The organism is Micromonospora sp. KC723 (assembly GCF_004348595.1).
Classification (GTDB): domain Bacteria; phylum Actinomycetota; class Actinomycetes; order Mycobacteriales; family Micromonosporaceae; genus Micromonospora.
Genome location: NZ_SMKD01000033.1, coordinates 1 through 45,502, shown reverse-complemented (window position 1 = coordinate 45,502; position 45,502 = coordinate 1). Strand labels below are relative to the sequence as shown.

Genomic DNA, 45,502 nt, shown 5'->3' with positions numbered 1-45,502 from the left:
CCGCCACGTCATCCACGCCGCCGCCACCCGGGTCGTCCTGACCGTGTCCACCGCCGCCGACCGGATACCTGTACCGGCCGGCCACCACCTCGTCGCCGTCGACACCGTGATGTCCCAGCCCCTCGTCCGCTCCCACGACCGGTTCGTCCCCGCCCAGCGGCCGACCAGCACCGGCGGGAACTGCTACGTCCTCTTCACCTCCGGCACCACGGGACGACCAAACGGGGTCGTCGTCACCCACCGCAACGTCTGCAACATCCTGCTCACCGCACCGGGAAACCTCGGCATCCGGCCGGGCTGGCGGGTCGGGCAGTTGCTCAACGTGGCGTTCGACATGGCGGCCTGGGAGATCCTCGGCTGTCTCAGCCACGGCGCCACCCTCGTCATCCGGGGCCAGGACCTCGCCGCCACCGCCCAGCGCGTCGACGCGCTCATCGCCACCCCGACCATTCTCAGCGGCCTGGACCCCGATCGGTGCGCACAGGTGAAGGTGGTGGCGGTGGCCGGCGAACCGTGCCCCCGGCCGCTGGCTGACCGGTGGGCCCGCCGCTGCGCCTTCTACAACGCCTGCGGTCCCACCGAGACCACCATCGTGAACACGATGCACCGCCACGACGTGAACGCCGCCCGGCTGACCATCGGCCGCCCGACCCCCAACAACACCGTGTACGTCCTCGACCCGGCCGGTCGCCCCTGCGCCATCGGCGCCGTCGGCGAGATGTGGGCCGGGGGCGACTGCGTCTCCGCCGGCTACCTCGACAATCCGGCGCTCAACGCCGAACGCTACGCCCCCGACCCGTTCCTCGGCGACGGACGGCCGATGTTCCGCACCCGGGACCTCGGCCGTTGGACGCCCGACGGCCAACTGGAACACCTCGGCCGTACCGACGACCAGGTGAAGATCCGGGGATTCCGGGTCGAACTCGACTCCGTCTCCGCCGTCCTCGAGTCCGTGCCCGGCTGCCGGCGGGCGGCCACCGTCAAACTCGACGACCGCAGCCTCGTGTCGTTCGTCGCCCCCGGCCACGTCGACCCGGAGGCGGCGAAGCGGGCCGTCGCGTCCGCCCTGCCCTACTACTGCGTCCCGACGGCCATCCATCCGATGGCCGCACTGCCCGAAACCAGCCGCGGAAAGATCGACAAGGCGGCGCTGCTGCGCCTCGCCGCCTCCGGAGAGCGGGAGCAGGCGGCATGAGCGTCACCAGCCCGGTCGAGACGCCGGCCACTCCCGCCGAGGTCGCCGTCCCCGCCGCGGTCACCCTGCCTGCGCCGACGTCGCTGCCCCGACGCGTCCTCAAGCATCCCCGCCTGATGCACCACCACCGCCTCGTCGCCCTCGTCCTCGCGGCGAACCTGGCGCTGCTCGGACACGCCCTCTCCCAGGGCCGTTGGTGGTCGACCGACCACACCAGCCTGACGGCCATCTCCGACGCCGTCCTGGCCAACTTCGCCCTGGCAATCCTCATCCGCCAGCAGTACGTCATCAACCTGCTGTTCTGGCTCGCCACCCGGGCACCCACCCGGTGGCCGCTGAGAATCCGCTGGACCCTGGCGAAGGTGTACCACTTCGGAGGGCTGCACGTCGGCGGCGCGCTCGCCGGGACGCTGTGGTTCCTGGTCCTCGTCGGGTCCGCCACCGTCGCCGCGCACCGGGGCGAACCCGTACCCGTCGACCTCCTCGTGGTCTCCTACCTCCTGCTCGCGCTCCTGGGCGTCATCGTCACCACGGCACGACCGACGTACCGGGCCCGACACCACGACCGGTTCGAACGGGTGCACCGCTTCGGCGGGTGGGCCGCGCTGGTCCTGTTCTGGACCCAGACGGTGCTCTTCGTCCGGGCCGACCACGACCGGAACCTGCTGGCCGCGCCGCAGATCTGGGTCCTCGCCCTGCTCACCGTCAGTGTCGCCCTGCCCTGGCTGCGCCTACGCAGGGTGCCCGTGGAGGTCATCCGGCCCTCCCGCCACGTGGCGCTGGCCCGGTTCGACCACGGTGCGACACCGTTCGCCGGGTCGTCCACCGCGATCAGCCGGCGTCCACTCTGGGAATGGCACTCCTTCGCCAATGTGCCCACCCCCGGCCAGACCGGCTTCCGGCTCACCATCTCCCGCGCCGGCGACTGGACCGGATCGTTCATCGACGACGCCCCCTCCCACGTCTGGGTCAAGGGCATCACCACCGCGGGGGTGGCCAACATCGAAACCCTGTTCACGAAGGTCGTCTACGTCGCCACGGGCAGCGGCATCGGCCCCGTGCTCCCACACCTGCTGGCCCGGAAGGTACCCGCCCGGTTGGTCTGGGCGACCCGCAGCCCACGGACCACCTACGGCAACGCGCTCGTCGACGAGATCCTCGCCGACCAGCCGGACGCGATCGTCTGGGACACCGCCGAACACGGCAAGCCCGACATGGTCCAACTCGCGTACGCCGCCTACGAGGCGTTCCGGGCCGAGGCCGTCATCTGCATCTCGAACAAGAAGCTGACCTGGCAGGTCGTCCACGGCCTGGAACGCCGGGGCATCCCGGCCTACGGCGCCATCTGGGACTCCTGAGGGAAAGGAAACAGTCACATGAACCACATCAAGATCGAACAACGCGACCGGGTCGTGACCGTGCGGCTGCACCGGCCGGAGGTACTGAACGCCCTCAGCACCGACCTGATGACGGAACTGGTCGACACGCTGCGCCCCCTCGACCGCGACCCCGACGTGGGCTGCTTCGTCATCACCGGCTCCGAGCGGGCCTTCGCCGCCGGCGCCGACATCCGCGAGATGGCGGCCAGGACGTCGCTGGAGATGTTCACCGAGGACTTCTTCGCCGGCTGGGACGCCTTCGCCGCACTGCGTACCCCGAAGATCGCCGCGGTGGCCGGTTACGCGCTCGGCGGCGGCTGCGAACTGGCGATGATGTGCGACCTCGTCTTCGCCGCCGACAACGCCCGGTTCGGCCAGCCGGAGATCACGCTCGGCGTCATCCCGGGTATCGGCGGCACCCAGCGACTGACGAGACTGGTCGGCAAGGCCAAGGCGATGGACATGATCCTCACCGGCCGACTGATGGACGCCGAAGAGGCGGAACGCGCCGGCCTGGTCGCCCGGGTGTTCCCCACCGACCGGCTGCTGCCCGAGACGACGGCCGTGGCCGAGACCATCGCCGCGTACGGCAAGCCGGCGGTAATGACGGCCCGCGAGGCGGTCGACCGGGCCCTGGAGGTCGGCCTGAGGGAGGGGCTGCTCTTCGAACGACGCGCGTTCCACGCCCTGTTCGGCACCGAGGACCAGGCCGAGGGCATGCGCGCGTTCCTGGAGAAGCGGCCCGCCCGCTTCCGTGGCCGGTAGAGCCGCACCGCAGGCACGCCGCAGCTCGTCGCTGAACCGGCCGATTCCGGTCACCACCCGGGTCACGCCGGAGTCGCCCGGCCCACCCGGGCCGAAGACCAGGGCGCCGACGCGGGCCTCGGGGTCGGTGGTCGGACGGCGGGCGACGGCCAGGTCGAAGGTCGGGCCGCGGGATCCGCCCAGTCGACCGGCACCGCGAGTGTGCCGCACTGCGCGGTGACGTCCTGCGCGCACGGCACCCAGGCGACGCTGGGGCGGGCGACGGCGATCGCGTCGGGCTGGACCACTCCCATGACGCCCGCGCCGGTGAACGCCGCGCCGGCCGCGAGGAAGGCGGCCAGGCGCAGGCGGCCGGTGTGGAAGCGTTTCATCCGCTCGATGACAGGGTCACACATCCGCGTCGGTTGAGGTCGCACGAGGGCTCGACGAGGCGGTGTCCGCCTGGGCCATCGTTCGACCATTTCTGCGGGTTCGAGGTCGTGCTCCCGATAGACGTACCGGTGGGAGCCGCAGCGAGGCACCCATCCAACGGGCCTTACGCGACCCAACCAGGGGGTGGATCACCGCACCGTCACCGTCTGGCTCAGAGATCGCCCGTCGCAGGGAGCGGAGCGCCGGCCACCACTCAGGATGGCACTCCACCACCTCAGCCAGAACCGGACTCTGCTTCAGCATGTGCGCTGGCCACTCGTACCAGGAGTGGGCGAAGTGGAAGTCCGGCAGTAACGCGGCCACCTGCAGTTCACACTCAAGAACGTCGGCGAGCAGTTCCGCGAGGGTCAACACCGACTGCCGATCGTCATGGTGCGGCGCGCAGGGTCGACCATCGAAGAAATACGGGCGGAGTGATGGATTCTCAAGCAGGCGGTCGTGCCAAGCACGAGATACGTTGTTCATCTCCATCAGGGCGGCGGCTGAGCCGATACCGTTGTTGATGCGGCTCTGTCTCGCCACCTCCCGCGTCTGTACAGCAGAGAAGCACAGCGACACCACGACAAGCGCTACGCCAACGAGGCTGAGGACCGTATCCAGCACAGCTGCACGCCTTCCGAAAACGGATCTGTCCTCACACTACGGTGGCGCCGCAACCAGCCCACGGCAGTCGCGCTCCGAGGATCGCGGTCGTGCCGTCCCAGCGATTCCTCCAGAGGACAGGCTGATGTCGCGGATCAGGAGTTGCCGCCGGCAACCCATGGAGCACTCCCCTGGCCTCTGCGTAGGCGTGCTCGACCGACGTGTCGGGCGGCTGCTCCTCTTGCGGTCGGTTGGGTCGCGCTGGGTCAGCCCTGACCAAGGGGTCACTTCGCCCGAACGCACGGCGCGCCATCGCCTGTCACGGCAGAAACGGCTGCGGAGGCGATCGGCGCGTGGCCGACGCCCAGCTCGCCGAGCCCGCTGCTCCGCGCTCCACACCAGGACAGATATGAGTCGCCTCCCCGGCCCGTCCGCCCTACCTTGTAACTGGATCTTCTTCTCCGACCCACACGGAAGGACCTCACCCCGCGTGACGCCGCCTGCTCTTTAGACCTGACATCTTGCCCGTGCATCGGTCGCCGACGTTGTCGTCGGCTCTTTCCCATGCCTTCCCGTCAGGTCTTCAGAGGAATCAATGTCCACGCGTCTTCACATCGGGCGGCGCGCGCGCCTTCCCCTGCTCCCGTTCCGCTGCGTCCACTGCCACTTCGACCTCGCCGGGAAGTTCCCCGTCGATGCCCACGGCAAGCTCCTCGACGCCCGGCTCCTCATCGCCTGCGTTTCCCGCGACCGAGCCAGCAGAGTCACCGTCCACGGTCGCATCCCCGTCCGGTACCTGGATCCGACCCTTCCCAAGGAGAGCTACTCCGGCAGCTCCTCCCGCCGGGGGCCTGAGCCGGAGCGAGACGCAAGGTGGCCTTGCCCCGGGCTGGATCGTGCGGCGGTCCGCACGCGGTCGCTCATGACGGGCCGCGAACGAAGGTCAGGGCCGGCTCGACACCCGCGACGAAGGTGAACGCCCGTGTGCGTGCATCCGGACGCGCCGAGGACATGTCAGCTCGTTGTCGCTCGCAGCGTTCGGCAGTTCACCCGCGCGATGACGCTGGGTCCGTTGCCGATGCGGCGGCGCAACGGGGGCGGCGGCGGCCAAGGCGTCGTCGGCTAGGACGGCGATCGGCACGTCGCCCCTGCTTACGTGGGCGGCCGTCGAAGCGCGGCACCGCCACGCCGGTCGGAGGGAACCCGCGCGAGGTGCGCGTACCTTCGGCGACGCCCTCGGCCGCTGATGGTGCTGCTGTACGGGCAGCAGAAAGGCCACTCCCATCAATGGGAAGTGGCCTTTGAGCTGCGTGGGCGATACTGGGATCGAACCAGTGACCTCTTCGGTGTGAACTCTCGGCGAGCCGGTCGGATCGGGCTTCATACGAGGTCATGCGGCCTGCTGAGGCTCGTCTCGGACCCGTTCGACTGGCACGGTTGCTGTACTTCGCTGCTGTACTGCTGGCATCAGGCGAGGCGCTGGATGCGGACCTTCGGGCGCTCGTTTCTCAGGTGGCCTTGCTTGTGCTGGCGCACCTGCTCATCCCAGACCTCCTGGTCGTAGTCGGGGTCTGGCGGGATCCACGTGGGAGCCGTCGCTGTAGTGGAACTTCTCGTCCCCGGGCCGCAGGATGCTCACCGCAGCCAGCCGAGGAAGCGTCGGTGCAGCACCCCCGCCGGCACCCAGGCCAGGTCTTCGGAGGCACGCACCAGTTGGGCACCCAGGTAGAGAGCAAGGGACATCGGAGTGCCGTCGAACTCCGCGCGCAACTCCCGCTGCCGGGTGCGGCAGGGCCAGGGCGCGTCGCAGCCGCCGCAGCTCCAGATCGGCAGTACCGGGCCGTGCGTGGTCATGTGCGACCTCCGAGCAGCGCCGCCGTCAGGGACCGCGCCTGCCGACTGGTCGCCCAGTCCACCTGCCAGCACGGGTACGGCGTCAGCCGCGACCACCACGCCCGACAACCGGTACACAGGCCATCCACCCCCGGCAGATGTACGACCAGGATCCGCTGCTCCGCCTCGTTCGTCACTGCTCCTCCTTGGCGGGCCAGTGCCCCCGGTTGATCGGGATGCGGTGTCGGTTGCGACAGGGCAGGTTCGCCCCACAGCGACAGACCCACGCCCACTTCCGCCAAGACCATGCCGGGCGGTGTCGCCGTGCCAGGGTCATCGCGACAGCGATCACGTACTGGTCGTAGGGCACTCGTCGCCCCGGTGGTGTCCTGTCCCGCATCACTGACTCCTCCGCCGGGCAGCGCTCCATGGCCGACCCCGAACCACGGGGCCGGATCTGGAACGTTCGGTAACTGCGACGCTACGATCACGACGACGGCGGTTGGACTCACCGGCAGTACGAGTGAGCAGGCCACAGGTCCTGCCGAAGCGTGGGTTTGACGGCGGGAACGTCGACCACCGGTCAACGTAGGGATGACGGATGGCAGGTCGCGGACGATCAGCACAACAGCGGGGCGAGGTGACCGGCTACCTACTCAAGCTGATCCGGGAGTCCATCCCGCTGACGCAGGAGCAGCTCGCCGTCGACCTGGGCGTCGATCGCGTGACCGTGCAGAGCTGGGAATCCGGGCGCCGGCCATTCACGGCAGTGCCGCTCGGGCAAGCGATCGCCGTGCGGCACAGGCTCGGCCGGCTCGGGGCGAACGCGGCCCTGCTCGCCGCACTCGACGACGCCGCCGAGGCAGACGTCATCCTCGCCGCAGTCCTCGACGAACAGGTGGAACGCATCGACATCGCCGAGCAGCCGCTCGGCTGGTCCGTACTCACCCACCGCCTGACCGACCTGATCCTCTGGGCCGTCCTCGGGCAGACACCGACCTTCGCCAGAGGGCTACCCATCGCCCACTCGCGGCGGGGTCCGGTCGCGAGTGGTCCGACCCTGCCCGTCGATGAGCAACGTACGTTCTTCGCTCGCCTTCCCGTGCTCGCCGAACGCGCCGCAGTCGGACGCAACGCAAGCGTGCTGCTGCACCGACAAGCCTGCTTCCTCGCCGGCATGGACCCCAGCAGGACGGTGGCAGGATGGCTCACCCAGACCACCGCCCGCGCCCGCCGGGCGACCAGTTTCCACACCTGGTCACCGCTGTGGCCGGATGCCCGCTCCGTCGTCACGTCCCTGGCCAACCAGGGCGACCCGGAACCTTTGCGGGACTTCATCGCCCGCGCGCACCCGGACGACGCCTGCGAGCGAGCAGCCCTCAACTACTCGGCCTACTGGGTGGGCGAGATCCCGTACCGCCACCGCGACGACTCCTTCATGCCCGGGACGCTCGCGGATTGGCATGGCTCGATCCTTCTTCGGCACCTGGTCCAGCGCCTGGACCCAGGGCACCCCTTCGTCGACCTCAACATCCACAACGTCTGGGCTCTGCTGGCCGCACGACGCGGTCTCGCTCTCGACAACCCCGCCGCGACTCGGTCACTCCTCGACCGCAGCATCCCGCTCCTGGACAGCGACCGGATCTCCGCACAATCCCGGCAGGAACTAACCTCTATCGTCTACAGCCTGCGGGCGGACGGACTCACCGGCACAGGGACGGGCAGATGACCGATGACCACGACGCCGCCGGAGCGATGAGCTTCATCTTCGAAGCCGGCGTCCTCAAACGCGCCGCCCGCACGGGCTGGTGGTTCGCCGGCGTCAAGCACCCCGAGTCCATCGCCGAGCACTCCTTCCGGACCGCGCTCATCGGAATGATGCTCGCTGCCATGGAAGGCGCTGACCCGGCCCGGGTGTCGATGCTCTGCGTGCTGCACGACACCCAGGAAACCCGGATCACCGACATCCCACACATCGCCAAGCGTTACCTCACTGCCGCACCCAACACCACCGTCACCGCCGACCAGGTCGCCACCTGCCCACCGGCCGTCGCCGACGTCATCACCGCCGCCGTTGCCGAGTACGAAGCGGGCGAGACACTGGATGCCGTCGTCGCTCGCGACGCCGACAAGCTGGAATGTCTCGTCCAGGCCGTCGAGTACCGCCATCAGGGCATCGACAACGTGCAGCGCTGGATCGACAGCTCACGCACGGCGCTCAAGACAGCGAGCGCCCACCGCCTCGCCGACGCCGCCCTCAGCGGACAACCTCTCGCCTGGCTCACTCCCCCGCCGCCGGAGTGAGCCCGAGCTATTGCTCGGCGCTCGACGCTTGCCCCACCGGTCGAACGGGCGGGATCAACGCATCCGCGACGCGTTCGCTGACGATCCGCTGACACCCAACGACACCTGACGATGGAATCAGCAAGAGCCACCCTCTTCCGAGGGTGGCTCTTCTGCGCTACTTCAATGGTGGGCGATACTGGGATCGAACCAGTGACCTCTTCGGTGTGAACGAAGCGCTCTCCCGCTGAGCTAATCGCCCTCAGCACCGTTGACTCTACCCGATCGAGAGACCGGACCAAAAACCCGGGGTACCGCTCGTCGCCCGCGAGTCGATCAAGAGCTGGTCAGTGCGTCGCCAGGTGGTGCAGCAGCTTCGCCACCAGGTCGATGCCGAGGCTGTACTTGACCGACAGCCACACCATGGTGGCCACGAAGACGAGGCCGACGGAACCGAGGGCGAACCGTACCGGCAGCGATCGTGACGTGGCCCATCGCGTCCAGTTGTGCACGTGCCGGCGGGTGAAGGCGAGCAGTCGCCGCGCCCAGTGGAACTCGACGGCCCAGATGGCCAGGCCGGCGATCACGATCAGCCAACCGGGGCCGGGCAGCGGTATGAGGGCGATGCCGACGGTGACCACGAGCGCGCCCGCGACGGCGATGAAGATCTTGAGGGCGACCCGGCCGGTGGGGTTGGCGCGGATCAGGTCGAGGGTGATGCGTATCCGTTGCCGCCAGCCGGGGCGTGGACGCTCGGCCAGGGCCGTACCGGTGGGGCCGGTCGGGCCGCCGGGACGGGCCGGGCCGGCACGCCCGGGGCCGGAGCCGCTCGCTCCACGGGCTCGACCGGAGCCGGCGGGGCCGGTCCGGCGGGCGGCGACTCGACGGCCCGACGGCGCCGTCCGACCGTCGGATCCTGGTTGTTCCATCGGCACTTCGCTCCCCCGCCTTTCGGCTGCTCGGGCCCCTGCTTTCGACGAGCCGGTCGCGGCCTTGACACCCACCGAGGAACGGTTCGTGACCATTTCCTCCCCCAGTGTCGCCCGGGCCCGTCACTTGCGCAGACCACTGGACGTTACCGGAGTAAGTCGACGACTGAACCACCCGACTTCGGACGGGATGACGCACTGGGCAGAGCCGGAATCGTACAAGAGCCTTCACGTTCTCGTGGCGTTTCCCACCCCCTTCCCACCACTGGGTGAAGTCAGCGTATGGCGGAGCGTAGCCAGAGGTAGCACCTGAGTATGGGAAAAGCGGGACACGCGCGTTCCGCAGCGGTGCCGGGGGGAGAACGTCCATGAGTGTGATTCGACCAACGACCGTCGAGGTCGAGACGTCGCTAAGGCTCGTCGCGCCTGACGCCACCGCATTGCCGGTGCGCGCCAGTCTGCGTTACGACCCTGCTGACCCGTATGCGGTCCATGTCCTGTTCCACGCCGAATCCGCCGGAGGCGAGGCCGTCAGCTGGTCCTTCGCCCGCGAGTTGCTGGTCACCGGCCTCGACGAGCCGGCCGGCATCGGCGACGTCCGGGTGTGGCCCTGGGCCACCCCGCGCGGCGACTTCGTCGCGCTGGCGCTGTCGTCGCCGGACGGCAACGCCCTGTTCGAGGTGCCGCGCAGCGTCCTGGTGCGTTTCCTGCGCCGCACCTACGTCGTCGTCCCGCGTGGCCGCGAGGCCGAGCACCTTGACGTCGACACCGCGGTGAACCGGCTGCTCGCCGGCCGCTGAACCACCGGATCGGAGCCGCGCGGATCTGCCGAGTCCGCGCGGCTCCGGCTGCCCGGCACCGGGTACGGCCTCAGCCGTGGGTGGTTATGCCGCCGTCGACGGGGATCACCGCGCCGGTCAGGTACGCCCCGGCCCGCGACGAGAGGTAGATCGCGGTCCCGGCGATGTCCTCCGGGCGGCCGATCCGCCCCAGCGGCACCTGCTTCTCGACCGCCGCCCGGGCGGCCGGGTCGTCCAGGACGAAGGCCATCATCTTGCTCTCGAAGGGGCCGGGCGCGATGGCGTTGACCGTGATGTGCTCGCCGGCGAGCTGATGGGCGAGGCTGCGGGTGAGCATGTGCACGGCCGCCTTGGTGGCCGAGTAGGCGTACACCTCCATGAGCGGCACGCGGAGGCCGTCGACCGAGCCGATGGTGATCACGCGGGCCGGGTCGTCGGCGCTGGCGGCGGCGCGCAGCGCCGGCAGCAGCGCCGTGGTGAGCCGGAAGACGGCCTTGACGTTGACCGCCCAGAGCTTGTCGAACGCGGCCTCCGGGTACGCCTCCAGCGGCGCGCCCCAGGTGGCGCCGGCGTTGTTGACCAGCACGTCGAGTCGGTCGGTGCGCTCCCGCACGGCGGCGGCGAGCCCCTCGGCGCCCGCGTCGTGGCCGAGGTCGGCGGGGATGGCCTCGCAACGCCCCTCGGCGGAGAGTTCCCTCGCCACCGCCTGGCAGGCGTCGGCCTTCCGGGACGAGATGATCACGTGGGCGCCGGCCCGCACGAAGCCCCGGGCGATCATCAGGCCGATGCCCCGTGAACCTCCCGTGACCAGGACCGTCTTGCCGGCGACCGTGAACAGATCCGTCATGCCCATCCCATCACCGATCGGGGGACCTACCGTTCGGTAACGTAGCTCGGCCCCGACACCCGGACAACCCCGCGCGCGCGACAGTCGTCCCGTCGCGGGGATGCAGGGCCGGCCCACTGGGGTTACCGTCGCAGTGATGGTCCCTTCCGGTCAGCTCTCCCCGGCAACCCGTCCCGACCTGTCCGAGATCGACCTGATCGACCTCGCCGACCTCGCACCCGAGCCCGCCTGGCGCCGCCCGATCCTGCTCGACGCCGACCTGCTGCTGCTGGTCACCGGCGGGCACGGCACCGCCGAGCTGGACTTCCGTCTCCTGCCCTGCCGGCCCGGCACGCTGCTGCGCGCCGCTCCGGGCCAGGTGCTGCGCTGCGCCCCCGACCTCGACGCGACGGTGGTGCGCTGGCGCCACGGAGCACTGCGCGGGATGGATGTCGACACCGCAGCGGTGCCCGCCCACCACCAGCTCACGGGCGAGGACGAGGACGCGATCATCAACGAGGTCAGCCAACTGTCGGTCGACGTCCGCCAGCACCGGGACGACCCGGCCGGCCGGGCCCTGCTCCGGCACCAGCTCGCCGTGCTGCTGCTGCGCCTGTCGCTGCTGCCCGTCCCGGCCGGCCCCGGCAGCGGCACGCACCGGGCCGAGGTGGTCACGTTCCGCCGGCTGTGCCGGGAGATCGAACGCGGCTACCGGCACACCCGCCGCGTGGAGGACTACGCGGCGCAGCTGGGCTGCTCGGTGCGTACCCTCACCCGGGCCTGCCTGGCGGTGACCGGGCGCAGCGCGAAGCAACTGGTCGACGAGCGGGTCGCGTTGCAGGCCAGCCGGCTGCTCGCCGCCACCGACGAACCGGTGGCCCGGATCGGTCGCCGGCTCGGCTTCCCCGAGCCGACCAACTTCGGCCGTTTCTTCACCCGCGAGGTCGGGATGAGCCCCGGAGCCTTCCGGGCGGCTCACACCCAGCCGCCACCCCGGATCGTCAGGCCGAGGTCCCCGGCCGAGCCGACCGTGGGCCCCGGGCGGGCATGATGACGAGCTGACCCCTCTGTACCCGACGACCGGGAGCCCACTGATGCCCACACCCGTCCTGCGTACCGACCGACTGTTGCTGGAGCCGTACCAGCCGGACGACGCGGCGGACTCGGTCGCCCTCCTGTCCGATCCGGAGGTGGGCCGGTTCATGGGCAACGGCCCGCTCACCCCGGCCGATGCCGCCGACCTGTTCGGGCGGCTGTTCAGCAAGGTGTACGCGGAGGATCTCTTCGACGTCTGGGCGGTCCGGCGCGACGGCCGGTACGTCGGGCACGCCGAAATCAAGCACACCGAGGACGTTGACGGCCACGAGATCGTGTACGCGCTGGTGAGGCCGGCCTGGGGCGGTGGTCTCGGCACCGAGTTGGCACGGGCCCTGGTCCGGTACGGTTTCGACACCCTCGACCTGTCCCGGGTGTGGGCGACCGTGGCAAAGGAGAACCACGCCTCGCTCGCGCTGCTGGGCAAGCTCGGCTTCGCCCATCAGCGCGATGTCACCGAGGACGACGGCGGCGTCACCCGCGTCCTCGCCGTCGACCGGTCCTGAGCAGCGACCCGGACCGGGGCTGGGCGGCACCGTCCACGGGGGACGGGAACGGGTTTCGGGATTCCTCGATTCGGGCATGTCCGATCCGGAGATGACAGACAGCGACGCCGAGACACGGTTGGCGACGCCGACGGCAGGGAAGACAGGGTAGGCGAAGGGAGCCCCACGATGGGCCTGATGTTCCGCAAGCGCAAGAAGTACGGGCCGATCATCCTGAACTTCACCGAGAACGGCTTCTCCTCGTGGAGCATCAGGATCGGTCGCTGGTCCTGGAACTCCCGGGCGAAGGCGCACCGGGTCGACCTGCCGGGGCCGCTGTCCTGGAAGCAGGACAAGTCCCGGGCGTGAGGTCGGCAGACGGTACGGCGATCGGCTCGGTCGCGGCACTGATGACCACGTCGCCGCCGAGCCGCCCGTCGACCGGGTCCCGGCGCACCACGCCCGTGACCAGCAGATCGGTCAGCGCCGCGACGGTGTCGGCGGCCCGGTAGGCGGTCGCGGTGGCGGTGTGCCGGCGCAGTTCGGTGAGCGTGCGCGGACCGGAGCGGAGCAGCTCGGCCTGCAGTTCCCGGCGGAGCGGACCCGGATCGGGCTGCGGCGTGATGTCGAGCAGCGCGCCGGCCGGGTCGGTGCGGTCGCGGTAGCGCACCCCGGCGCGCTCGTCGACCTCCCAGAGCGCGTCCTTGAACGCCTCCAGGCTCTTGTCGAGGGTGGTGCCGAAGGCGACCACCCGGGCCGGCGAGCCGTCGGCGGGGACCAGTTCGACCTCGGTGGCCAGGCGGAACCCGGCGGTCTCCAGCGCGGCCCGGAAGGCGGCCGGCGCCTCGGCGGTGAGCAGCAGTTCCGCCGGGCGGCCGGTCGCCGCGGCGGCCAGCACCGCGGACGCGGGGTCGGGGCCGTCGGCGACGGTCAGCAGCGGCGCGCCGGCCGCGCCGGCGGCCTTGAGCGCGACCGGGAGTCGGGAAGGGGCTCCGGGCACCACGTGCACGGCCACGTCGGCCGGCAGGGTGGCCTCGACCGGGCCGAGCCGGGCGGGCAGGTCAGGTCCGCCGCCGGCCAGCACCAGGACGGTCAGCCGCCGGCCCCGGAGCCGGTCGGCGTACCCGGCGACCACCCGCAGGGCCGCCTCCGCCGTGCCGGCGTCCCCGGCGTACGCGAGAGCGAGGGTGGCCCGCCGGGAGCGGTGCAGCGCCCCGGGCAACCAGTGGTCGAGTTGTCGGACGAGCAGCTCGCGCAGGACGGCGTCGGTGGACATCCTGCCGTTGTACCGTACGGCGGTCAGGCCGGTACGGAGATCCCCACCCCGCCGCGGGTCTGGCCGCCGTAGCGCTGCCGCTCGCGGTCGATGTCGAGCCGGCCGATCCGGGTGCGGGCGGTCAGCGCGGCGTCGTCGAGCAGGTGGGCGGGGACGATCCAGACGATCTCGAACTCCAGCCCGTCGGGGTCCCGCCCGTAGAGGCTCTTGGTGGTGCCGTGGTCGGCGGTGCCGACCAGGGCGTCGACGGCGGCCAGCCGCTGCGCGGTGCGCGCCAGCTCGTCGAGGGTGTCCAGCTCCCAGGCCAGGTGGTAGAGGCCGACGGCGGCGCGCCCGGCCTGGCTGGGGCCGGCGGCGGCACCGATCTCGAACAGGCCGAGGTCGTGGTCGTTGGTGGAGTCGGGCGCCTGGAGGAAGGCGGCGCCGCGGAAGCCCTCGGGGGTCATCGGGACCGGACGGAAGCCCAGGACGTCCTGGTAGAAGGCGACGCTGCGGGCCAGGTCACCGACGTAGAGTACGGCGTGGTTGAGGCGGTGGATTCCCATGGCCACCACCGTAGCGCCGTTTTGTTGAGCGTTCAACCACTACCGGTATGATGGTTCTCATGACCCGCTGGCTGAACCCCGACGAGCAGCAGACCTGGCGGTCCTTCCTGACCGCCACGCGGGCGCTGATGGAGACCCTCGACCGCGAACTGCAACGCGACGCCGGGATGCCGCACGCCTACTACGAGATCCTGGTCCGGCTCTCCGAAGCCCCGCAGCGACGGCTCCGGATGAGCGAACTGGCCGAGAGCAGCGGCTCGTCCCGCAGCCGGCTCTCGCACGCCGCCGCCCGACTGGAGGCCGCCGGGTGGATCCGGCGCGAGGAGTGCCCCACCGACCGGCGCGGCCAGATCGCCGTGCTCACCGACGAGGGCTTCGCCACCCTCGCCGCCGCCGCCCCCGGCCACGTCGAGGGCGTCCGCCGCCACCTCTTCGACGCGCTCAGCCCCGCCCAGCTCGACCAGCTGCGCCGGATCAGCGAGACCCTGGTCGCCCACCTGACCGGTTCCTGACCAACTTGCTGCCCGGCAAGGGTTGTACATACCGTGGCCGGACCAGCACGATGGGGCGTGTCCTCCGGCTTCGGCGAACTGACCCTCCAGGCGCACCACCTGGTGTCCGCCGGCGACCTTGCCGGCGCCCAGCGGCTACTCGCCGACGCGCTGGCCGACGCCGACCCCCGCCCTGACCACGCCTCGCCCGAGCTGGCCGACGCCGCCGGCCTCCAGGCGCGGATACTGGTCGCGCTCGGCGAGCCGCACTCCGCACGCGGCTGGGCCGCCTTCGCGTACGCCGCGGCCACCCGGCTGCACGGCGGCTCCGACGAACGGACGATCGCCGCGGCGGCCACCCTGGCGGCGGTGCTGCACCGGGTCGGCAGCGACGCCCGGGCCGCCCGGCTCTACTCCGAGGTGATCCTGGAACTGACCGCCCACGACGGGCCCGAGTCGCTGCGGGTGCTGGCCGCCCACGCCGACCTGGCCACCGTGGAGTACGCCCGGGGCCAGTGCGCCCAGGCCCGGGAACGCCTGCAGGACGCCTGGGAGCTGCACCGCGAGGTCTACGGCGACGGGCATCCCAGCGGCATCAAGATGCTCGCCCGGCTCGGCGCCATGCAGCGCGACTGCGGCCGGTTCTCCGAGGCGCAGGACAACCTCGCGCTCGCCCGCGACCTGGCCCGCCAGCACCTGGACGCCGAGGACCCGCTCGCCCGGCAGGTGACCACGCTGGCCCGGTCGGCCGCCGACCCGGACCACGTCTGCGACGACGAACACCCACCGCAGGACCCGGTACCGATGGTGCCCGCCGCGCGTACCGCTCCGCCCGACGAGGGGCCGCCCGAGCCACCGACCTGGCCGGTGGGCCCGGCCACGACCGACGAGACGTACCCGCCGACGGTGCCCGGCCAGCGGCTGCCCACCGAGGACGCGGACGCCGGGCACCCGTCCGGCCAGCACGTCGATCCGTGGCCGTCGGAGCCGCCCGCCGGGCCGGCGTACGACCCGCTCCCCCCGGCCGGTCGCGGTCCGACCGGTGGGTACGCCGAGGCCGACGGGGTGTACCGGGTGGGTGACCACGACCCGGCTCGGCTGCTGCCGGTCGTGGTGCCCCGGCAGCAGCCGCCGCCGCGCAGCCGGGCCGTGCCGCTCGTCGTGGGCGGGGTGGCGGTGGTGCTGCTCGGCACCGTGGCGGTCATCGCCGGGGTAGCCGGCGTCGACGGCGGCGAGCAGCACGCGCCGCCGCCGGCCCCGCCCGGCGGCACGCCGGACCTCGCCACCACCCCCACCACCTCGGGGCCGACCGCCGTCGCCGCCGCACCCGACCAGGTACGGCTGACCGACCGGCGTGACGACATCGCCCTGTCCTGGCGGTACCCGCCGGGCGCGGAGGGCCCGGTGGTCGTCGCCGGCGGCCGGGCCGGGCAGGAGACGCGCGCCTTCCAGGAGTTGCCCGCCGGGACGCAGAACTTCGTCGTGTACGGCCTGGACCGCACCAACGACTACTGCTTCACGATCGCGGTGGTCTGGTCGACCGAGAGCGTGGCCCGCTCCGGCCAGGTCTGCACCAAGCGCCGCTGAGGGCAGCGCACACGTCGGTGTGCCGCGGTCAGCCGCCGGCCCGGCGCGCTTGGTGGGAGCGCTCGCCGCGCGGTAGGTTTCTCAGTTCAGGCACAAAAAAGGAATGGCATTCTTTGCCATTCCTTCAGCGATTATAATTGACGAGGAGACGGCTTGTCAACGCACTCCGACGGTTCCGGGCAGCAGCGGGACGACGACGAGATCGGCCGCGAACAGGAGTACGTCTCGATGCTCTACGGCCGGCTCGACGACCTGCGCGAGCAGGCCGCCCGGCGGCTCACCGAGGAACTGCGGCACACCGGCGGCACGTTGCAGGACCGCTCCCAGCGGGACAGCTCGGTGCGGATGTACGCCGAGCAGGTCGAGCAGTTCTCCGCCGTGGAGAACGGCCTCTGCTTCGGCCGGCTCGACGGCGACGACGGGGCCCGACACTACATCGGCCGGATCGGCATCTTCGACACCAGCGGTGACTACGACCCCCTGCTGATGGACTGGCGCGCCCCCGCCGCCCGTCCCTTCTACCTCGCCACCGCCGCCAACCCGCAGGGCGTACGGCGCCGGCGGCACCTGCGTACCCGGCAACGGAAGGTCACCGGCCTCAACGACGAGGTGCTGGACATCGCCACCGCCTCCCCCACCGCCCACGAGGAACTCACCGGCGAGGCGTCGCTGCTGGCCGCGCTCAACGCCGGCCGTACCGGGCGGATGCGCGACATCGTCGAAACCATCCAGGTCGAGCAGGACCGGATCATCCGGGCCGAACTGCCGGGCGTGCTGGTGGTGCAGGGCGGCCCCGGCACCGGCAAGACCGCGGTGGCGCTGCACCGGGCCGCGTACCTTCTCTACACCCACCGGCGGGAACTCTCCACCCGGGGCGTGTTGCTGGTCGGCCCGAACGCCACCTTCCTGCGGTACATCTCCCAGGTGCTGCCCGCGCTGGCGGAGACCGGCGTGCTGCTGCGTACCCCCGGCGACCTCTTCCCCGGGGTGCGCGCACGGCGCGCGGAGCCGGCGCGGGTAGCGGCGCTCAAGGGTCGCCCGGTGATGACCGAGGTGCTCGCCGACGCGGTGCGCGACCGGCAGTGGGTGCCGGACGAACCGCTGGCGGTCGAGGTCGAACGGGAGACGCTGCTGCTCGACCCGGAGACCGTCCGTCAGGCCCGCGACCGGGTACGCCGCTCGGGCCGGCCACACAACCTGGCCCGGGCGCTGCTCGACGTCGAGATCGTGCACGCCCTCGCCGACCAGGTCGCCGAGCGGATCGGCGCGGACCCGCTGGGCGGGGAGAACCTGCTCTCCGAGGCCGACCGCGCCGAGATCCGCCGCGAGCTGCGCGAGGAGCCGGGGGTCCGGGCCACGCTCGACGAACTGTGGCCGGTGCTCACCCCGCAGCGCCTGCTGACCGACCTGTACGCCTCGACCGACCGGATCACCACCGCCGCGCCGATGCTCACCGACGCCGAACGGGCCCTGCTGCACCGGGCGCCCGGCGGCGGCTGGACCCCGGCCGACGTGCCACTGCTGGACGAGGCCGCCGAGTTGCTCGGCGAGGACGAGCGGGCCGCCGCCGCCCGCCGAGAGCGGATCCGCGCCTCCCAACGCGAGTACGCCGAGGGCGTGCTGGAGATCTGGCGGGGTTCCCGCTCCATCGACGTCGAGGACGAGGCCGACGGCGGTGAGATCCTCGGCGTCACCGACCTGCTCGACGCCGACCGGCTGCTGGAACGGCAGGAGGAGGCCGACCGGCTGACCACCGCCCAGCGCGCCGCCGCCGACCGGAACTGGGCGTTCGGGCACGTCATCGTCGACGAGGCGCAGGAACTCTCACCGATGGCCTGGCGGTTGCTGATGCGCCGCTGTCCCAGCCGGTCGATGACCATCGTCGGCGACGTCGCGCAGACCGGGGCGCTCGCCGGCACCCCGTCCTGGTCGGACGCGCTGGAACCGTACGTCGCGCAACGCTGGCGGCTGGAGGAGCTGACCGTCAGCTACCGCACCCCGGCGGAGATCATGGCGGTCGCCGCCGACGTGCTCGCCGAGATCGATCCGGCGTTGCGCCCGCCCCGCTCGGTACGCGCCAGCGGCGTACCCCCGTGGGATCGGACCGTCGACGCCGCGGCACTGACCGACGAGTTGGTCGCCGCGGCCGCCCGGGAGGCCGCCGGGCTGGCCGATGGCCGGCTCGGGGTGATCGTGCCGGCGGGACGCGCCGAGGAGTTGGCCGCCGCCGTGGTGGCCGCGCTGCCGGAGGCGGCCGTCGGTGAGCAGCCCGAGCTGGAGAGCCGGGTGGTGGTCCTCACCGTCGGCCAGGCCAAGGGCCTGGAGTTCGACTGCGTCCTGGTCGTCGACCCGGACCGCATCGTGGCGGAGTCCCCCCGCGGGCACAGCGACCTCTACGTCGCCCTCACCCGGGCCACCCAACGCCTCGGCATCCTCCGCCCCGCGCCCTGACCGGCGCCGGCCGCGCTGCCGACGGGCGGTGGGGCGGCGTCCGCGTCGGACGCCGCCCCACCGCAGGCTCCCCGATCAGTCCTCGGTGAGGTTACCGACCTGCGCGCCGGGGCCCGAGGCGTCGCTGGTGGTGCCGGCGGCCGGGGTGCTCAGGCCGCCCGTCGTGGCGTCACCCGTGGTGGTCGGGGCCACCACTCCGGGATGCCGTTCCGGCTGGCGGGCCAGGCGGCGCACACTCGCCGGGCCGGCGGTGCCGCCGGTGGTGGTGACCGCGCCCTGCCCCCGGGTGGGGCCACCGTCGCGCAGCACCGCCGGGTCGACCGGCACGTGGGCGGGGTCGTCCGGATCCTCGTCCTGGATCACCCGGTTCACGTCCGTCTGCGGGGTCGTCACCTCGTCCAGCGCGCCCTCGCCGTACACGCCGGCGGTGAGCCGCTCCTCGGCCCGGCGGGTGGACTCCCGCATCCTGTCGTCGTCACGCACGTCCATCACCTCACAGATCTGGCGTAATCCACAGGCTGCCCGCTGACGCCCCGGGCAAACCGCCCCGGGCCCGGCCACCGTCCACGCACAGACCGGACGGTCGCCCCCGGCCGGGCCGCAGTGGTCCGTACCGCCCATCCGGCCCGTGACCGGGGCTCGGGCTGGCTCGTCACGGCACGGATCCGCGCGGCGCGCCGGCGCGGCCCCGGATCCGGGGCCGGCGGGGTGTTACCTCCTCCGGGGCCTCGGGTAGACCCCGGGTGGCCTCGCCAAGTACGCGAACCGTGCCGTGGCCGAAACGCGGTAGCGGGGCGAGATCGCAGGTACTCATCAAATCCTGAGGAGGACCAGATGAGCACGCAGGCTGCATCCACCAGGCCGATGAACCGGCAGACCCAGGAGGCGCCCGGCCGCCCGATGTCGGACATGGCCATGCAGGAGGCGCCGACCCGTCCGATGCCGATGATGCAGGACGGTCACCGGCAGCCGGCACCGGCACCCGGCACCGAGACCAAGCACTCGCTGCTGACGACGGAGTTCTGGATCTACGCCGCCGCCGTGGCGGCCGTGGTGATCGCCGCGTTCTGGCGCGGCCCCGCCACGAACGGGCTGAACCTGAACAACCCGAGTCAGGCGTGGTTCTTCATCACCCTGCTGACCCTGGGTTACCTGGGCAGCCGTGGCCTGGCGAAGGCCGGTAGCGGACACCGCTCGCACGAGGAGCGGTCGAAGCGCCGGTGACGAGGTACGAGGGGGCCTTCCGGGATTCCCGGAAGGCCCCCTCGTCCGTGGTCCTACTCCTCGAAGCCGCCGAAGTCCTCGGCGAGGTCGCCCTCGAAGGCGTCCTCGATCATCTCTCCGGCGACCATGCCGCCGGCGACGCCGAGCGCCGCCCCGGCGACCATTCCCCCCATACCCGACCGCCGGCCGTGCCCGTGGCCGTGCCCGCCGCCGAAGCCCTGCGCCCGCAGGGCGCCGTAGCGGGAGGTGGCTTCCCGCAGCCACCCGTCGACCACCGCTGTCCAGTCCAGCCGGTCCACGTCGGCGTGCGCCACCTGGTAGTGGCCGAAGACGTCGTGCCCGGCGCTGAGGAACCCGCCGCGCTTGTCGCACTCCAGCACCACGTCCACCCCGTGCGGGCTGGTCACGAAGGTCAGCTCGACCTCGTTGATCGTCTGGGCGTACTGCGGCGCGGCGAAGAACTCGATCTCCTGGTAGAACGGCAGCGTCTGCTGGGTCCCCCGGATGTGGCCGCGCTCCAGATCGGCGTGCTTGAACCGGAAGCCGAGCCGCTGGAACGCCTCCAGGATCCGCTCGTGCACCGGCAGCGGGTGGACGTTGACCTGGTCCAGGTCGCTCTTGTCGACCGCCCGGGCGATCGCCAGCTCGGTGCGCAGCCCCATCGTCATGCCGTGCAGGCGGTGGCCGTACACGTCGGTGACCGGGGTCTCCCACGGCACCGGCAGCCGGAACGGGATCGACAGTTGCTGCTTGGGCGCCAGCTGGAGCGGACCGCTGACCGTCGCCCGCTGGAACTCCATGATCCCGGCGTACTCGGTGTCGCCGCCCTCGATCTCCACCCGGGTGACCAGGGCGACCGTGACCTGCTCGATGTTCGCCGGGGCGTCCCCGCCGACGAGGTTGACCTGCCCGTCGAGGGCCAGCCCGGGTCGGGTGTTCGGGTTGGCCAGTACGGTGTCGACGCTGGGCCCGCCCACCCCGAACGCGCTCAGCATCTTCTTGAAGACCATCGGAACTCCCGCTTCACGGTAGACGCACTCCACCATGGAGCGCGACACGGCTACCGGGCACCCTAACCGGAGGGGCTGTGAGATCGCTGTAAGCAGTCGGGCCGCCCGCCCCGCGCCACGCCACGGCGACCGGTCAGTCGGCCTCGACCACAATCAACTCCCCCACCTGCTCGCCGATCTGGCGGCGGCCCTCCGGGGGCAGCCTGGCGTCGGTGATCAACACGTCGGCCGCCTCCAGCGGGGCGATGGTGGCGATGCCGATCGTCTCCCACTTCGTGTGGTCGGCGAGCACGACGAGGCGGCGAGCGGCGCTGATCAGTCGCCGGTTGACCGCGGCCTCCAGCAGGTTGGGCGTGGTGAAGCCGGTGCGCGGGCTCATCCCGTGCACGCCGAGGAACAGCACGTCGACGTTGAGCGAACCGATCGCCGCCTCGGCCACCGGCCCGGTCAGCGCGTCCGACGGGGTACGGATGCCGCCGGTCAGCACGACCGTCTGGTCGGGACGCGGATTCTGGTAGAGCGCGTCGGCGACCGGAATCGAGTTGGTCACCACGGTCAGCCCGCGCACGTCGGCCAGCCGGGTCGCCAGGGCGGCGGTGGTCGTGCCGGCGGACAGGGCGACCGCCATGCCGGGCTCGACCAGGCACGCGGCGCGCTCCACTATGGCGCGCTTCTCCGTCTGCTGACGGATCGACTTGGCGGCGAACCCGGGCTCCTCGGCGGAGCCCGGGCCGGCCAGGGTGGCGCCGCCGTGCACCTTGTCGACCAGGCCCCGCTCGGCCAACACCTCCAGATCCCGCCGGATCGTCATGTCGGAGACCCCGAAGCGACTGACCAGGTGGCTGACGCGCACACCGCCGCGCTGCCGGATCAGCTCCAGGATGGCGCTCTGCCGTTGCTGGGCGAGCATCGAACCTCCTAACCGGGCGGACGAGGAAACGGTACGCAGCTCAGGAGCCCGAGGGCAGGTGCGGCTCAGCCCGTGGGATCGCTCCCACCGCCGATTCCTCCCGAACCACGGCGACCTCGCCGGCCGGCACCCGCAGCTCGCCGGCACAGGACGTGCCGGCGAGCAGTTCGGCGCCGGTGACGTCGAGCCGCACCTCGGCGTCGGTGTGGTTGATGACGAACAGCCACGAGGCGTCCGCGCCGCGCCGGCGTACCACCTCGACGCCGGTGGGGGCCACCGCCGGCGGACGCGCGCCGGACTCGGCGAGCAGCCGGGCCACCAGACGGTCGGTGGCCGCCTCGTCCAGCCGGGTGGCGGCGTACCAGGCCGTGCCGGCTCCGACGCGGTGCCGGGTCAGGGCGGCCACCCCGGGCAGCGGCCCGTCGACGTACGAGGCGAGCACCTCGGCGCCATCGGGGTGCAGCCACTCCGTCCAGACGTCGGCCGTGGAGCCGTCGTCGAGGTGGACCCGCTCGCCCTGGCACAGCGGGAAGAACTCCTCGGTACGGACGCCGAGCAGGTCCCGGAACGCGCCCGGGTAGCCACCGAGCCGGATGTGGTCGTTCTCGTCGACGATGCCACTGAAGTAGGTGACCAGCGCCGTCCCGCCGGCCTCGACGTACCGGCGCAGCGCCTCCGCGTCGGCGTCGCGGACCAGGTAGAGCGTGGGTGCCAGCACCAGCTTGTAGCCGCTGAGGTCGGTCGACGGGTGCACCACGTCAGTGGTGACACCGGCCCGCCAGAGCGCGTCGTAGAGGGCCTTCAACCGGTCGGCGTAGGTGACGTCGACGCTGGGGTGCGAGTCCAGCTCGACGCCCCACCAGGCCTCCCAGTCGAAGAGGATGGCCACCTCCGCCTCGACCCGGCTGCCCCGCACCTCGGCCAGCGCCTTCAGGTCGGCACCGAGCCGGCAGACCTCGCGGAACACCTTCGTGTCGGGGCCGGCGTGCGGCACCAGCGCGGAGTGGTACTTCTCCGCGCCGGCGCGGGAGGCCCGCCACTGGAAGAAGAGCACGCCGTCGGCGCCCCGGGCGACGTGGGCGAGGCTGTTGCGGCGCAGCTGGCCGGGAGTCTTGGCGGCGTTGCGCGGCTGCCAGTTCACCGCGCTGGTGGAGTGCTCCATGAGCAGCCAGGGCGCTCCGCCGGCGACGCCCCGGGTGTGGTCGGCGGCGAGCGCCAGGCCGAGGTGCGACTGCGGGTCGGCGGCGGTCAGGTAGTGGTCGTTGGAGACCACGTCCACGTCCGCCGCCCACGACCGGTAGTCCATGTACTTGATGCCGGTGCCGATCATGAAGTTCGTGGTGATGGGCTGCCGGACCAACCGCTTGAGCAGGTCGCGCTCGGCGCGGAGTTGGGCCCGCTGCTCGTCGGAGGAGAAACGCAGGAAGTCCAGCTGCTGGGTGGGGTTGGCGAAGGTCGGCGCGGTCCGCGGCGGGTTGACCTCGGCCCAGTCGTAGTAGCGCTGGCTCCAGAAGCTGGTGCCCCAGGCCGCGTTGAGGGCGTCCAGGTCGCCGTAGCGTTCCCGCAGCCAGCCCCGGAACGCCTCGGCGGTCACGTCGCAGTAGCAGTGCACGTTGTGGCAGCCCAGCTCGTTGGAGACGTGCCACATCACCACGGCGGGATGCTCGGCGTACCGGGTGGCCACGGCCTCGACCAGGGCGAGCGAACGCTCACGGAAGATCGGGGAGCTGGGGCAGTACGCCTGCCGGCCACCGGGCCACAGGATCGTCCCGTCGGCGGTGCGGGGCAGTGTCTCGGGGTGCCGTCGGGCCAGCCACGGGGGTGGGCTGGCGGTGGCGGTGGCCAGATCGACGTTGATTCCACCGGCGTGCAGGACGTCGAGCGCCCTGTCCAGCCAGTCGAACTCGTAGCGCCCGGGGGTCGGCTCGATCAGCGCCCAGGAGAAGATCCCTACCGAGACCAGGTCGACCCCGGCCTGACGCATGAGCGCAACGTCCTCGGCCCACACCTCCTCGGGCCACTGTTCGGGGTTGTAGTCCGCGCCGTAGTAGATGCCGTCGCCCTGCCAGCTGCCGTGTTGCCGCATGAGAGCAGAGCGTGCCGCCCCGGGCCCACCAAGTCAACACTTTCCAACATCACCGATGTTTCCAACGTTTACCTCGGTGACTCACTTGGAAACACTGCGGTATCGATCCCGACCTGCCCTCTTGACAGCACGCCGGGGAGGGGTAGCTTCAAGCGCCACCGGCACTTCGTGTTTGCCAATGTTGGATCGCGATGGATCCATGTTGGCATTCCGGACCACCGGCCCCCCACCTCCAACACCCCCTCTGGGCGCAGCACCTCTTCATCGGCAGGAGGCACCATGTCCCGTCCACGCACCGAGGCCGAGTACCTGGCCCGGCTCGTTCCGCCATCCGTCGCCGGCATCGGCCGACGCCGTCTGCTCGCCGGCGCGGCCGGCGCGGGCGCACTGCTCGGCAGCGGCGCGCTCGCCGGCTGCGGCTCCGACTCGGGCTCCGGCTCCGGCTCGGACAGCAAGACCGTCTCGCTCGGCTCGAACCAGTCCGACCCGAACCCGAAGGCGGTCATCGCCAAGGTGATGGACGGGTTCAAGACCTCGACCGGCATCGAGGCCCAGATCAACACGGTGGACCACAACACCTACCAGGAGAACATCAACAACTACCTGCAGGGCAAGCCGGACGACGTGTTCATGTGGTTCGCCGGCTACCGGATGCGGTTCTTCGCCGCCAAGGGCCTGGCCGGTGACCTCACCGAGACGTGGGGCAAGCTCTCCGGCTACTCCGACGCCTTCAAGAAGGCTTCCACCGGCGACGACGGCAAGCAGTACTTCGTGCCGACCTCGTACTACCCGTGGGCGATGTTCTACCGCAAGTCGGTGTGGGAGCAGCGGGGCTACCAGGTGCCGAAGACGCTCGACGAGCTCAACGCCCTCGGCGCGCAGATGAAGAAGGACGGGCTGAACCCGATCGCCTTCGCCGACAAGGACGGCTGGCCGGCGATGGGCACCTTCGACGTCCTCAACCTGCGGATCAACGGCTACCAGTTCCACGTCGACCTGATGGCCGGCAAGGAGGCCTGGACCTCCGACAAGGTCAAGAAGGTCTTCGACACCTGGCGCGGGTTGCTCCCGCTGCACCAGCCCGACAGCCTGGGCCGGACCTGGCAGGAGGCCGCCCAGTCGCTGCAGCAGAAGAAGTCGGGCATGTACCTGCTCGGTCTCTTCGTCGCCCAGCAGTTCGGCAACGACGAGCAGAACGACATCGACTTCTTCACCTTCCCCGAGATCGACCCGGCGATCGGGGCGAAGGCCCTGGACGCGCCGATCGACGGCTACATGATGGCCCGCAAGCCGAAGTCCGAGGCGAACGCCAGGAAGCTGCTGGAGTACGTGGGCTCGAAGGACGCGGCGAACATCACCGTGAAGAACGACCCGAGCACCCTGGTCGCCAACAGCGGGGCCGACACCAGCGGCTACACCGCGCTGCAGAAGAAGGCCGCCGAACTGGTCGGCTCGGCCACCGAGATCGCGCAGTTCCTGGACCGGGACACCCGGCCCGACTTCGCCTCCACCGTGATCATCCCGGCCTTCCAGCAGTTCATCAAGAACCCGAACGACATCGACGGGCTGGTCAACAGCATCGAGAACCAGAAGAAGTCGATCTTCTCCAGCTGACGGCGAGAGGGGGAGGACAATCGTGTCCGACCTGCCCCTGATCCAAGCGGATCGCGCCGTGCCGTCACGGGCCGCGACCACCACCTTCACCGGTGGTGGCCGCGGCCGCCGGCTACGGCTCCTGTCCCGCACCGACCGCGTGGTGATCACGCTGATGGTGCTCGTACCCCTGCTCATCGTGATCGGCCTGGTCTGGTTGCCGGCACTCGCCACGGTGGCGCTCTCCGGCACCAACTGGGACGGCATCGGCCCCCTCAGCGGAATCGAGTGGGTGGGCGGCCGCAACTACTCCGATGTGATCAACAACTACCCGCCGTTCGTGCCGGCGATCCAGAACAACCTGCTCTGGCTGGCGGCGCTCTTCGTGGTCGCCACCCCGCTCGGCATGTTCCTGGCCGTCCTGCTCGACAAGGAGATCCGCGGCAGCCGGTTCTACCAGACCGCGCTCTACCTGCCGGTGGTGCTGTCGCTGGCCCTGATCGGCTTCGTCTGGCAGCTCATCTACTCCCGGGACCAGGGCCTGCTCAACGCCGTCCTCGGCACGAGCACCGACTGGTACGGCGACCCGAACGTCAACATCTGGGCGGTGCTCGTCGCCGCCGGCTGGCGGCACGTCGGGTACATCATGCTGCTCTACCTGGCCGGCCTGAAGGGTGTCGACCCGTCGCTGCGGGAGGCCGCCTCGGTCGACGGCGCGTCGGAGGCCAGCACCTTCTTCCGGGTCGTGTTCCCGGTGATGCGGCCCATCAACATCATCGTCCTGGTGGTGACGGTGATCGAGTCGCTGCGGGCGTTCGACCTGGTCTGGGTCATCAACAAGGGCCGCAACGGGTTGGAGCTGATCTCCGCCCTGGTCACCTCGAACGTGGTGGGCGAGGCGAGCCGGATCGGCTTCGGTTCGGCGTTGGCGACGATCATGCTGATGATCTCGCTGATCTTCATCACCGCCTACCTGGCCGTCGTCATGAGGGAGGACCGGCGATGAACACCGCGACGCTGACCCGCGAGCCGGCGGCCGGTACGCCGGTCGCCCACCGCGCGCCACTGCGACCCGCCCGGGTGGTGCTGCACCTGTTCCTGGGCGCGATCGCGATCGGCTGGCTCTTCCCGGTCCTCTGGGCGGTGCTGACCTCGCTGCGGTCGTACGAGTACACCGCCACCCACGGGTACGTCTCGCTCGGCGGCTGGACGTTCGACAACTACATCACCGCCTGGCGGACGGCCGAGTTCGGCAAGCACTTCCTCAACTCGGTCTACATCACCGTCCCGGCGGTGCTGCTGACGCTCTTCCTGGCCTCCTGCGTGGCCTTCGTGATCGCCCGGTTCAACTGGAAACTCAACATCGTCCTGCTCGGCCTGTTCACCGCGGCCAACCTGCTGCCCCAGCAGGCGCTGCTGATCCCGCTGTTCCGGATCTTCACCGAGGTGCCGCTACCGGCGTTCATGAGCGACTCGGAGCTGCTCTACGACAGCTACTGGGGACTGATCCTGATCAACGTCGCCTTCCAGTGCGGCTTCTGCGTCTTCGTGCTGAGCAACTACATGAAGGCGCTGCCCCGCGAGCTGTACGAGGCGTCGATGGTCGACGGCGCGAGCATCTGGCGGCAGTACTGGCAGGTGACGATGCCGTTGTGCCGGCCGGCGCTGGCCGCGCTGGCCACCCTGGAGGTGACCTGGATCTACAACGAGTTCTTCTGGGCCACCGTGCTGATGCGCTCCGGTGACAAGTTGCCGATGACCAGTTCGCTGAACAACCTGCGCGGCGAGTTCTTCACCGACAACAACCTCGTCTCGGCCGGATCGGTGCTGGTCGCCATCCCCACGCTGGTCGTCTTCTTCCTGTTGCAGAAGCAGTTCGTCCGAGGCCTGACCCTGGGAGCGTCCAAGGGATGACCATCATCCACCTGCGCCGCGCGCGGACCAGCCTGGTGCTCGACGCGCGCGGCGTCGGCCTGCCCCGGGTACTGCACTGGGGCGCCGACCTGGGCCCGACACCCGCCGCCGACCTGCCCGCCCTGGCCGCCGTGACCGTCCCGCCGGTGGCGCCGAGCAGCTTCGACCAGCCGGTCGCGCTGTCGCTGCTGCCCGAGGCGAGCGCCGGCTGGAGCGGCCGGCCCGGGCTCGCCGGCCACCGCGACGGCCGGAACTGGTCGACCGCCTTCCTCCTCGACGCCCTCGACGTGGACGACGCCGGCCCCGAACCGGGTCACGCGGCCCCGGACGGGAACACGGTGGGCGTACCCGACGGGGCCCGGAACCACGGCGGGGTTGGCGCGGCGCGGGTGACCGTGCGGGCCTCGGACCCCACCGCCGGATTGTCGCTGACCATCGAGATCACGCTCGACCCGGCGGGGCTGCTGACGCTGCGGCACCGGCTGCGCAACGACGGCGACTCCCCGTACGAGCTGCGGGAGCTGACCCCGGTGCTGCCGGTGCCGGCGGTCGCCACCGAACTGCTCGACCTCACCGGCCGCTGGTGCCGGGAACGCGCCCCGCAGCGGCACCCGTGGCCGATGGGCGCCTGGGTACGTGAGGGCCGGCACGGCCGCACCGGACACGACGCGACGTTGCTGCTGGTGGCGGGCACCGCCGGCTTCGGCTTCGGCCACGGCGAACTGTGGGCGGTACACACCGCCTGGAGCGGCGACCACGTCACCGTCGCCGAACGCCGCCCCACCGGCGACGCCACCCTCGGCGGCGGAGAGTTGCTCACCCCCGGTGAGATCGTCCTCGGTCCCGGGGAGGAGTACGCCACCCCGCTGCTGCACGCCGTGCACTCGGCCACCGGGCTGGACGGCCTCAGCGACGTGTTGCACACCCACCTGCGGGCCCGTCCCGAACACCCGCGCACCCCCCGGCCGGTCACCCTCAACGTCTGGGAGGCCGTCTACTTCGACCACGACCTCGCCCGGCTGACCGCCCTGGCGGACCGGGCCGCCGAGGTGGGTGTGGAACGGTTCGTACTCGACGACGGCTGGTTCCGCGGCCGGCGGCACGACCAGGCCGGCCTCGGCGACTGGCACGTCGACGAGGACGTGTGGCCCGACGGGCTCCAGCCCCTGATCGACCACGTCCGCGGGCACGGGATGCAGTTCGGGCTCTGGGTCGAGCCGGAGATGGTCAACCCCGACTCCGACCTGTTCCGCGCCCACCCCGACTGGGTGCTCCAGGTGCCCGGACGACTGCCGCCCTCGTGGCGGTACCAGCAGGTGCTCGACCTGGTCCACCCGGACGCGTACGACCACCTGCTCGACCGGCTCGACGCGCTGCTGTCGCAGCACGACGGCATCGCGTACCTCAAGTGGGACCACAACCGGGACCTCACCGAGGCCGGGCACGCCGGCCGGCCCGGGGTGCACGCGCAGACCGTGGCCGTCTACCGGCTGCTGGACGAGCTGCGCCGCCGGCACCCCGGGGTGGAGATCGAGAGCTGCTCCTCCGGCGGGGCCCGGGTCGACCTGGAGATTCTGCGCCGCACCGACCGGGTCTGGGCCAGCGACTGCAACGACGCCCTGGAACGGCTGTCGATCCAACGGTGGACCGGGCTGCTGCTGCCCCCGGAGCTGGTCGGCACCCACATCGGGCCGGAACGCTCGCACACCACCCACCGGGTGCACGACCTGGGTTTCCGGGCGGTCACCGCGCTCTTCGGCCACCACGGCATCGAGTGGGACATCAGTGGGATCAGCGCCGCCGAGCGCGCCGAGCTGGCCGCCTGGGTGGCGCTGCACAAGCGGCTGCGTCCGCTGCTGCACGGCGGCCGGGTGGTCCGGGTCGACCACCCGGACCCGGCGGTGCAGGCACACGGGGTGGTCGCCCACGACGGCTCCCACGCCGTGTACGCGGTGTCCCGCCTGACCACCTCCACCGCGCAGGTCCCGGGTCCGGTCCGGCTGCCGGGCCTCGATCCGGCCCGCCGTTACCGGGTACGCCCACCCGCCGGGGTGCCGGCACCGGCGGTGATGCAACACGCCCCGCCGGCCTGGCTGGCCTCGGACGACGGCGTGACGCTCGGCGGGGCGGCGCTCGGCTCGGTGGGACTCCAGATGCCGGTGCTGCACCCCGAGCAGGCGCTGCTGCTGGAGGTCACCGCCGCCGACTGAGCGGGTTGGGTTGTCCTACCGGTCGTCCCGGGTGGCCCGTCCACCGATCCGCGGCGACGGCCGGTGGTCGTACCGGAGCGGGCCGGTGGCCGGGTCCGCTGCGGACCCGGCCACCGGTGGTGAACGGAATGGTCAGCTCGCGGCGCAGGTCACCGTGGGAACCGGGTTGGTGCCGTTCCAGCTGCCGACGAAGCCGAAGCTGGTGCTGGCACCGGCGCCGAGCCGGCCGTTGTAGGAGACGTTGCGGGCGGTCACCGCCGACCCGCTGCGGGTCACCTCGGCGTTCCAGGCCTGGCTGATGACCTGGCCGTTGGTGAAGGTCCACCGCACCGTCCAGCCGTTGACGGCCGCGTTGCCGGCGGTCACCCTGACCTCGCCCTGGAAGCCGCCCGCCCACGAGTTGACGACGGTGTACGTCGCGGTGCAGCCACCCGGCGCGGGTGAGCTGGGCGCCGGTGAGCTGGGCGCGGGCGAGCTGGGCGCCGGGCTGCTCGGGGTCGGGCTGCTCGGGGTCGGCGTGGTGCCGCCGTAGACGGAGGCCTCCCGAGCGGTCTGCTTGATCCCGTCGGCGCCGTTGAAGATGCGCTGGCCCCAGCTGCTCAGGTTGTTCGGGTTGAAGCCGATGGCCATGTCGAGGTAGCCGACGTAGCTGCTGTTGCCGCTCCACGACCAGCCCAGGTAGCCGATTCCGTTGGCCTGGCTGTACGACAGGATGGTGTCCTCGTCGGGGTTGCCGTCGGAGTGGTCGTGGCCGAACTCGCCGACCACGATCGGCAGCCTGGCGGCACGGAACCGACCCAGGTAGTCCCTGATCTCGGCGGCGGTGTCGAAGACGCCGTACATGTGGATCGAGAAGACCGTGTTCTTCTGCGGGTCGGCGTCGAACACCGACGCGGCGTTGTCGCGCATGGTGAAGGACCAGTCCTGGCCCCAGTTCGGCGCGTCCACCATGATCGTGTGGCTGAAGCCGTTGGCGCGCAGCCGCTTGATCGCGTTGCTGGTGTCGGTGGCCCAGGTGCCGTAGCCCTGGTTGCCGTACGGCTCGTTGCCGATGTTGACGATGACGTACTTCTCCTGCCCCTGCAGGGCGCTGGCGATGCTCACCCAGTAGTCGACCGCCCGGTCCAGGCTGATCGCGCCGCTCTCCTCGCCGTAGCCGGTGGTGTCGTGCACCTCGAGCACGCAGATCAGCCTGTTGGTCCTGCACAGGGAGATGACGTTGCCGACGTCGGCCGCGCTGTTCTTCGTCCCGCGGTCGCCGCTGGACAGCACCACCCGGACGGTGTTCGCGCCGAGCGCCTTGATGTTGGCGAAGGAGCTGGTCTGCTGCGGGTACCAGGCGTGCGGGTGGTTGACGCCCCGCATGATGAACTCGTTGCCGTTGGCGTCGTAGAGCTTCCCGCCGGAGACGGTGAACCCGGCCGCGGCGTGCGCCGGCTGGACGAAGACGAAGATGGCGGCGAGCGCGGTGAGCAGGGCAACGCCGGCGACGCCGAGTCGCTTTCTCATGATTGTCCTCAGGAGGTGTCGACCCCGTGCCCTGGTGGGGTGCTGGTGGTGATGACGGTGACGGACGGCTGCAGCCCGGCAGCCGCCGCCCGACTCCCCGGTCGTGCGCAGGCATCAGCGTATGGCGATGGATATGGGAAAGCAACCGGTTAAGTTGGCCACCCGTCCGGCGAGGTCTGTGGCAGCCCACGGAGAACGTGGGCCGCCACAGAGGCGAGCATCCCCACCACAGGATGTGACGCCACTCCGGCCTGAACCGGTTAAGTTTCGACGGTAGACGCGGCTCGACGACCACGTCAAGGATCGACATCCACCGACCCCTCGCCCGGTGGGCCGACGGCGCGACCGTGGGCGGACCGGCGGGCCGAAACGGACAGCAGGGTTGGCCACCGCCCGCCGGGGTATCCGGTGACGATCCGTTGGGCGGAAGGAGAAACCAGAGATGGTCACCGTCGGCTACACCCTGATGTGCGAACAGGCCGGTCCCCGGCAACTCGTCGACTACGCGGTACGGGCGGAGGCCGCCGGTTTCGATCAACTGGTGATATCCGACCACTACTATCCGTGGCTGGACTCGCAGGGCCACTCCCCGTACGCCTGGTCGGTGCTCGGCGCGGTCGCCCACGCCACCCACCGGGCCGAGCTGATGTCCTTCGTGACCTGCCCGATCCGCCGGTACCACCCGGCCGTCGTCGCGCAGAAGGCCAGCACCATGGGCGCGCTCTCCGACGGCCGGTTCACCCTCGGCCTCGGCGCCGGGGAGAACCTCAACGAACACGTCGTCGGCGCCTGGCCGCACGTGCAACAACGGCACGAGATGTTCGAGGAGGCGCTGCAGATCATCCGGCCGTTGCTGGCCGGCGAGACGCTGAGCTTCTCCGGCAACCACTACGACGTGCCGGAGGCCTACCTCTGGGACCGGCCCGACCGACCCGTCCCGATGGCCGTGGCCGCCTCCGGGCCGTCCTCGGCCGCGCTCGCCGCCGAGTACGCCGACGGCGTCGTCGCCACCGAACCGGACCCGCGGATCATCCAGCTCTACGACGACGCGGGCGGCACCGGCCAGCCCCGCTTCGGGCAGGTCGCCATCTGCTACGGCCCGGACGAGGCCGAGTGCCGCAAGATCGTGCACGACCAGTTCCGCTGGTTCGGCATGGGCTGGAAGGTCAACGCCGACCTGCCCGGCCCGGAGGCCTTCGCCGCCGCCACCCAGTTCGTCCGCGAGGACGACGTCGCCGAGGGCATTTCCTGCGGCCCCGACGTGGACGCCCACGTCGAGGCGTTCAAGAAGTTCGTCGACGCCGGCTTCACCCACGTGGCGATCGTCCAGGTGGGCGGCGAAACCCAACCGATGTTCCTCGACTGGGCGCAGGAGGAGCTACTGCCCCGGCTGCGCGAGCTGTGAGACCACGGCCGACCGCCCCTGGGCGTTTCGGGCCGCACGAGCTCCGGCTCGCCCTGGCCGCGCCCCGGCCGGCGGCCGGGCTGACCAGCGAGTGGCGGCTGGTCGACGGGCTGCGCACGCACACCCGCCGCGCCGCCGGGCCGGACGGCGACGCCCCACCGGTGGTGCTGGTGCACGGACTGGCCGTCTCGCACCGGTACCTCACCCCGCTGGCCGTCGCGCTGTCGACCACCCATCCGGTGTACGCGCCGGACCTGCCCGGCTTCGGCCTCACCGAACACCCCGGGCAGGCGTACGACGTGAGCGGTCACGCCGCGTTCCTGGCGGCCTGGCTCGACACGTACCGGATGCCGCCGGTCTGCCTGGTCGGTCACTCCTTCGGCGCGGAGGTCGCCGCCGCGCTGGCGGCCCGCCGCCCGGACGCCGTCCGCGCGCTGGTGCTCGCCGGCCCCACCACCGACCCGACCGCCCGGTCCCGTTCCGGCCAGGTCGGCCGCTGGCTCGTCGACACCCTGCGGGAGGCCCCGTTGCAGGCGCCGATCGGCTACGTGACGTCTGGGACGCCCGCCCCTGGCGGGTGTACGCCACCCTCTGCCACTCGGTCCGCAACCCGGTCGAGGAGGACCTGGCCCAGGTCGCCGCGCCCACCCTCGTGGTGGCCGGCTCGCGCGACCCGGTCGTACCGCCGGCCTGGCGCTGCCAGGTCACCCGGCTGGTGCCCGACGCCCGTCAGGTGGACGTGCCCGGCGCCGCGCACAACGTCGCCACCACCGCTCCCCGGCAGGTCGCCGACGCGATCCGCGCCCTACTCTCCCCCAATCCTGAGATGGTGGTCCCATGCGCATCGGCAACACGGAGATCCGGCCCGCCGGAGGCGGCGTCGGCTGCCTCCTGATGATCCTCTTCTCGGTCCTCGCCTCGGTCGTGCTGACCGTCCTGCTCAACCTGGTGCTCTAGGCAGCCGGGCGGGCAGCGCCCCACGTCGGCGCAACCTGCTCGCCGGCTGGGGTGTCGACCGGGCCCGACGCCTGCGGGTCGCCGGTCAGGCCGGGTCCAGGTCCAGGTCGGCGACGACCGGGTAGTGGTCGGAGGCCAGGTCGGCCTCCCCGCCCCGGACCACCCGCACCCGGCGGACACGCTCGGCCACCGCAGCGGTGCCGAGCAGGTAGTCCAGGCGCATCCCGGTGAACTCGGCCCCGCCGTGCCGGGTCGGCACGGTCAGCCCGTCGGCCTCCCCGGTGTCTCCCGCCCCGACCCGCCACAGGTCCACCAGGCCGGCGGCGAGCAGCCGGGACACCGCGCGGGTGTCGACGGTGTGGTTGTCGCGTCGCAGGTGCCGGCGTCGGTGGTGCGCCGGCAGGGCGGCCAGCCGGTCGGCGTGCTCGACCATCGGGTCGAGACCGTTCAGGTCGCCGGCGACCAGCGCCAGCGGACCGCCGGCAGCCCGCACCGCCGCGGCCAACCAGTCCGCCTCCATCCGCCGCCGGCCTCCCGAGTACGGATTCAGGTGGGTGCAGAACACGGCCAGCGACCCGGCCGAGGTGACCACCACCACCCGGGCGGTGGCGTGGTGGAAGGGCCTCCGCACCCGACCGGTGGCCAGCACCCGTAGCGGCGGGCGGACCAGCACCGCCACCGGCTGCCCGAACCAGGAGCGGGCCAGGTGCGGGCGCATCCCCACCCGGCCCGCGAACTCGTCGAGCAGCCCACCCCGGTCGAAGCCGCGCAGTTCCTGCAGGGCCAGCACGTCCGGTCGCTGCGCGCTGACCACCCCGACCACCAGGTCCCGGCGGTCGGACCCGTGGCGGTCCCGCCCGCCGGTCCTGATGTTCCAGGTCATCACCCGCAGCATGCCGGCGTCCCACTACGGCCGAGCGGCCCTGGCCAGTTCGTCGTCGAGCTCGTCGACCTGCTCCGACTCGATCGCCGGCCGGTTCCCCTCGTAGACGTCGGCGTTGGGGCGGACCACCCAGTACAGCAGCCCGATCCAGAGCCCGCCGAGCAGGATCGCGCCCATGAAGTCGGTGGGGTGGTGCATGCCCCGGTACATCCGGGAGACCGCCACGCCGGCCGGCATGACCACCGCGAGCGCCAGGAACAGCCAGCGCCACCAGCGGTCGGTACGCGGGAAGACGACCAGCGTGACGGCAGCCCAGACGCAGATGGTGGCGGCGATGTGCCCGGACGGGAACGAGGAGGTGGGCATCGGGCCGTCGAGGTTGCCGACCGGCGGACGGGGCCGGTCCACCGCCGCCGCGGCGGTGAGGAAGAGGCTCAACTCGCCGAACATGGCCAGCGCCACGAAGAGCACCGGCCGCCAGCGCCGCCACACCGCCAGCACGAGCGGGCAGAAGACCAGCGAGATCAGCAGGATGGCGTGGGTGTCGCCGGCCTTGCTCCACCAGTAGCTGAACCCGTCCCCGGCCGGGGTGCGGTGCTCGGCGAACCACCTCGGCACCTCGGTGTCGAGGGTGGCGAGGAAGGTGCCGCCGGCGTGGTAGCTGACGAACATCCCGAAGCCGTAGAGCACGCCGAGGACCAGCACCCAGCCGACCACCAGCTCGAAGACGGCGGCCCGGGGGTGCGGCAGCAGGTGCGCCTCGTCGGGGGCGGGGGCGACCTCGTGCGCGGCCTCGGGCTCCAGCCCCTCGGTCAACGCCGGGACCCGCCGGCCCCGCTCCAGCCGCCACAGCCGGAAGGCGTACCCGGTGACGCCGAGCCAGGCCGCGCCGAGCAGCCAGGCTCCCAGCACGTCGGAGAGGAAGTGCACACCCAGCGCGATCCGGGTCAGCCCGACGAACACGATGAGCGTGGCGACCAGCGCGAAGGCCGGCCCGCGCCAGCGGCGCGGGGTCGCCGGCAGGAAGACCAGCAGCAGCGCCCCGTACGCGACGAACGACCCGAGGGCGTGCCCGCTGGGGAAACTGTTCCCGGCGTACACGCCGATCGGCACCGCCACCTCCGGGCGCAGCCGGCCGACGAGGGCCTTCAGTGCCGGGTCGAGGATCAGCGCGCCGAGGCCGGTGACGACGAGGAAGACCGCGAGCCGGCCCTGGCGGCGGATCAACAGGCCGATCACGGCGACCGAGACCAGCCAGATGATCACCGTCCGGCCGCCGAGGCCGGTCAGCGCGGTGAGCACGGTGACCAGCGGCCCGTGCGGGGCGACCAGGTCGTTGAGCCAGGCGGCGACGCCGTGGTCCACGTCGTACAGCGGGGCCCACTCGGCCCGGACCAGGGCGAGCAGCAGCCCGAAGCCGACCCCGGCGCCGAGAACCAGCACCAGACCGGTGAGGGTCCGCTCGGTGAAATGACCGAGCGGCCGTCGCCACACCTCTTTGACCGCGCTCACGGCAGCCTCCCTTGCGCCCTTGGCGAGGCGCTGTACCCGATCGGCGTGGCGCGTACACGCGGGGCGGCTGTCCCGGGCTCTACAGCGAGGTCATCTCACCGCTCTCGGGGGACGCCTCCCGGTCGGCCTCCGGCACCCAGAGGTCTGGCTCGGCCGGCTCCGGCGCCCCGACCCGCATCGCCTCCAACTGCGCGGCGAAGGCCAGCCCGCCGAGGAGCGCCATCCCGGTCACGTTGGCCCAGAGCAGCAGGGCCATCATGCCGGTCAACGCGCCGTAGGTCTGGCCGAACCCGCCGCCGAACCTGACGTACGCGGCGAGCAGCAGGCTGGCCAGCCACCACAGGGCGGTGGCGATGCCGGCGCCGAAGACCAGCCAGGTGAGCCCGGGCTGGTTGCGGCGCGGCGCGTGCCGGAAGATCACCGCCACCGCGACCACGGTCAGTCCGAGACTCAACGGCCAGCGGATCACGTCCCAGGCCCCGGCGGCGACGTCGCCCCAGGCGTAGTGTCGCTGCACGGAGTCGCCGATGGCCCGGCCTCCGACCAGGATCAGGAATCCGGCCAGCGCCGGCAGGCCGGCCGCCACCGCGAGGACGCTGGCCCGCAGGTACTTCCACAGCGCCGGACGGTCCCGCTCGACGCCGTAGATCCGGTTGGCGCCGCGTTCGATCTGGGCCATGGTGGTGGTCAGGGCGACCAGCCCGGTCAGCAGACCGAGGCTCAGCGCCAGCTCACCCCGGCGCTCGATCCGGTCGCCCTCGCTGAGCAGTTCCCGGACCATCTCCTCGCTCTGCCCCGGGGTGAGGGCCAGCACCGTGTCCGCGACGACCTGCCCGCCCTCCTCCACGCCGAGTTCGCTGCTCAGACCGGTCAACGCGATCATGAAGGGCACGACGGCGAGGCAGAGCTGTAGGGCCAGGGCCCGCGAGTGGCTGAAGCCGTCGCCGTAGCGGAACCGGACGAACGCGTCCCGCAGCAGGCACCAGCCGCCGTGTCGGCGCAGGGTGTGCCAGGCGTCGTCGGCGGAGAGCTCCCGCGCCGCCATCAGCCGGGTCTCCGGCACGAGCCGGGTGCTACTCACGGCGCGCCTCCTCGACCAGTTGCTCGCCGCGCTCCCCCACCGCGTCGACGTCGCGGGCCAGGTCCGGGTCCCGCTCGGGTCGCGGCACGCAGAGCCAGAGCGCCCCGGGCCGGATCTCGACCCGGAGCGAGCGCCCCGGCTCGATCAGGTCGCCGTCGAGCTGGCGGGGCTGGGGTCGGTCGCTGCTGATCTCGACCCGGCGGGCCCGGAACACCTCCATCCGGGGCACGCTGCCGCGCCGGCGCAACACCCCCCATCCCAGGGCGAGCCAGTGCCGCAGCGTACGCGGGGTGAGCACGGCCACGTCGAGCCAGCCGTCGTCCGGCTCGGCGTCGGCGAGCAGGCGTACCCCGCCCTGGAGCCGGCCCACGTTGGCGACCAGCACCGAACGGGCCCGGCGGCGAAGCGGCGGCTCGTCGTCGATGGTGATGGTGACCCGCATCGGGCGGTCCCGCAGGTGCCTGGCGGCGCCCACGACGTACGCCGGCCAGCCGATCCGCGCCTTGGTCGTCTCGGAGGTGTCCTGGAGCATCTGGGCGTCGAAGCCCATCCCGGCCATGACGGCGAAGTGCCGGTCGCCGACCACGCCGACGTCGAGCCGGCGCAGGCCGCGCTCCACGGCGACCGCCAGCCCGGCGGCGAGGTCTGCGGAGAGGCCGAGGTTTGCGGCGAGCAGGTTGCCGGTGCCCTGTGGCAGGACGGCCAGCGCGGTGTCGGTGCCGACCAGCCCACTGACGCAGGCCATCACGGTGCCGTCGCCGCCGCAGGCGAAGACGACCTGGGCGCCGTCGCGGACGGCCGCCTCGGTCTGGCCCCGGCCCGGATCCTCGACGGTGGTCTCGTACCAGACCGGCCGGGGCCAGCCGGCGGCGGCCAGCGCGTCGTCGACGGTACGACGGAACGCGTCGAAATCGGTCACCTTGACCGGGTTGACCACGACCGCCGAGCGTGGCGGGGGGTCGTCGGCGGTCACCGGGCGCTCGTGCTCTCCACCGTCCACGGCGCAAGTGTGCAGCAACCGGGGCCGGTCAGCGAGCCCACGGGGACCGCAGGTTGCGCCGACCGGCACCGATCCGGTCCGGCCGCCGCCGGGAGCGTGTCCCGGTCAGGCCGCCGCGCGTACGGCGGTCTCGACCCGGCGGCGCAGGTCGTCCAGGTGCAGCCCAGCCTCGGTGAGCACCAGCGCGCCGAGCCCGCTGCCCTCGCGGAGCAGCCCGAGCAGGATGTGCTCGGTGCCGATGTGCCGGTGGCGCAGCCGCAGCGCCTCGCGCAGGGACAGCTCCAGCACCTTCTTCGCCCGGGGGGAGAAGCGCCCGCCGTCGTGCCGGCGGAGGCCCCAGCGGCGGCGGGGGGCCGGCGCGGCCTCGCGCAGCGCGTCCGGGCCGAAGGACTCCTCGATCCGGGCGACGATCGCGGTCAGATCGATGCCGATCTCCCGCAGCGCGGCGGCGTCGGCCTCGCCGAGCCCGCTGACGCCGCTACGGGTGTGCCGGGCGATGCGGGCGCGCAGGTCGGCGTTGACCGCGCCGGCGTCGGCGAGCACCCGGCCGGCGAGCGCGTCGCCGTCGGCGAGCAGCGCGAGCAGCAGGTGCTCGGTGCCGACAGGGCGCCGCCCCTCGACCCGGGCCTCCTCGATCGCCCGGTGGACGACCACGCGGGCCCGGTCGGTGAACCGTTCGAACATCATGCCTCCCTGTTGCCGGGGACCGCCGGTCGACCGGCGTGCTTCTTGTGGACCGCCTGCCGGCTGACCTCGAGCGCGTCGGCGATCTCCTGCCAGGACCAGCCCTGTCGACGGGCGTTGTCCACCTGGACGACCTCCAACCGTTCGAGCAGCCGGCGCAGGGCGAGCACCGCGCGGAGCCCGACCCTCGGGTCGGTGCTGCCGGCTGCCGCCGCGAGTTCCGTCGCCTGACTCATACTGTCAACCTACATTGACACACCCTTCGCGTCAACCCACGTTGACACGAGGCGGCGTCCGCCGACACGAACGGCGGACGCCCGGTCCGAGGCTGCGATGGTGTTACCGTCCGCACGTGTTCCGTCGCCGCTCCGCCGCCCTGACCGTCGCGGCCACCCGCCGCCTGGCCGTCGGTCCGGTCACGCTGGAGATCGCCGACGGCAGCGTGGTCGGCCACCGCTACCGGGGCAACTTCGACGCGTGGCACGTCGACCCGGAACTGCCTCTGGTGGTCGTCGCCGACGGCATGGGCGACGGCGAGGGCAGCCGGCTCGCGGCCACCGTCGCGACGGAGACCCTGGTCGAGCTGATCCGCGCCAGGTGGCCGGTGATCGGGCCGCGCGAGTTGCGCGCCGCCGTCGCCGAGTCCCAGATCCGGGTACGCCGGGCCGGCGCCGCGCTGGACGAGCTGACCGGCTGCACCCTCACCGCCCTGCTGGTGGAGCCGGACGGCGAACACTGCTGGATCGTCCAGCTCGGCGACTCGCGGGCGTACCGGCTGCGCGACGGGGTGCTGGAACTGGTCACCGTCGACCACACCACGGCCTGGCTCGGGGTGCTGCACGGCTGGTGGCCGGCCAACTCCCCGGAGGCCGCCCGGGCCCGCTACCAGCTCCTACGCTACGTCGGCCACCCCGACAGGCCCGAGGCGGACCTGCTCGCCGTGCCGGTGCGCCCCGGCGACACCTGGCTGCTCTGCACCGACGGGGTCAGCGACCAGCTCGACTACCACCGGCTGCGGGACCTGCTGGTCGGGCAGGATCCGGCCGAGGCCGTCCAGGCCCTGCTCAACGCCACCCTCACCGAGGGCGGCGCCGACAACGCCACCGCCGTCGCGCTGCGCGTGCGTTCCGCCTGCTGACCGCGCCGCGTCCCGCGATCCGGCCCGCCACACGGACGGCCCCGCTAGCGTCGGAGGGGACGGCGTCGGCCGTGCCGTGCGCCACGCCCGGGAGGTGAGCCGGATGACCGGATCCGCCGGCGGGCCGGTCGTGGCCGGCGTCGGCCCGAGCCCGCAGGGCATGCAGGTGGTCCGGCTGGCCGCCCAGGAGGCCGCCGCGCACCGCCGGGACCTGACCCTGCTGCACGCCTTCGACTGGGAGGCGGCCTTCGCGGCCCCGTCGATCGCCGGCCCGCGGGCCGAGGCCGAGGAGCTGATCGCCCGGGCCGCGGCGATCGCCAACGAGGTGGAGCCGGAGGTGTCGGTCCGCGGGGAGATCGTCGAAGGTCCACCGGTCGCGGCGCTGGTCCGCCGATCCGGCTCGGCGTTCATGGTGGCCGTCGGCGACGGCGGCATGACGCACCAGGCGGCGTGCCTCCACGCCGACGTGGCGGCGGTGCAGCTGGCCGCCCGGGCCGGCTGCCCGGTGCTGGTGGGTCGCCCCGATCCGCCGCCCCCCGGGCCCGTGCTGGTCGGGGTGGACGGATCGGACAGCACCCCCGCCACCCTCGGTTTCGCCCTGGACTGCGCGGCCCGCCGGCAGGCCCGACTGGTCGCGATCCGGGTGGTCGAACCGGGCCGCCCCGGCGCGACCGAGGACGCCCTCGCCGAGACGGTCGCCCGCGCCGGTCGGGCCCACCCCGGGGTGGCCACCGAATGCCACACCGTACGCGGCGACCCGGGCGTCGTCCTGGTGGAGCAGGCCCGGTCCGCGCAGCTCACGATCGTCGGCGCGCGGGGGGACCAGCCGGGGCGCGGCATGCTGGGCTCGGTCAGCCAGTCCCTGCTCTACCACGCGCCGTCGCCGGTCATCGTCGTCCGCGGCATGGCCGGTGGCCCGCCGGACGCGGCCGGACACCCTTGACCCCCGGGACCAACGCCTGACCCCGGGACCGACGCCCGGGTGCGGAGTTCCCCGACGCGCGAAAGGCTATTGCAGCATGGACACCGCTCTCGACCTGCACGGCCCGCTGACCGGCGACGAGCTGCGCCGGCTGGACGCCTACTGGCGGGCGGCCAACTACCTGACCGTCGGGCAGATCTACCTGCTGGACAACCCGCTGCTGCGGGAGCCGTTGAGACCCGAACACGTCAAACCCCGGCTGCTCGGCCACTGGGGCACCGGCCCCGGCCTGAACCTCCTCTACGCCCACCTCAACCGGGTCATCGTCAACCGGGACCTCTCGGCCGTCTTCATCACCGGTCCCGGCCACGGCGGCCCGGCGCTGGTCGCCAACACCTGGCTGGAAGGCACCTACAGCGAGCTCTACCACGGGGTCAGCCGGGACGAGACCGGCATGCGGCGGCTGTTTCGCCAGTTCTCCTTCCCCGGCGGCATCCCGAGTCACGTCGCGCCGGAGGTGCCGGGCTCGATCCACGAGGGCGGCGAACTCGGGTACGCGCTCAGCCACGCCTACGGCGCCGCGTTCGACAACCCCGACCTGCTGGTCGCCTGCGTGATCGGGGACGGCGAGGCGGAGACCGGCCCGCTCGCCGGCAGTTGGCTGTCCAACGCCTTCCTCAACCCGGCCCGGGACGGCGCGGTGCTGCCCATCCTGCACCTCAACGGCTACAAGATCGCCAACCCGACGGTGCTGGACCGGATCCCCGCCGACGACCTGCTCGCCATGATGCGCGGCTTCGGCCACCAGCCGTACCTCGTCGAGGGCGACGACCCGGCGACGGTGCACCAGTCGCTGGCCGCGACCCTCGACCGGGCCTGCGACGAGATCGCCGGGATCCAGCGCCGGGCCCGCTCCGGCGGGGCCGTCGGGCGCCCCCGCTGGCCGATGATCATCCTGCGTACGCCGAAGGGCTGGACCGGCCCCCGCGACGTCGACGGCAAGCGGGTCGAGGGGACGTTCCGCTCCCACCAGGTGCCCCTCGCCGACGTACGGGAGAACCCCGAGCACCTGGCCGAGCTGGAACGCTGGATGCGCAGCTACCACCCGGAGGAGCTCTTCGACGCCACCGGCGGCCCGGTCGAGGAGTTGGCCGACCTGCCCCCGAGGGGCGACCGGCGGATGAGCGCGAACCCGGTGGCCAACGGCGGACGTTTGCTGCGGGACCTCGAACTGCCCGACTTCCGTGACTACGCCGTCGACGTCACGGAGCCGGGCCAGCCGGCCGTGGGCGCCACCGGCGTGCTGGGCAGGTGGGTACGCGACGTGATCAGCCGCAACCCGCAGACGTTCCGCCTGTTCGGGCCGGACGAGATCGCCTCCAACCGGTTCGGCGCCTGCTTCGAGGTCACCGACCGGGCATTCGTCGCCGGCACCGTCGAGGGTGACGACCACCTCTCCCCGGACGGCCGGGTGATGGAGGTGCTTTCCGAGCATCTGTGCCAGGGCTGGCTGGAGGGCTACCTGCTCACCGGACGGCACGGCATCTTCACCAGCTACGAGGCGTTCATCCACATCGTCGACTCGATGGTCAACCAGCACGCCAAGTGGCTGAAGGTGACCCGGGGCATCCCGTGGCGGCAGCCGGTGGCGTCACTGAACTACCTGCTCTCCAGCCACGTGTGGCAGCAGGACCACAACGGATTCTCGCACCAGGACCCGGGCTTCATCGACCACGTGGTCAACAAGAAGGCCGAGGTGGTCCGGGTCTACCTGCCGCCGGACGGCAACACGTTGCTCTCCACGATGGACCACTGCCTGCGCAGCCGGCACTACATCAACGTGGTGGTGGCCGGCAAGCAGCCGTTGCCGAGCTGGCTGGGTATGGACGAGGCCATCCAGCACTGCCGGCGCGGCCTGGGGATCTGGGACTGGGCCAGCACCGACGAGGGCAGCGAGCCGGACGTGGTACTCGCCTGCGCCGGGGACGTGCCGACCCTGGAGACCCTCGCCGCGGCCGACCTGCTCCGGCGGCACCTGCCCGAGCTGAGGGTACGGGTGGTCAACGTGGTCGACCTGATGCGTCTGCAGCCGCCGTCGGAGCACCCGCACGGCCTCCCGGACAACGAGTTCGACACCATCTTCACCCGCGACAGGCCGATCATCTTCGCGTACCACGGCTACCCGTGGCTGATCCACCGGCTGACCTACCGCCGGACCAACCACGGCAACCTGCACGTACGCGGCTACAAGGAGGAGGGCACCACCACCACGCCGTTCGACATGGTGATGCTCAACGACCTGGACCGCTTCCACCTCGTCATCGACGTGATCGACCGGGTGCCGGGGCTCGCCTCGCGCGCCGCCCACCTGCGCCAGGAGCTGGTCGACGCCCGGCAGAGCTGCCGGGACCACACCCGCAGGTACGGCGAGGACGACCCGCGGGTCGCCGAGTGGCGCTGGATCCGCGAGACCGATCCGACCGACGGGGCGGGGGCGACGGCATGAGCGGCGACGAGATCCTGGTCGGTTTCGACGGCTCCGCCGACGCCAGGCTGGCGCTGGACTGGGCGTTGGACGAGGCGCAGCACAGCGGGCGCCCGGTGCGCCTGGCGTACGTCTTCGAGTGGCTGACGATCGGCGGCTGGATCAACCCGGGAATGGCCCCCGGGATCTGGCTGGACGAGACGACCCGCCGGCAGGTGGAGGAGCTGGTCGGCAAGGCGGCGGCCGACGCCGCCGCCGCACGGCCCGGCATCACCGTGCACGGCAACGTCTTCGACGGCCCGCCCGCCCTGGTGCTACAGGAGGGTTCCGCCGAGGCCGGGCTGCTGGTGCTGGGCAGCCGGGGGCACGGCGGCTTCGGCGGCCTGCTCGCCGGTTCCACCACCGTCTCGGTGAGCGCCCACGCGCACTGCCCGGTGGTGGTGGTCCGCGAGGGGCGCACCGGCGCGGCGGGTCCGGTCGTGGTGGGCTTCGACGGCTCCGAGCCGTCCCGGGTGGCGCTCGGGTTCGCGGTGGAGCGCGCCGCGAAGCGGAAGACGCCGCTGCGGGTCATGCGGGTCTTCGAACCGCCGGGCGGACGGTGGCCGCCGTCGGACCACGACGAGCGGTCCGTCGCCGCCCGGGAGCGGGCCGCCTTGGAGGAGTCGCTCGCCGCGTGGCGGGAGGCCTTCCCCGACCTGCCGGTCGACGTCGTGGTCACGCCCGGCAACCCTGCCGCGACGCTGGTCGAGGCGAGCCGGGACGCCCGGCTGGTGGTGGTGGGCAGCCGGGGCCGGGGCGGGCTGCGCGGGATGCTGCTCGGCTCGGTCAGTCAGCAGCTCATCCAGCACGCGCACTGCCCGGTCGCGGTGGCCCGGGAACACTGATCCGGGCGGCCGGGCGGTCAGCGGCGAGCAGCGCGGCCTCCCGCGCGGGGTCGAGCCCGACCGGCGCCCGGGCCGGCCGGCCGGCGCGCTGCGGCACCGACCCGACCCGACGTAGCCAGTGCCAGGTGTCGACGACCGTCTCGGCCGCCGGCCGGCAGATCAGCCCCGCCGCGTACGCCTTGTCGACGCCCCGCTCCTGCAACCAGCGGAACTCGTGGCCCACCGGCACCCAGATCGGCAGGTCGTTCCACGGCACCACGCCCGCGGCCAGGAGCGGCTCCGGGTCGGTCCAGCGCAACCGGGCGTCCGAGCCGGTCGCCGCGACCGCTGTGGCGAGCAACTCGCCCATGGTGGTGTGCCCGGGGCGGCTGATCACGTTGAACGGCCCGCCGGTGCCGGCGGCGGCACGGTCGAGCGTCCACGCCGCCAGGTCCCGCACGTCGATGTACTGCACGGGCAGGTCGACCGGCCCGGGGGCGAGCACGTCACCGCCCCGGGCGATGCGGAGCAACCACCACGGCAGCCGGCCGATGTCCTCCCCCGGCCCGAGGATCAGCCCGGCCCGGACCAGCAGCGCCCGGTCCCCGAACACCGCCACCGCGGCCCGCTCGCCGCCGGCCTTGTTCGACGGGTAGTCACCGTCCGGGGCGTCCGGCGCCGCCACCACCACCGGCGCCTCCTCGCCGGCCCCGGGCGGCACCGGATGGGCGTACACGGATCCGCTGGAGACGTAGGCGTAGTGTCCGGCGCGGTCGCGCAGCGCCCGGGCCGCGGCTCGCACCGCGCGTGGCGCGCCGTCCCAGGTGTCGACCACCAGGTCCCACTCGCCGCCGGCGAGCGCCGCCAGCCCGTCCGGCGCCGTCCGGTCACCCCGCAACCGGTGTACGCCTTCCGGCGTCGCCCCGTGCAGCCCACGGTTGAAGACCGTCACCGGCCAGTTCCGGCGCACCGCCTCGGCCACCACCGCGCCGCCGACGAAGCCCGTGCCACCGAGTACCAGCAGTCTCATGCGCCCCAGCCTGGCCGATACCGGACGCTGTGCACAGCGAATCTGCCGCCAGCAGAAGCGGTGGCCGGTGTCCGGGTCAGCGCCTGTCCGGGGGCGGTGTTCCGGATGTCCGTGCTGTCGGATCGGCGGGGG

42 protein-coding genes, 1 tRNA gene and 2 pseudogenes are annotated in these 45,502 nt (G+C 72.1%); 24 read left to right on the top strand and 21 right to left on the bottom strand.

Annotated features, from left to right (window positions below):
- From E1165_RS10615 to E1165_RS10605, 3 genes are all read left to right on the top strand, one after another.
- On the top strand, positions 1-1,195 hold a 1,195-nt coding region (locus E1165_RS10615; protein ID WP_132390250.1), incomplete at its 5' end, for an AMP-binding protein.
- Positions 1,192-2,553, top strand: coding sequence for a hypothetical protein (locus tag E1165_RS10610; RefSeq protein WP_165945184.1), 1,362 nt, complete (start codon positions 1,192-1,194; stop codon positions 2,551-2,553). The genes E1165_RS10615 and E1165_RS10610, both read left to right, overlap by 4 nt.
- A gap of 18 nt (positions 2,554-2,571) precedes the next feature.
- Positions 2,572-3,339: an enoyl-CoA hydratase-related protein gene (locus E1165_RS10605; RefSeq protein ID WP_132390247.1), complete on the top strand. Its 768-nt coding sequence runs from the start codon at positions 2,572-2,574 to the stop codon at positions 3,337-3,339.
- A gap of 62 nt (positions 3,340-3,401) precedes the next feature.
- Here E1165_RS10605 and E1165_RS30695 read toward each other — a convergent pair whose 3' ends face one another.
- The 4 genes from E1165_RS30695 to E1165_RS10585 all read right to left on the bottom strand — a co-directional run bounded on the left by E1165_RS30695 (position 3,402) and on the right by E1165_RS10585 (position 6,207).
- Entirely contained in the window at positions 3,402-3,710 is a 309-nt protein-coding gene (locus E1165_RS30695) for a hypothetical protein (protein WP_207916810.1), read from the bottom strand.
- Positions 3,711-3,726: 16 nt separating this feature from the next.
- Positions 3,727-4,374 (bottom strand): hypothetical protein, encoded by a 648-nt coding sequence (locus E1165_RS10595; RefSeq protein ID WP_132390244.1) that lies wholly within the window; start codon positions 4,372-4,374, stop codon positions 3,727-3,729.
- A gap of 571 nt (positions 4,375-4,945) precedes the next feature.
- Positions 4,946-5,128, bottom strand: a complete 183-nt coding sequence (locus E1165_RS10590) for a hypothetical protein (protein WP_132390241.1) — start codon at positions 5,126-5,128, stop codon at positions 4,946-4,948.
- Between the two features lie 860 nt (positions 5,129-5,988).
- Positions 5,989-6,207: a hypothetical protein gene (locus E1165_RS10585; RefSeq protein ID WP_132390238.1), complete on the bottom strand. Its 219-nt coding sequence runs from the start codon at positions 6,205-6,207 to the stop codon at positions 5,989-5,991.
- 580 nt (positions 6,208-6,787) lie between these two features.
- Between E1165_RS10585 and E1165_RS10575 the strand changes: the two genes are divergently transcribed.
- Together E1165_RS10575 and E1165_RS10570 are read left to right on the top strand one after the other, a co-directional pair.
- On the top strand, positions 6,788-7,915 hold the full coding sequence (locus E1165_RS10575; RefSeq protein ID WP_132390236.1) for a DNA-binding transcriptional regulator: 1,128 nt from the start codon (positions 6,788-6,790) through the stop codon (positions 7,913-7,915).
- Entirely contained in the window at positions 7,912-8,490 is a 579-nt protein-coding gene (locus tag E1165_RS10570) for an HD family hydrolase (RefSeq protein WP_132390233.1), read from the top strand. Before E1165_RS10575 ends, E1165_RS10570 begins: the two co-directional genes overlap by 4 nt.
- Positions 8,491-8,656: 166 nt before the next feature.
- Here the strand turns inward: E1165_RS10570 and E1165_RS10565 are convergent.
- Together E1165_RS10565 and E1165_RS29860 are read right to left on the bottom strand one after the other, a co-directional pair.
- Positions 8,657-8,731, bottom strand: a tRNA-Val gene (locus E1165_RS10565).
- Positions 8,732-8,816: 85 nt separating this feature from the next.
- Positions 8,817-9,398 (bottom strand): TIGR02611 family protein, encoded by a 582-nt coding sequence (locus E1165_RS29860; protein WP_371687323.1) that lies wholly within the window; start codon positions 9,396-9,398, stop codon positions 8,817-8,819.
- A 368-nt stretch (positions 9,399-9,766) separates the two neighbouring features.
- Here E1165_RS29860 and E1165_RS10555 point away from each other — a divergent pair, with 368 nt between their 5' ends.
- Positions 9,767-10,198: an SsgA family sporulation/cell division regulator gene (locus tag E1165_RS10555; protein WP_007457244.1), complete on the top strand. Its 432-nt coding sequence runs from the start codon at positions 9,767-9,769 to the stop codon at positions 10,196-10,198.
- Positions 10,199-10,268: 70 nt separating this feature from the next.
- On the opposite strand, the gene E1165_RS10550 is transcribed toward E1165_RS10555, so the two are convergent.
- Positions 10,269-11,045: an SDR family oxidoreductase gene (locus E1165_RS10550; RefSeq protein ID WP_132390227.1), complete on the bottom strand. Its 777-nt coding sequence runs from the start codon at positions 11,043-11,045 to the stop codon at positions 10,269-10,271.
- 136 nt (positions 11,046-11,181) lie between these two features.
- Between E1165_RS10550 and E1165_RS10545 the strand changes: the two genes are divergently transcribed.
- From E1165_RS10545 to E1165_RS29855, 3 genes and pseudogenes are all read left to right on the top strand, one after another.
- Positions 11,182-12,075: a helix-turn-helix transcriptional regulator gene (locus E1165_RS10545; RefSeq protein WP_132390224.1), complete on the top strand. Its 894-nt coding sequence runs from the start codon at positions 11,182-11,184 to the stop codon at positions 12,073-12,075.
- A 43-nt stretch (positions 12,076-12,118) separates the two neighbouring features.
- On the top strand, positions 12,119-12,625 hold the full coding sequence (locus E1165_RS10540) for a GNAT family N-acetyltransferase (RefSeq protein ID WP_132390221.1): 507 nt from the start codon (positions 12,119-12,121) through the stop codon (positions 12,623-12,625).
- Between the two features lie 168 nt (positions 12,626-12,793).
- Positions 12,794-12,889, top strand: a pseudogene (locus E1165_RS29855) (DUF4236 domain-containing protein); the annotation flags it as partial.
- On the opposite strand, the gene E1165_RS10530 reads toward E1165_RS29855, so the two are convergent.
- Together E1165_RS10530 and E1165_RS10525 are read right to left on the bottom strand one after the other, a co-directional pair.
- Complete coding sequence (locus E1165_RS10530; RefSeq protein ID WP_243704695.1) at positions 12,876-13,880, bottom strand: hypothetical protein; 1,005 nt, start codon at positions 13,878-13,880, stop codon at positions 12,876-12,878. The pseudogene E1165_RS29855 and the gene E1165_RS10530 overlap by 14 nt on opposite strands.
- A gap of 23 nt (positions 13,881-13,903) precedes the next feature.
- Positions 13,904-14,425, bottom strand: a complete 522-nt coding sequence (locus E1165_RS10525; protein ID WP_132390215.1) for a VOC family protein — start codon at positions 14,423-14,425, stop codon at positions 13,904-13,906.
- Positions 14,426-14,475: 50 nt separating this feature from the next.
- Here E1165_RS10525 and E1165_RS10520 point away from each other — a divergent pair, with 50 nt between their 5' ends.
- The 3 genes from E1165_RS10520 (at position 14,476) to E1165_RS10510 (ending at position 18,954) form a co-directional block, all read left to right on the top strand.
- Positions 14,476-14,937 (top strand): MarR family winged helix-turn-helix transcriptional regulator, encoded by a 462-nt coding sequence (locus E1165_RS10520; RefSeq protein ID WP_132390253.1) that lies wholly within the window; start codon positions 14,476-14,478, stop codon positions 14,935-14,937.
- Between the two features lie 57 nt (positions 14,938-14,994).
- Positions 14,995-16,503, top strand: a complete 1,509-nt coding sequence (locus E1165_RS10515) for a tetratricopeptide repeat protein (RefSeq protein ID WP_132390212.1) — start codon at positions 14,995-14,997, stop codon at positions 16,501-16,503.
- 228 nt (positions 16,504-16,731) lie between these two features.
- The gene (locus E1165_RS10510) at positions 16,732-18,954 is read left to right on the top strand and encodes an ATP-binding domain-containing protein (protein WP_207916814.1); all 2,223 of its coding nucleotides are present in this window, start codon (positions 16,732-16,734) and stop codon (positions 18,952-18,954) included.
- A gap of 75 nt (positions 18,955-19,029) precedes the next feature.
- On the opposite strand, the gene E1165_RS10505 is transcribed toward E1165_RS10510, so the two are convergent.
- Positions 19,030-19,437 carry a hypothetical protein gene (locus E1165_RS10505; RefSeq protein WP_132390205.1) on the bottom strand — a complete coding sequence of 136 codons (408 nt, stop codon included), beginning with the start codon at positions 19,435-19,437 and terminating at the stop codon, positions 19,030-19,032.
- A gap of 351 nt (positions 19,438-19,788) precedes the next feature.
- On the opposite strand from E1165_RS10505, the gene E1165_RS10495 reads away from it, so the two are divergent.
- On the top strand, positions 19,789-20,178 hold the full coding sequence (locus E1165_RS10495; RefSeq protein WP_132390202.1) for a hypothetical protein: 390 nt from the start codon (positions 19,789-19,791) through the stop codon (positions 20,176-20,178).
- A gap of 53 nt (positions 20,179-20,231) precedes the next feature.
- Here the strand turns inward: E1165_RS10495 and E1165_RS10490 are convergent, their stop codons facing one another.
- The 3 genes from E1165_RS10490 to E1165_RS10480 all read right to left on the bottom strand — a co-directional run bounded on the left by E1165_RS10490 (position 20,232) and on the right by E1165_RS10480 (position 24,184).
- Entirely contained in the window at positions 20,232-21,188 is a 957-nt protein-coding gene (locus tag E1165_RS10490; protein WP_132390199.1) for a sporulation protein, read from the bottom strand.
- Between the two features lie 133 nt (positions 21,189-21,321).
- Positions 21,322-22,098, bottom strand: coding sequence for a DeoR/GlpR family DNA-binding transcription regulator (locus tag E1165_RS10485; protein ID WP_132390195.1), 777 nt, complete (start codon positions 22,096-22,098; stop codon positions 21,322-21,324).
- Between the two features lie 40 nt (positions 22,099-22,138).
- A complete protein-coding gene (locus E1165_RS10480) occupies positions 22,139-24,184 on the bottom strand; it encodes a beta-galactosidase (protein ID WP_132390192.1) in 2,046 nt (681 codons plus the stop codon).
- A 279-nt stretch (positions 24,185-24,463) separates the two neighbouring features.
- Between E1165_RS10480 and E1165_RS10475 the strand changes: the two genes are divergently transcribed.
- The 4 genes from E1165_RS10475 to E1165_RS10460 are packed head-to-tail and all read left to right on the top strand — an operon-like array spanning position 24,464 to position 29,901.
- Entirely contained in the window at positions 24,464-25,798 is a 1,335-nt protein-coding gene (locus E1165_RS10475; protein ID WP_132390189.1) for an ABC transporter substrate-binding protein, read from the top strand.
- 22 nt (positions 25,799-25,820) lie between these two features.
- Positions 25,821-26,783, top strand: a complete 963-nt coding sequence (locus tag E1165_RS10470) for a carbohydrate ABC transporter permease (protein WP_132390186.1) — start codon at positions 25,821-25,823, stop codon at positions 26,781-26,783.
- On the top strand, positions 26,780-27,691 hold the full coding sequence (locus tag E1165_RS10465) for a carbohydrate ABC transporter permease (RefSeq protein ID WP_132390183.1): 912 nt from the start codon (positions 26,780-26,782) through the stop codon (positions 27,689-27,691). Before E1165_RS10470 ends, E1165_RS10465 begins: the two co-directional genes overlap by 4 nt.
- On the top strand, positions 27,688-29,901 hold the full coding sequence (locus E1165_RS10460) for an alpha-galactosidase (RefSeq protein ID WP_132390180.1): 2,214 nt from the start codon (positions 27,688-27,690) through the stop codon (positions 29,899-29,901). Before E1165_RS10465 ends, E1165_RS10460 begins: the two co-directional genes overlap by 4 nt.
- A gap of 132 nt (positions 29,902-30,033) precedes the next feature.
- On the opposite strand, the gene E1165_RS10455 is transcribed toward E1165_RS10460, so the two are convergent.
- Positions 30,034-31,410 carry a cellulase family glycosylhydrolase gene (locus tag E1165_RS10455; protein ID WP_132390178.1) on the bottom strand — a complete coding sequence of 459 codons (1,377 nt, stop codon included), beginning with the start codon at positions 31,408-31,410 and terminating at the stop codon, positions 30,034-30,036.
- Between the two features lie 442 nt (positions 31,411-31,852).
- On the opposite strand from E1165_RS10455, the gene E1165_RS10450 reads away from it, so the two are divergent.
- From E1165_RS10450 to E1165_RS29845, 3 genes and pseudogenes are all read left to right on the top strand, one after another.
- Complete coding sequence (locus E1165_RS10450) at positions 31,853-32,815, top strand: TIGR03557 family F420-dependent LLM class oxidoreductase (protein ID WP_132390176.1); 963 nt, start codon at positions 31,853-31,855, stop codon at positions 32,813-32,815.
- A pseudogene (locus tag E1165_RS30690) lies at positions 32,812-33,486 on the top strand (alpha/beta fold hydrolase); the annotation flags it as partial. The gene E1165_RS10450 and the pseudogene E1165_RS30690, both read left to right, overlap by 4 nt.
- Positions 33,393-33,710, top strand: a complete 318-nt coding sequence (locus tag E1165_RS29845; protein WP_243704694.1) for an alpha/beta fold hydrolase — start codon at positions 33,393-33,395, stop codon at positions 33,708-33,710. The pseudogene E1165_RS30690 and the gene E1165_RS29845, both read left to right, overlap by 94 nt.
- A 147-nt stretch (positions 33,711-33,857) precedes the next feature.
- Here E1165_RS29845 and E1165_RS10440 read toward each other — a convergent pair whose 3' ends face one another.
- The 6 genes from E1165_RS10440 to E1165_RS10415 form a co-directional block, all read right to left on the bottom strand.
- A complete protein-coding gene (locus E1165_RS10440; protein WP_132390174.1) occupies positions 33,858-34,667 on the bottom strand; it encodes an endonuclease/exonuclease/phosphatase family protein in 810 nt (269 codons plus the stop codon).
- A gap of 12 nt (positions 34,668-34,679) precedes the next feature.
- A complete protein-coding gene (locus E1165_RS10435) occupies positions 34,680-36,167 on the bottom strand; it encodes a phosphatase PAP2 family protein (protein ID WP_132390171.1) in 1,488 nt (495 codons plus the stop codon).
- 79 nt (positions 36,168-36,246) lie between these two features.
- Positions 36,247-37,248: a YihY/virulence factor BrkB family protein gene (locus E1165_RS10430; protein WP_132390168.1), complete on the bottom strand. Its 1,002-nt coding sequence runs from the start codon at positions 37,246-37,248 to the stop codon at positions 36,247-36,249.
- Positions 37,241-38,248, bottom strand: a complete 1,008-nt coding sequence (locus E1165_RS10425) for a diacylglycerol kinase family protein (RefSeq protein ID WP_132390166.1) — start codon at positions 38,246-38,248, stop codon at positions 37,241-37,243. The genes E1165_RS10430 and E1165_RS10425 overlap by 8 nt, the downstream gene beginning before the upstream one ends.
- A 105-nt stretch (positions 38,249-38,353) precedes the next feature.
- Positions 38,354-38,932 (bottom strand): Clp protease N-terminal domain-containing protein, encoded by a 579-nt coding sequence (locus E1165_RS10420; protein ID WP_132390163.1) that lies wholly within the window; start codon positions 38,930-38,932, stop codon positions 38,354-38,356.
- Entirely contained in the window at positions 38,932-39,168 is a 237-nt protein-coding gene (locus tag E1165_RS10415; protein WP_132390160.1) for an HTH domain-containing protein, read from the bottom strand. Before E1165_RS10415 ends, E1165_RS10420 begins: the two co-directional genes overlap by 1 nt.
- A gap of 116 nt (positions 39,169-39,284) precedes the next feature.
- On the opposite strand from E1165_RS10415, the gene E1165_RS10410 reads away from it, so the two are divergent.
- From E1165_RS10410 to E1165_RS10395, 4 genes are all read left to right on the top strand, one after another.
- Complete coding sequence (locus tag E1165_RS10410; RefSeq protein WP_132390157.1) at positions 39,285-40,070, top strand: PP2C family serine/threonine-protein phosphatase; 786 nt, start codon at positions 39,285-39,287, stop codon at positions 40,068-40,070.
- A gap of 103 nt (positions 40,071-40,173) precedes the next feature.
- A complete protein-coding gene (locus E1165_RS10405) occupies positions 40,174-41,013 on the top strand; it encodes a universal stress protein (protein WP_132390154.1) in 840 nt (279 codons plus the stop codon).
- 76 nt (positions 41,014-41,089) lie between these two features.
- On the top strand, positions 41,090-43,498 hold the full coding sequence (locus E1165_RS10400; RefSeq protein ID WP_132390152.1) for a phosphoketolase: 2,409 nt from the start codon (positions 41,090-41,092) through the stop codon (positions 43,496-43,498).
- Positions 43,495-44,361, top strand: a complete 867-nt coding sequence (locus E1165_RS10395; RefSeq protein WP_132390149.1) for a universal stress protein — start codon at positions 43,495-43,497, stop codon at positions 44,359-44,361. Before E1165_RS10400 ends, E1165_RS10395 begins: the two co-directional genes overlap by 4 nt.
- Here E1165_RS10395 and E1165_RS10390 read toward each other — a convergent pair.
- Positions 44,315-45,370: an NAD-dependent epimerase/dehydratase family protein gene (locus tag E1165_RS10390; RefSeq protein WP_132390147.1), complete on the bottom strand. Its 1,056-nt coding sequence runs from the start codon at positions 45,368-45,370 to the stop codon at positions 44,315-44,317. The genes E1165_RS10395 and E1165_RS10390 overlap by 47 nt on opposite strands.
- Positions 45,371-45,502: the final 132 nt, after the last annotated feature.

Bases quoted from the DNA above. Each gene is read 5' to 3' on its own strand.
- E1165_RS10490 (WP_132390199.1), bottom strand. From the start codon at position 21,188: ATGGTCTTCAAGAAGATGCTGAGCGCGTTCGGGGTGGGCGGGCCCAGC.
- E1165_RS30695 (WP_207916810.1), bottom strand. From the start codon at position 3,710: ATGAAACGCTTCCACACCGGCCGCCTGCGCCTGGCCGCCTTCCTCGCG.
- E1165_RS10450 (WP_132390176.1), top strand. From the start codon at position 31,853: ATGGTCACCGTCGGCTACACCCTGATGTGCGAACAGGCCGGTCCCCGG.
- E1165_RS10570 (WP_132390233.1), top strand. From the start codon at position 7,912: ATGACCGATGACCACGACGCCGCCGGAGCGATGAGCTTCATCTTCGAA.
- E1165_RS10480 (WP_132390192.1), bottom strand. From the start codon at position 24,184: ATGCGGCAACACGGCAGCTGGCAGGGCGACGGCATCTACTACGGCGCG.
- E1165_RS10555 (WP_007457244.1), top strand. From the start codon at position 9,767: ATGAGTGTGATTCGACCAACGACCGTCGAGGTCGAGACGTCGCTAAGG.
- E1165_RS10550 (WP_132390227.1), bottom strand. From the start codon at position 11,045: ATGACGGATCTGTTCACGGTCGCCGGCAAGACGGTCCTGGTCACGGGA.
- E1165_RS10575 (WP_132390236.1), top strand. From the start codon at position 6,788: ATGGCAGGTCGCGGACGATCAGCACAACAGCGGGGCGAGGTGACCGGC.
- E1165_RS10390 (WP_132390147.1), bottom strand. From the start codon at position 45,370: ATGAGACTGCTGGTACTCGGTGGCACGGGCTTCGTCGGCGGCGCGGTG.
- E1165_RS10610 (WP_165945184.1), top strand. From the start codon at position 1,192: ATGAGCGTCACCAGCCCGGTCGAGACGCCGGCCACTCCCGCCGAGGTC.
- E1165_RS10510 (WP_207916814.1), top strand. From the start codon at position 16,732: ATGCTCTACGGCCGGCTCGACGACCTGCGCGAGCAGGCCGCCCGGCGG.
- E1165_RS29860 (WP_371687323.1), bottom strand. From the start codon at position 9,398: ATGGAACAACCAGGATCCGACGGTCGGACGGCGCCGTCGGGCCGTCGA.
- E1165_RS10520 (WP_132390253.1), top strand. From the start codon at position 14,476: ATGGTTCTCATGACCCGCTGGCTGAACCCCGACGAGCAGCAGACCTGG.
- E1165_RS10415 (WP_132390160.1), bottom strand. From the start codon at position 39,168: ATGAGTCAGGCGACGGAACTCGCGGCGGCAGCCGGCAGCACCGACCCG.
- E1165_RS10545 (WP_132390224.1), top strand. From the start codon at position 11,182: ATGGTCCCTTCCGGTCAGCTCTCCCCGGCAACCCGTCCCGACCTGTCC.
- E1165_RS10605 (WP_132390247.1), top strand. From the start codon at position 2,572: ATGAACCACATCAAGATCGAACAACGCGACCGGGTCGTGACCGTGCGG.
- E1165_RS10395 (WP_132390149.1), top strand. From the start codon at position 43,495: ATGAGCGGCGACGAGATCCTGGTCGGTTTCGACGGCTCCGCCGACGCC.
- E1165_RS10460 (WP_132390180.1), top strand. From the start codon at position 27,688: ATGACCATCATCCACCTGCGCCGCGCGCGGACCAGCCTGGTGCTCGAC.
- E1165_RS10530 (WP_243704695.1), bottom strand. From the start codon at position 13,880: ATGTCCACCGACGCCGTCCTGCGCGAGCTGCTCGTCCGACAACTCGAC.
- E1165_RS10495 (WP_132390202.1), top strand. From the start codon at position 19,789: ATGAGCACGCAGGCTGCATCCACCAGGCCGATGAACCGGCAGACCCAG.
- E1165_RS10400 (WP_132390152.1), top strand. From the start codon at position 41,090: ATGGACACCGCTCTCGACCTGCACGGCCCGCTGACCGGCGACGAGCTG.
- E1165_RS10485 (WP_132390195.1), bottom strand. From the start codon at position 22,098: ATGCTCGCCCAGCAACGGCAGAGCGCCATCCTGGAGCTGATCCGGCAG.
- E1165_RS10465 (WP_132390183.1), top strand. From the start codon at position 26,780: ATGAACACCGCGACGCTGACCCGCGAGCCGGCGGCCGGTACGCCGGTC.
- E1165_RS10540 (WP_132390221.1), top strand. From the start codon at position 12,119: ATGCCCACACCCGTCCTGCGTACCGACCGACTGTTGCTGGAGCCGTAC.
- E1165_RS10440 (WP_132390174.1), bottom strand. From the start codon at position 34,667: ATGCTGCGGGTGATGACCTGGAACATCAGGACCGGCGGGCGGGACCGC.
- E1165_RS10585 (WP_132390238.1), bottom strand. From the start codon at position 6,207: ATGACCACGCACGGCCCGGTACTGCCGATCTGGAGCTGCGGCGGCTGC.
- E1165_RS10475 (WP_132390189.1), top strand. From the start codon at position 24,464: ATGTCCCGTCCACGCACCGAGGCCGAGTACCTGGCCCGGCTCGTTCCG.
- E1165_RS10455 (WP_132390178.1), bottom strand. From the start codon at position 31,410: ATGAGAAAGCGACTCGGCGTCGCCGGCGTTGCCCTGCTCACCGCGCTC.
- E1165_RS10405 (WP_132390154.1), top strand. From the start codon at position 40,174: ATGACCGGATCCGCCGGCGGGCCGGTCGTGGCCGGCGTCGGCCCGAGC.
- E1165_RS10525 (WP_132390215.1), bottom strand. From the start codon at position 14,425: ATGGGAATCCACCGCCTCAACCACGCCGTACTCTACGTCGGTGACCTG.
- E1165_RS10420 (WP_132390163.1), bottom strand. From the start codon at position 38,932: ATGTTCGAACGGTTCACCGACCGGGCCCGCGTGGTCGTCCACCGGGCG.